Origin of the sequence: Brachybacterium sacelli (genome assembly GCF_017876545.1) — a bacterium.
In the GTDB taxonomy this organism is placed as follows: domain Bacteria; phylum Actinomycetota; class Actinomycetes; order Actinomycetales; family Dermabacteraceae; genus Brachybacterium; species Brachybacterium sacelli.
In genome coordinates this window covers 1367008-1423347 of sequence record NZ_JAGIOD010000001.1, presented here as the reverse complement: position 1 = coordinate 1423347, position 56340 = coordinate 1367008, and the positions used below count along the sequence as shown (strand labels likewise).

At 71.2% G+C, this 56340-nt stretch carries 53 protein-coding genes (2 of these 53 cut by a window edge); 34 read left to right on the top strand and 19 right to left on the bottom strand.

What is annotated here, in order from left to right; all coding sequences use genetic code 11:
• From JOF43_RS06275 to JOF43_RS06265, 3 genes are all read left to right on the top strand, one after another.
• Positions 1-1071, top strand: the 3' portion of a protein-coding gene (locus tag JOF43_RS06275) for an N-acyl-D-amino-acid deacylase family protein (RefSeq protein ID WP_209900342.1). Its footprint begins 609 nt before the window's first position; the window shows 1071 of its 1680 coding nt (coding positions 610-1680); its start codon lies off the left edge, out of view; it ends in the stop codon at positions 1069-1071.
• Entirely contained in the window at positions 1068-1448 is a 381-nt protein-coding gene (locus tag JOF43_RS06270) for a RidA family protein (protein ID WP_209900340.1), read from the top strand. Before JOF43_RS06275 ends, JOF43_RS06270 begins: the two co-directional genes overlap by 4 nt.
• Positions 1449-1811: 363 nt before the next feature.
• Positions 1812-2168, top strand: coding sequence for an iron chaperone (locus tag JOF43_RS06265; RefSeq protein WP_209900338.1), 357 nt, complete (start codon positions 1812-1814; stop codon positions 2166-2168).
• 16 nt (positions 2169-2184) lie between these two features.
• Here JOF43_RS06265 and JOF43_RS06260 read toward each other — a convergent pair whose 3' ends face one another.
• From JOF43_RS06260 to JOF43_RS06230, 7 genes are all read right to left on the bottom strand, one after another.
• Positions 2185-2754: a YdeI/OmpD-associated family protein gene (locus JOF43_RS06260; RefSeq protein WP_209900337.1), complete on the bottom strand. Its 570-nt coding sequence runs from the start codon at positions 2752-2754 to the stop codon at positions 2185-2187.
• Between the two features lie 125 nt (positions 2755-2879).
• The gene (locus JOF43_RS06255) at positions 2880-3719 is read right to left on the bottom strand and encodes an SDR family oxidoreductase (RefSeq protein ID WP_209900336.1); all 840 of its coding nucleotides are present in this window, start codon (positions 3717-3719) and stop codon (positions 2880-2882) included.
• A gap of 21 nt (positions 3720-3740) precedes the next feature.
• The gene (locus JOF43_RS06250) at positions 3741-4211 is read right to left on the bottom strand and encodes a MarR family winged helix-turn-helix transcriptional regulator (RefSeq protein WP_209900335.1); all 471 of its coding nucleotides are present in this window, start codon (positions 4209-4211) and stop codon (positions 3741-3743) included.
• Positions 4212-4342: 131 nt separating this feature from the next.
• A complete protein-coding gene (locus JOF43_RS06245) occupies positions 4343-5161 on the bottom strand; it encodes an ABC transporter ATP-binding protein (protein WP_209900334.1) in 819 nt (272 codons plus the stop codon).
• Entirely contained in the window at positions 5158-6993 is a 1836-nt protein-coding gene (locus JOF43_RS06240) for a dipeptide/oligopeptide/nickel ABC transporter permease/ATP-binding protein (RefSeq protein ID WP_209900333.1), read from the bottom strand. Before JOF43_RS06240 ends, JOF43_RS06245 begins: the two co-directional genes overlap by 4 nt.
• Positions 6990-8015: an ABC transporter permease gene (locus JOF43_RS06235; RefSeq protein ID WP_209900332.1), complete on the bottom strand. Its 1026-nt coding sequence runs from the start codon at positions 8013-8015 to the stop codon at positions 6990-6992. Before JOF43_RS06235 ends, JOF43_RS06240 begins: the two co-directional genes overlap by 4 nt.
• A 59-nt stretch (positions 8016-8074) precedes the next feature.
• Positions 8075-9799 carry an ABC transporter substrate-binding protein gene (locus tag JOF43_RS06230; RefSeq protein WP_209900331.1) on the bottom strand — a complete coding sequence of 575 codons (1725 nt, stop codon included), beginning with the start codon at positions 9797-9799 and terminating at the stop codon, positions 8075-8077.
• 102 nt (positions 9800-9901) lie between these two features.
• On the opposite strand from JOF43_RS06230, the gene JOF43_RS06225 reads away from it, so the two are divergent.
• Entirely contained in the window at positions 9902-10591 is a 690-nt protein-coding gene (locus tag JOF43_RS06225) for a hypothetical protein (RefSeq protein WP_209900330.1), read from the top strand.
• Entirely contained in the window at positions 10591-11304 is a 714-nt protein-coding gene (locus JOF43_RS06220; RefSeq protein WP_209900329.1) for a hypothetical protein, read from the top strand. Before JOF43_RS06225 ends, JOF43_RS06220 begins: the two co-directional genes overlap by 1 nt.
• Positions 11305-11492: 188 nt before the next feature.
• On the opposite strand, the gene JOF43_RS06215 is transcribed toward JOF43_RS06220, so the two are convergent.
• Positions 11493-12617 (bottom strand): FUSC family protein, encoded by a 1125-nt coding sequence (locus tag JOF43_RS06215; RefSeq protein ID WP_209900327.1) that lies wholly within the window; start codon positions 12615-12617, stop codon positions 11493-11495.
• Between the two features lie 719 nt (positions 12618-13336).
• Here JOF43_RS06215 and JOF43_RS06210 point away from each other — a divergent pair.
• The 8 genes from JOF43_RS06210 to tenA all read left to right on the top strand — a co-directional run bounded on the left by JOF43_RS06210 (position 13337) and on the right by tenA (position 22331).
• Positions 13337-14365: a LacI family DNA-binding transcriptional regulator gene (locus JOF43_RS06210; RefSeq protein WP_209900326.1), complete on the top strand. Its 1029-nt coding sequence runs from the start codon at positions 13337-13339 to the stop codon at positions 14363-14365.
• 361 nt (positions 14366-14726) lie between these two features.
• On the top strand, positions 14727-16028 hold the full coding sequence (locus tag JOF43_RS06205) for an ABC transporter substrate-binding protein (RefSeq protein ID WP_209900325.1): 1302 nt from the start codon (positions 14727-14729) through the stop codon (positions 16026-16028).
• Positions 16029-16101: 73 nt separating this feature from the next.
• Complete coding sequence (locus JOF43_RS06200; protein WP_209900323.1) at positions 16102-17079, top strand: carbohydrate ABC transporter permease; 978 nt, start codon at positions 16102-16104, stop codon at positions 17077-17079.
• The gene (locus JOF43_RS06195) at positions 17072-17911 is read left to right on the top strand and encodes a carbohydrate ABC transporter permease (RefSeq protein WP_209900322.1); all 840 of its coding nucleotides are present in this window, start codon (positions 17072-17074) and stop codon (positions 17909-17911) included. The genes JOF43_RS06200 and JOF43_RS06195 overlap by 8 nt, the downstream gene beginning before the upstream one ends.
• Before the next feature lie 187 nt (positions 17912-18098).
• Positions 18099-19235, top strand: coding sequence for a Gfo/Idh/MocA family protein (locus JOF43_RS06190; protein WP_209900320.1), 1137 nt, complete (start codon positions 18099-18101; stop codon positions 19233-19235).
• Positions 19236-19419: 184 nt separating this feature from the next.
• Positions 19420-20466, top strand: coding sequence for a homocysteine S-methyltransferase family protein (locus JOF43_RS06185; RefSeq protein ID WP_209900318.1), 1047 nt, complete (start codon positions 19420-19422; stop codon positions 20464-20466).
• Between the two features lie 50 nt (positions 20467-20516).
• Positions 20517-21641 carry a zinc-dependent alcohol dehydrogenase family protein gene (locus JOF43_RS06180; RefSeq protein ID WP_245354030.1) on the top strand — a complete coding sequence of 375 codons (1125 nt, stop codon included), beginning with the start codon at positions 20517-20519 and terminating at the stop codon, positions 21639-21641.
• Positions 21642-21668: 27 nt separating this feature from the next.
• Positions 21669-22331: a thiaminase II gene (tenA, locus tag JOF43_RS06175; RefSeq protein WP_209900316.1), complete on the top strand. Its 663-nt coding sequence runs from the start codon at positions 21669-21671 to the stop codon at positions 22329-22331.
• A gap of 106 nt (positions 22332-22437) precedes the next feature.
• Here the strand turns inward: tenA and JOF43_RS06170 are convergent, their stop codons facing one another.
• From JOF43_RS06170 to JOF43_RS06160, 3 genes are all read right to left on the bottom strand, one after another.
• On the bottom strand, positions 22438-23895 hold the full coding sequence (locus tag JOF43_RS06170; RefSeq protein ID WP_209900314.1) for a nucleoside transporter C-terminal domain-containing protein: 1458 nt from the start codon (positions 23893-23895) through the stop codon (positions 22438-22440).
• Between the two features lie 62 nt (positions 23896-23957).
• The gene (locus JOF43_RS06165) at positions 23958-24854 is read right to left on the bottom strand and encodes an alpha/beta fold hydrolase (RefSeq protein WP_209900312.1); all 897 of its coding nucleotides are present in this window, start codon (positions 24852-24854) and stop codon (positions 23958-23960) included.
• On the bottom strand, positions 24851-25570 hold the full coding sequence (locus tag JOF43_RS06160) for a TetR/AcrR family transcriptional regulator (RefSeq protein ID WP_209900310.1): 720 nt from the start codon (positions 25568-25570) through the stop codon (positions 24851-24853). The genes JOF43_RS06165 and JOF43_RS06160 overlap by 4 nt, the downstream gene beginning before the upstream one ends.
• 102 nt (positions 25571-25672) lie before the next feature.
• Here JOF43_RS06160 and JOF43_RS06155 point away from each other — a divergent pair, with 102 nt between their 5' ends.
• The 6 genes from JOF43_RS06155 (at position 25673) to JOF43_RS06130 (ending at position 33664) form a co-directional block, all read left to right on the top strand.
• Positions 25673-26059 (top strand): ArsR/SmtB family transcription factor, encoded by a 387-nt coding sequence (locus tag JOF43_RS06155; protein ID WP_209900308.1) that lies wholly within the window; start codon positions 25673-25675, stop codon positions 26057-26059.
• A gap of 83 nt (positions 26060-26142) precedes the next feature.
• Positions 26143-27039 carry an AraC family transcriptional regulator gene (locus JOF43_RS06150; protein WP_209900306.1) on the top strand — a complete coding sequence of 299 codons (897 nt, stop codon included), beginning with the start codon at positions 26143-26145 and terminating at the stop codon, positions 27037-27039.
• 137 nt (positions 27040-27176) lie between these two features.
• Positions 27177-28481: an ABC transporter substrate-binding protein gene (locus JOF43_RS06145; RefSeq protein ID WP_209900304.1), complete on the top strand. Its 1305-nt coding sequence runs from the start codon at positions 27177-27179 to the stop codon at positions 28479-28481.
• An 18-nt stretch (positions 28482-28499) separates the two neighbouring features.
• Entirely contained in the window at positions 28500-29396 is an 897-nt protein-coding gene (locus JOF43_RS06140; RefSeq protein WP_209900301.1) for a carbohydrate ABC transporter permease, read from the top strand.
• The gene (locus tag JOF43_RS06135) at positions 29393-30328 is read left to right on the top strand and encodes a carbohydrate ABC transporter permease (RefSeq protein WP_209900299.1); all 936 of its coding nucleotides are present in this window, start codon (positions 29393-29395) and stop codon (positions 30326-30328) included. The genes JOF43_RS06140 and JOF43_RS06135 overlap by 4 nt, the downstream gene beginning before the upstream one ends.
• Before the next feature lie 48 nt (positions 30329-30376).
• Complete coding sequence (locus JOF43_RS06130; RefSeq protein ID WP_209900297.1) at positions 30377-33664, top strand: DUF5107 domain-containing protein; 3288 nt, start codon at positions 30377-30379, stop codon at positions 33662-33664.
• Positions 33665-33761: 97 nt separating this feature from the next.
• On the opposite strand, the gene JOF43_RS06125 is transcribed toward JOF43_RS06130, so the two are convergent.
• Together JOF43_RS06125 and JOF43_RS06120 are read right to left on the bottom strand one after the other, a co-directional pair.
• The gene (locus JOF43_RS06125; RefSeq protein WP_209900295.1) at positions 33762-36719 is read right to left on the bottom strand and encodes a glycoside hydrolase family 2 protein; all 2958 of its coding nucleotides are present in this window, start codon (positions 36717-36719) and stop codon (positions 33762-33764) included.
• 80 nt (positions 36720-36799) lie between these two features.
• Positions 36800-37522, bottom strand: coding sequence for a TSUP family transporter (locus JOF43_RS06120; protein ID WP_209900293.1), 723 nt, complete (start codon positions 37520-37522; stop codon positions 36800-36802).
• 98 nt (positions 37523-37620) lie between these two features.
• Between JOF43_RS06120 and JOF43_RS06115 the strand changes: the two genes are divergently transcribed.
• The 5 genes from JOF43_RS06115 (at position 37621) to JOF43_RS06095 (ending at position 42175) form a co-directional block, all read left to right on the top strand.
• Entirely contained in the window at positions 37621-38745 is a 1125-nt protein-coding gene (locus JOF43_RS06115; RefSeq protein ID WP_342592097.1) for a FecCD family ABC transporter permease, read from the top strand.
• A gap of 48 nt (positions 38746-38793) precedes the next feature.
• Entirely contained in the window at positions 38794-39810 is a 1017-nt protein-coding gene (locus JOF43_RS06110; protein WP_209900289.1) for an ABC transporter substrate-binding protein, read from the top strand.
• Between the two features lie 5 nt (positions 39811-39815).
• Positions 39816-40757 carry an ABC transporter ATP-binding protein gene (locus tag JOF43_RS06105; RefSeq protein ID WP_342592096.1) on the top strand — a complete coding sequence of 314 codons (942 nt, stop codon included), beginning with the start codon at positions 39816-39818 and terminating at the stop codon, positions 40755-40757.
• A 115-nt stretch (positions 40758-40872) separates the two neighbouring features.
• On the top strand, positions 40873-41220 hold the full coding sequence (locus tag JOF43_RS06100; protein WP_209900287.1) for a PadR family transcriptional regulator: 348 nt from the start codon (positions 40873-40875) through the stop codon (positions 41218-41220).
• Position 41221: 1 nt separating this feature from the next.
• Positions 41222-42175, top strand: coding sequence for a permease prefix domain 1-containing protein (locus JOF43_RS06095; protein ID WP_209900285.1), 954 nt, complete (start codon positions 41222-41224; stop codon positions 42173-42175).
• A 91-nt stretch (positions 42176-42266) separates the two neighbouring features.
• Here JOF43_RS06095 and JOF43_RS06090 read toward each other — a convergent pair whose 3' ends face one another.
• Positions 42267-43313, bottom strand: a complete 1047-nt coding sequence (locus JOF43_RS06090; protein WP_209900283.1) for an FAD-dependent oxidoreductase — start codon at positions 43311-43313, stop codon at positions 42267-42269.
• Between the two features lie 28 nt (positions 43314-43341).
• Entirely contained in the window at positions 43342-44295 is a 954-nt protein-coding gene (locus JOF43_RS06085; RefSeq protein WP_209900281.1) for an AraC family transcriptional regulator, read from the bottom strand.
• A gap of 157 nt (positions 44296-44452) precedes the next feature.
• Between JOF43_RS06085 and JOF43_RS06080 the strand changes: the two genes are divergently transcribed.
• The gene (locus JOF43_RS06080; protein ID WP_209900280.1) at positions 44453-45253 is read left to right on the top strand and encodes an NAD(P)H-dependent oxidoreductase; all 801 of its coding nucleotides are present in this window, start codon (positions 44453-44455) and stop codon (positions 45251-45253) included.
• 21 nt (positions 45254-45274) lie between these two features.
• Here the strand turns inward: JOF43_RS06080 and JOF43_RS06075 are convergent, their stop codons facing one another.
• Positions 45275-46216: a helix-turn-helix domain-containing protein gene (locus JOF43_RS06075; protein ID WP_209900278.1), complete on the bottom strand. Its 942-nt coding sequence runs from the start codon at positions 46214-46216 to the stop codon at positions 45275-45277.
• A gap of 127 nt (positions 46217-46343) precedes the next feature.
• Here JOF43_RS06075 and JOF43_RS06070 point away from each other — a divergent pair, with 127 nt between their 5' ends.
• The 3 genes from JOF43_RS06070 (at position 46344) to JOF43_RS06060 (ending at position 49357) form a co-directional block, all read left to right on the top strand.
• Entirely contained in the window at positions 46344-47366 is a 1023-nt protein-coding gene (locus tag JOF43_RS06070; protein WP_209900276.1) for a zinc-dependent alcohol dehydrogenase family protein, read from the top strand.
• A 54-nt stretch (positions 47367-47420) separates the two neighbouring features.
• A complete protein-coding gene (locus JOF43_RS06065) occupies positions 47421-48629 on the top strand; it encodes an MFS transporter (RefSeq protein WP_209900274.1) in 1209 nt (402 codons plus the stop codon).
• Between the two features lie 476 nt (positions 48630-49105).
• Positions 49106-49357 carry a 50S ribosomal protein L31 gene (locus JOF43_RS06060; protein ID WP_209900272.1) on the top strand — a complete coding sequence of 84 codons (252 nt, stop codon included), beginning with the start codon at positions 49106-49108 and terminating at the stop codon, positions 49355-49357.
• Between the two features lie 93 nt (positions 49358-49450).
• Here the strand turns inward: JOF43_RS06060 and JOF43_RS06055 are convergent, their stop codons facing one another.
• Positions 49451-50512: an NAD(P)/FAD-dependent oxidoreductase gene (locus JOF43_RS06055; RefSeq protein ID WP_209900270.1), complete on the bottom strand. Its 1062-nt coding sequence runs from the start codon at positions 50510-50512 to the stop codon at positions 49451-49453.
• 89 nt (positions 50513-50601) lie between these two features.
• Between JOF43_RS06055 and JOF43_RS06050 the strand changes: the two genes are divergently transcribed.
• Positions 50602-51168: a helix-turn-helix domain-containing protein gene (locus JOF43_RS06050; protein ID WP_209900268.1), complete on the top strand. Its 567-nt coding sequence runs from the start codon at positions 50602-50604 to the stop codon at positions 51166-51168.
• Positions 51169-51196: 28 nt separating this feature from the next.
• Here the strand turns inward: JOF43_RS06050 and JOF43_RS06045 are convergent, their stop codons facing one another.
• Complete coding sequence (locus JOF43_RS06045; RefSeq protein WP_209900266.1) at positions 51197-52318, bottom strand: CobW family GTP-binding protein; 1122 nt, start codon at positions 52316-52318, stop codon at positions 51197-51199.
• Positions 52319-52450: 132 nt separating this feature from the next.
• On the opposite strand from JOF43_RS06045, the gene rpmG reads away from it, so the two are divergent.
• The 3 genes from rpmG to JOF43_RS06030 are packed head-to-tail and all read left to right on the top strand — an operon-like array spanning position 52451 to position 53200.
• Complete coding sequence (rpmG, locus tag JOF43_RS06040; RefSeq protein ID WP_209900264.1) at positions 52451-52618, top strand: 50S ribosomal protein L33; 168 nt, start codon at positions 52451-52453, stop codon at positions 52616-52618.
• Positions 52618-52923 (top strand): 30S ribosomal protein S14, encoded by a 306-nt coding sequence (gene rpsN, locus JOF43_RS06035; protein ID WP_209900262.1) that lies wholly within the window; start codon positions 52618-52620, stop codon positions 52921-52923. Before rpmG ends, rpsN begins: the two co-directional genes overlap by 1 nt.
• 10 nt (positions 52924-52933) lie before the next feature.
• The gene (locus JOF43_RS06030; RefSeq protein ID WP_209900260.1) at positions 52934-53200 is read left to right on the top strand and encodes a type B 50S ribosomal protein L31; all 267 of its coding nucleotides are present in this window, start codon (positions 52934-52936) and stop codon (positions 53198-53200) included.
• A gap of 116 nt (positions 53201-53316) precedes the next feature.
• On the opposite strand, the gene JOF43_RS06025 is transcribed toward JOF43_RS06030, so the two are convergent.
• A complete protein-coding gene (locus tag JOF43_RS06025) occupies positions 53317-54354 on the bottom strand; it encodes a GDSL-type esterase/lipase family protein (protein WP_209900258.1) in 1038 nt (345 codons plus the stop codon).
• Between the two features lie 218 nt (positions 54355-54572).
• On the opposite strand from JOF43_RS06025, the gene JOF43_RS06020 reads away from it, so the two are divergent.
• Both JOF43_RS06020 and JOF43_RS06015 read left to right on the top strand, forming a co-directional pair.
• Positions 54573-56108, top strand: a complete 1536-nt coding sequence (locus tag JOF43_RS06020; RefSeq protein ID WP_209900256.1) for an FAD-dependent monooxygenase — start codon at positions 54573-54575, stop codon at positions 56106-56108.
• Between the two features lie 170 nt (positions 56109-56278).
• Positions 56279-56340: the 5' portion of an NUDIX domain-containing protein gene (locus JOF43_RS06015; RefSeq protein ID WP_209900254.1), read on the top strand. It continues 325 nt past the right edge of the window; 62 of the gene's 387 nt are visible here — the first part of the coding sequence; it begins with the start codon at positions 56279-56281; its stop codon lies beyond the right edge, outside the window.

Here is a 56340-nt window from a genome sequence, read left to right as displayed (position 1 = left end):
CCGGGGATCTACGCGGCCGACGACGAGATCGCCGAGCTGTGCCGTCCGCTGGCCGCCGCCGGGCTCCCCTATGTCACGCACATGCGTGGCGGGTACGAGGACAACTCGCAGGTCGGCATCGAGGAGGCGGCCCGCATCGGCCTCGCGGCGGGCGTGCCCGTGCACATCTCGCACTTCCACACCCGGGCCGACGAGGCCGCCCGGCTCATGAGCCGGCTCGAGCAGCGTGGGGTGGAGGCGAGCTTCGACGCCTACCCGTACACGCGCGGCTGCTCGATCCTCGGGATGACGCTGCTGCCGCCGGCTCTGAACGCCATGGACCCCGCGCAGGCGGCGGACCAGCTGCGGGATCCGGAACGGCGCGCGCAGCTGCGGCAGGACTGGTTCCCCCGCGTGGACGAGTACCCGAGCCTGGGTCCCGAGTGGCCCGAGCTGATCACGATCGCCCACACCATCGCCGAGGAGTTCTCCTGGGCCCACGGCCTGACCCTGGCGCAGGTCGCCGCGCGTCGCGGGACGGACGCCGTCGACGCCGCGCTCGACCTGCTGGCCGCCTCGCGACTGGAGGTCAACGTGGTGATGGCGGTGCGGGACCAGCGACCGGTCTCCGACCTCGGGCGGCTGATCGCCCATCCCCGGCAGCTGGGCGGGTCCGACGGGATCTTCGTCGGCGCCCATCCCCATCCGCGCGCCCGAGGCACCTTCGCCTCCTATCTCGCGACCTACGTCCGCGAGCGCGGCTTCCTCACCTGGGCCGAGGCGGCCCGGCACCTGTCGACCGCGGCCGCCGAGGTTTTCCACCTCGGAGGACGCGGACGAGTGCAGTCAGGATGCATCGCCGACCTGGCGCTGGTCGAGGAGAGCTCCGTGCGCGACGTCGCGACCTATGACGACCCCACCGCCCTCGCCGTCGGCATCGACGACGTGCTGGTCGCGGGTCGCCCCGTTCTCACCGGTGGCCGACTCACCGGTGACCGTCCCGGCGGCGGGCTCCGCGCCTCGCCCGGGATGCCGCAGGGCTCCGGCTCTGCACCGACCGATACCCGCTCACCACATCAGGGAGAACGATGAGCCCCAAGGAAGCACTCCACACCACCGACGCCCCGCAGCCCGCGGGACCCTACAGCCAGGCGATCGTCAGCGGCGACCTGCTGTTCACCGCTGGTTTCGGCCCCCAGGATCCGGCCACCGGGGAGGTCTCGGACTCCGTCGCGGAGCAGACCCGCCAGGTGCTGCGCAACATCCAGGCCGTGCTCGCCGAGCGCGGGGCGAGCCTCGACGACGCCCTGAAGACGACGGTGCACCTCGCCGACCTCGCCGACTTCCAGGAGTTCAACGCCGCCTACCGCGAGTTCTTCTCCGAGCCGTTCCCGGTGCGGACCACCGTCGGCTCCCAGCTGGCGAACATCAAGGTGGAGATCGACCTGGTGGCACGGATCGGCGCCTGAGCGGCCCGACACCGCTGTGACCTGCGGGCCCCTGACCACCTGACCGTGGCGGGGGCCCGTTGTCGCGCTGCTCCCCGCGCCCCCACCCCGACGCCGCAGTTTTCGCGCTGCACCCCGCACCCCCTGCCCCGTCGACGGTCGAGTACTGGTCGCAGAGCATGCGCTCTGGCATATATGCCACTGCACATGCTCATCCGCCAGTACCCGACCGCCACCGCCCCTCGCGATCGGGTGAGCAGGATCTGGGCGACCGGAAGGGGCCTCCTGATCGCCGGCGCAGCGAGAGCCTGTCGGACCATCGGCAGTACCCTGGAGCAGGAGCGCGCGAAGAGCGTGACGAGGAATCGGAAGCGAGAGACCTCCATGGCTGCGATCACCGACCACGACGCCTACATCGCTGCGGCGCCGGAGCCCTTCCAACCCTCGTTGCAGAGATTGCGCACGATTCTGAGCCGCGTCCTGCCGGATGCGGACGAGATCGTCGCCTACAACATGCCGGGGTTCGACATCGGGGGCACCGTCGTCGCGAGCTATGCAGCGTTCAGCAAACAGTGCGGGCTGTATCTTCTCCCCGGCGCCATCTCCGACCTTGCCGAGGACATCGCGGCCGCCGGACTGAAGGCGACCAAGACGGGAATCACGTTCTCACCGCGCAAGCCGATCCCCGACGACCTGGTCGAACGGCTGGTGCGGGCCTCACGGGAGGATGCCGGGGTCTGACAGCTCCCCCGCGCGATCAGTCCTGCTCGAGCCGCGCCACCAGCGCCGCGATCCTGCGCGCCGCCACCTCAGCACTGGGTGCCGCGAGGATCGGATGCAGCGCGGAGTACCGATCGGTGCGGGTGAGCCGTGCGAAGGCCGTCCGTGCGGAGGGTGATGCCGCGAGTGCCTCCGAGAGCTCGGTGGGCACCTCTGCGGTGGCAGGTCCCGCGTAGGCACGGTCCCAGCGACCATCGGCTTTCGCCACCTCGATCTCGCGCTCACCGCGCTCCCGCATCCGGCCGTCCTCGACGAGTCGGCCGACGATCTCGACGTTGCGCTTCGACCAGATCGAACGCCGGCGGCGCGGGGTGAAGCGCTGCCGGAAGCTGTGCTCGTCGAAGGACCTGCGCTGGCCGTCGATCCAGCCGCTGCACAACGCTTCTTCGAGCGCGCCCTGGTAGGTGAGGGTGGTCGGGGACGTCGTGTCCTTCTTGGCCAGGAGCAGCCACACCCCCTCGGAGCTGTCCTCATGCTGATCCAGCCAGTCGCGCCAGCCGGCGAGATCGGCGAGGACCAGCGGCGGCGGGAGCGGCTCGGCGTTCATGCGGCACAGCTTCCCAGAAGCGCCGGGAGGACGCGACGGGGAGCTCCGAGTCTCGTCTCCCGCCCCCGGCCGCCCGATCCGCCCGGGGCATCGAGGCGACGTCGGGCACCCGGCGGGTGTCGCGCTCAGTCCTGCAGGCCCGCGGTGATCTCGGCGAAGGTCTCGCGCATCGTCGCGTCGTTCCAGGACCACACGTCCTCGCCGCGCAGCACCGCGTCGGCCCCGCCGTCGCAGTAGATGGTCTGGCCCGCGCAGTGGCTGTTCTCGATCGAGGTGAGCCAGATCAGCAGGTGCGCGATGGATTCCGGGCCCTGGTGCGAGTTCAGCGGCATCGGCACGTAGGCATCGGTCAGCGCCCGACCCTCGTCGCTGGCCAGCAGCTCCTTCGTCATGGGGGTGACGACGGTGCCGGGCGCGACGGCGTTCAGCGGGATTCCCGCCCCGGCCCAGCGCTCGGTGGGCGCCTCACGCCGCACCCAGCGGGAGATCGCCCGCTTGGACGAGGGGTAGATGACGTTCGCGGTGCGCGGGTCCTCCGCCATGCGGGTCGCGATCTCGTCGACGGCCGCCTCGTCGTCCGCGAGCAGGGCGTCCACGAGGGAGGGGACCACGGGCTGCATCGAGGCCATCGAGGACACCAGAGCGACGCGCGGTGCCTCCGAGCGGGTGAGTGCCGGGCGGATGGCCTCGAGGAACTCGGTCATGCCGAAGAAGTTCACCGAGGCGGTGATCGGCTTCGGGATCGACAGCCCGGCGCAGGCGATCACCGCGTCGACGGTGCCACCGGCGAGACCGGCGGCCTCCTCCGCAGCGGCGAGGCGACCCTCCGGGGTGGAGAGGTCGCCGGAGACGTCGACACCCTGGAGGTCGACGCCGATCACCCGCTCACCGCGGGCGGTGAGGATCTCGGCAGCGGTACGGCCGATGCCGGAGGCGGCGCCGGTGATGACGTAGGTGCGTGACATGAGGTGTCCTTTCGATGGTTCTCAGGTGGTGGTGCGGGGGCCGGACTGCAGCCCCTCCGTGAAGCGGGTCAGCAGTTCGGACAGGGCGCGCACCTCGGCCTCGTCCCAGCCGCCGGTGGCTTCGGCGAGGAGGCCGATCCCGGCGTCGACGAGCTGTTCATAGGTGCGGTGGCCATCGGCGGACAGCACGATGTGCGCCCCCCGGCCGTCCTCGGCGTCGGAGGTGCGCTCGACGAGGCCCGCGGCAGCCAGGCGCGCGATGAGCTTCGAGGTGGACGGCCGCGTGAGGTGGAGTTCGTCGGCCAGATCGCGGGGTCGGGCCGAACCGCCGGCGATGCCGAGGCCGTACAGCGCGCGCACCGCGACCGGATCGAGGGTGAGACCGCACTGCGCGGTGATCCGACGCTGGAAATCCAGTGAGCTCCACTGCGACATGAGGCCGGTGAGAGCACGCAGTGTGCTGCGATGCAGGTCGAGCGTCTCGCGGTCCATGACCCAGACCCTAGACCCAATTGGTTGCCTGAGGCAATCAGATCGTGAGCGGGCAGACGCCGCTCGCACGGCGACCTGAGGTCGAGGGGTGTCAGCGGACCGACGGTCCCCGGTCAGCCGACAGTCCCGGGTCAGCCGACGCGCACCGTGCCGCGGACCCCGCGGTGCGCCGCAGCCAGCAGGCGACGGGTGGTCGTGCGGCGAGGATGACGCAGCAGATCCCCCGTCGCGCCCTGCTCGATCACCTCTCCGCCGTCCATCACGATCACCCGGTCGCAGGAGCGGGCCGCCAGGGCGAGGTCATGGGTGATGTGCAGGATCGCGGTGCCGTGCTCGCGGGCCAGGCCGGTCATGAGCTCGGTGATCTCCGCCCGCAGCGAGGCGTCGAGCATCCCGGTGGGTTCGTCGGCGAGGATCACCGCGGGGCGGGTCACGAGCGCCCGGGAGAAGGCGACCCGCTGGCGCTCCCCGCCGGAGAGCTCGTGCGGGAACCGCCGCGCGTACCGCTCGGGGTCCAGGCCGACGGCGACGAGCATGTCGCGGGCTGTGGCCCGACGCTCCGTCGGTGTCCCGACCCGGTGGATGACCAGGGGCTCGGCGACGATGTCGAGGATCCGGCAGTGCGGCGGCAGGGAGGCGTAGGGGTCCTGCATCACCAGGTGCAGATCGCGTCGCGCGGCGCGGCGCGCGCCGGCGGGAGCGGTGAGCAGGTCCACGGAGCCGGCCGCCGTGCCGCCCGGGGGGAGTTCGAGGCGGATCCTCCCGGCGGCCGGGGTCACGAGCCCGGCGACGGCCTTGGCAACGGTCGATTTCCCAGCCCCGGAGCCGCCCACCAGAGCGACGGTCTGCCCCCTGTGCAGGGCGAGATCGACGTCGCGCACGCTGACGGTGCCGTCGTACTGCACGGTCAGGCCCTCCACCCGCAGCACGGGCGGACGCGTCTGGGTCACCGGGAGGCTCCTTCGAGGTCGGGCAGTTCCGGCAGGGAGTCCAGCAGGCGACGCGTGCACGGATGCTGGGGCGCCGCGAGCACGGCCGACGTCGCACCCTGCTCGACCACCTGCCCGTCGTGCATCACGGCGAGACGGTCCGCGACCTGCATCACGACCGGCAGATCATGGGTGACCAGGAGCATCGTCAGGCCCAACCGGTCGCGCAGGTCCCGCAGCAGCTCGAGGATCTCCTGCTGCACCAGCACGTCGAGACCGCTGGTGGGCTCGTCGGCCACCACCAGGTCCGGTCCGCAGGCCAGTGCGATGGCGAGCACCACCCGCTGCCGCTGCCCGCCGGAGAGCTGATGGGGATACGCGCGGAACCGCTCGGCAGGCAGCCCCACCAGGCCCAGCAGTTCGCGGGCCCGCTCCCGGGCCGACTCGTGCGGCAGCCTTTCGTGCACCAGGAGCGCCTCGACGATCTGCTCGCCGACGCGGTGGACGGGATTCAGCGCGGACTGCGCTTCCTGGGGGACCAGGCCGATGCGGGACCCGAGCAGGTGGCGACGCTCCCGCGGCCCCAGCTCGAGCAGGTCGATCCCGTCGAACAGGATGCGACCACCCTGGAGCCGAGCCGCCGCGGGCATCAGGCCGACCACGGCCGACGCGACCGTCGACTTGCCGGAGCCGGATCCACCCACCAGGCCGAGCACCTCGCCGCGAAGAAGCTCGAGCCCGACCTCGCGGCATCCTCCGCCCACCTCGTCCCCGTCGCCATAGCGGAGGGTGAGCCCCTCGAGGTGCAGCAGCGCCGGGGCCGAGGCGCCGGCGTGGAGCTCTGTGGACGGGCCCCTCTCGGTGGACCGCACACTCTCGATGGGCGAGGCACTCCTGGTGACAGCACCCTCGGGCGGGATCTCCGCGGTGAACTCGCCGGTCCCCGAGGGGGCAGCACGACCGCTCGCATCGAGCCTCGCCCTCCCGCGCGGTCCGGAGGTACGACGCTCACGGCGGGCAGCTCCGGAGCCCGCCGCGACGCGTTCGACCGCCCCGCTCGCGAGGGCGACCGCGAGCACGGTCAGAGCGATCATCGCGCCCGGGGGAACCACCCACCACAGCCACGCGTCGGTCAGGAAGGCGTTGCGGGAGTTCGCGACGCTGAGCATCATCCCCCAGCTCATCGAGGAGACGTCCCCCAGCCCGAGGAAGGCGAGGGTGGCCTCGAGCAGCACGGCGCTCTTGACCGCGAGCACCAGCTGCGGCACCACCAGCACCGCCACCGTCGGCACCACATGACGGATCAGCACGTAGCCATGCCGGGCACCCACCGCGCGCAGGGCGAGGATGTGGTCGCGTTCCCGCACGCTGAGCACCTGGGCGCGCAGCTCGCGGGCCATCGGCGCCCACAGCGCGAGGGAGATGACGACGATCTGCGTGGGCAGGCCCGGACCGGCCAGCACCCCGATCACGAGCGTCAGCGGCACCACCGGCAGCGAGAGCACCACATCCACCACCCGCATCAGCACGGTGTCGACCACCCCGCGCAGATATCCGGCGGTGAGACCGACGGTGGACCCCACCGCCGTGGCCACCACGGCGGCGATCCCACCGACCAGCAGCGAGGGTCGCGCCCCGAGGATCAGCACGCTGAGCAGGTCGTGGCCGGCGTCGTCGGCGCCGAGCGGGTGGTCGAGGGAGGGGTGGGCGAAAGGTCGGGCCACGCGCTCGCTCGGGTCGTAGGGGGCGAGCCAGGGCGCCAGGATCGCGACCGCGCACAGCACCACCACGACGGCCAGACCGAGGCGACTGGTCAGCGGCAGGGTCCGCCAGGTCGAGAGCAGACGGCTCATGCCGGCACCACCTCCGCGGTGCGACGGACCCGCGGGTCCAGCAGCGGGTAGACGAGGTCTGCCAGCAGGTTCGCGAGGATCACGCCGAGCATGGCGAGCAGGAATGCGCCCTGGAGCAGCGGATAGTCCCGCTCGGCGACCGCGTCGGCGATCACCGTGCCCAGGCCGGGATACGAGAACACCGTCTCGACAACGACCGCCCCGGAGACCAAGGACCCCGCCGCCATCGCCGCGTTCGTGACGATCGGGAGCAGCGCGGTGCGCAGGGCGTGTCGGGTGGCGACGACGCGCTCGGGCAGGCCCTTGGCGCGAGCCAGACGCAGGAACGGCTCGGCCAGCACGGTGCTCATCGAGGCCCGGGCGAGCAGGAAGTAGGTACCGATCGAGGTCACGATCATGGTCGCCAGCGGCATGACCAGGCGCCGGGCCGACTCGAGCAGCCAGGCCCCGCCACCGTCGGGCAACTGGGCCGAGGCGTAGGAGGGAAGCCACCCCAGCTGTGCGGCGAACACCGCGATCAGCAGCATCGCGATCCAGAAGCCCGGCATCGCGTCGAGCGCCAGGACGGTGACCAGCAGAGCCCGGTCCTGGTCGGGGTGGCCGGCGTCGCGCCGCCACGCCGCCAGCGCTCCGAGCAGCGCACCGACCAGGATCGCACCGACCAAACCGAGCACCACCAGTACCACCGACCAGGGCAGGCGCTCCAGGAGCACGTCGGCGACCGGACGATTGTGGCCGGTGGACAGACCCAGGTCCCCCCGCAGCAGTTCCGCCCAGAAGCGGCCGTACTGCACGAGCACCGGGTCATCCAGGCCGTACAGCTGCCCGAGCTCGGCAAGCTGCTCCGCAGTGGGGTCGCCCTCCCCCGTGTACATCACCAGGGCCGGGCCTCCCAGGGCCAACCGCGGCAGCGCGAAGTTCACGGTCACCGCCACCCACAGCACCAGGGCGTACTGGCCCAGGCGCGAGACCCAGGAACGCCGGTGCCGGCTGGTCGGAGTTCTCGTACGCGTCCTGCTCATGCTCGTCCTCTCGAACTCAGCGGGGCGGGCGACCTCCACGTCGGCCCCTCGTCCGGCGCTCAGTGCTGGTGCTCCTGGGAGGTCGGCTGCTCGGCGACCTCGGCGACCGGTTCGAGATCGGTGCGCTCGATGATCGCGTCGACCTCGCTGGAGTGGGCCGCCTCGACGACGTCGGAGGGCAGGAACGACCACTTGTGGACGATCCCGTAGCCGGGGCTCTCGAACCAGCCTCCGTAGGCCTGCGAGACCGCCCAGTGCTCCTCGGGGTAGAAGAGAGGCACGGTGGTCGGGGCAGCATTGTGGACCGTCTGCAGCTCCTGCATCACGGAGAGTCGTCCCTCGTGCGTGGTCTGGCGCAGCCACTTCTCGTAGCTCGCATCCCACGGCGCCCAGTCCGAATCGGTGTCGGAGTCCCAGAGGTAGCCCGAGCGGTGGGACATGATGAACTGGTCGGGGTCGGCCACGCCGTGTGCACCGATGGCCCCGATCATCAGGTCGAAGTCCTTCTCGAGGGAGCGCTCCTCGAGGGTCGCGGCGTCCAGACCCTCGGTCTCCACACCGATGCCGACCTCCGCGAGGTCCTCGGCCACGAGTTCGGCGGCCCGCACGTCCTGGGGCAGGCCGGAGTCGACGAGCATCGTCAACGAGATCGGTACGCCATCGGCTTCGCGCACCCCGTCACCGTCGGCGTCGGTGAATCCGAGCTCGTCGAGAGCGGTGTCCGCAGCCCCCGGGTCCGTCGGCGTGGAGTTGTCCGGGTTGGCGAAGGGCGCGTCCGGATGAGGGTAGCCCTGGGTGGCGGCACGGCCCTGGCCGAGCGCGACCACGTCGAGCATCTGCTCCTTGTCGACGGCGTCCGAGAGCGCCCGACGGAACTCCGGCACGTCCAGCGGATCGTGGCGGAAGTTCATCGTCACCTCGGGAAAGCTCAACGCCTGGGTGGTGAGCGTGTCGAGGGATCCGGAGGACGCGAACTGCTCGACGAGCTCGGGGCTGAGGGTGCGGGTGGTCGCGTCGATCTCCCCGGACTGCAGCGCGGTGAAGGTCCCGGACTGGTCGGTGATCACCGGCATCGTGATCCTCTCCACCGTCGGCTCCCCCGCGAAGTAGTTCTCGTTCGCCGTGAACACATATCCCTCGGTGGGGCTGTAGGAGGTCAGCTCGTAGGGGCCGGTGCCGATCGGCAGGTCCTGGACCGTCTTGGCCTCGGCCGGATCGACGCCCTCCCAGACGTGCTTCGCGACGATCGGCAGATCGGCGAGTGTGACCTGCGCCAGCGACGGGCAGGCATCGCGGCACTCGAAGCGCACGGTGTCCTCGTCGACCTTCACGACGTCGTCGACCGACGGGGTGTCGTTGACGTGATGGGTGTAGCGCCCGGTGGGGGCGTCGTGCATGTACTGGAAGGAGAAGACGACGTCCTCCGGCGTGAACTGCTCGCCGTCCTGCCAGGTCACGTCGGTCCGCAGGTCGACTTCCCAGGTGACCTCGTCGAGCTGGCGGGCTTCGGTGGCCAGCCACGGCTGCGGGTCCTCCACGTAGGGGGAGGGCGCGAAGAGCTTGTCGTAGACCAGCCCGACGAGCTGGTCGCTCGCCCCGGCGAAGAGATTGAGGGGCCCGGTGTCCACATCCAGTGCGATGGTCAGCTCGTCGGCGGTCGACGGACCGCTCAGGGAGTTCCCGGCCCCGTCGGGACCGGGGCCGCCGGTGCAGGCGGCCGCGGCACCGACCAGCAGGAGCACGGCTCCTGCAGCAGAGGCGGCACGGAATCTACGAGCGGACATGGATCCTCACTTCGGAACTGGGCTGGACACGATGACGCGGGCGTCGGGATGACCCCGACTCGCCCGCGACCGAAAGTGAGGTTAGCCTAGCCTCAGCACAATATGAAACCGCGCCCTTGTCTATTGGGCGCCGATCAGGAGGCCGCCTTGCCCTCGATGCCCTCGATCCTGCATCTCGTCCAGCGCCCCACCACCGGGGGTGAGGACACCCCGCGCCTCGCCGTGCGCGATGTCTACGACCTCGACCGGATCGACCTCGACGCCTATGCCGGCCTCGTCCTCGCCAGCGGCTGCGACCAGCGATTCCTCCGTCGCCACCGTCAGCACCTCTCGGACTGGGTGCGCTCCGGGGGGCGGCTGCTGTTCAGCGGGCACGCGCTCGAGCCCTTCGTCGACGGCCTGCCCAAGCACCGCAAACTCGAGTTCCACGCCACCAGCGATCTCTGGCTCACCGAGCAGGGATCACACCCGATCTGGGACGGTGTGGACCGCCGGGAGCTGCTGTACCGGACCGGGGTGCCCGGGCCACACACCTTCGAGGATCTCCAGCGCCTGGGGGTGGCCGGCTTCTACGCCCGTTCCTACCTCGTGGACCTGCCCCAGGACGCCGTGGTCATCACCGGGATCGGCCCTGGCCACCTCCCGGTGGACGTCAGCTATCCGCTGGGGGCGGGCGAGGTGATCCTGCACACCGGCAATGACCTGATCAGCTACACCCAGCCCGGCGCCGACCTCGCCGAGCGGGCGCTCGCCCACCTCGAACTCGCCCCGATCCTGGCGGAGGTGGCCTGATGAGCCGTATCGCTTTCCTCCACACCGGCAGCTCCTCCCACCTGGCGGACCTGCGCGATCCGGCCGTCCGGGCCATGGACGTCACCGACGTCTACGCCCCGGAGCTCCACGAGGGCGACCTCGACGGCTTCGACGGGCTCTTCGTCGCGGCACGTCTGCATCCCGCCGTGATGACACACATCGCGCCGTCGGTCGTGGACTTCCTGCGGGCCCCCGGGGCGCGGGCATACATCGATGGGGAGAACTCCGTGGGCGACTGGCTCCCCGGCACCTCGGAGACGCGGCGCGGCACGAACTTCTGGGCCTGGCGCCTCCGTGAGGACGTGGGTCGCCGCTCCGTCAACACCGATCACCCCTTCTGGAAGCATCTGGCCGACGACGCGGTGCACTGGCATTACCACGGGGTGCTCACGCATCCGAGCTCGGCGGTACCGCTGGTGCGCCTGGAGGAGCTGCCCGAGCACGCGCGCGACGCCGTCGCCGTGGACCCGTGGCAGATCCCCTACCGGGCGATCCCGGGGCACGCGAACACCCTCCTGTACTACGACGCGGGCACCTTCCCCGCCGAGCTCGTGGTGAGCACGATGGATTCCTCCTATCACCATGGGGCGGGCTTCATGCCCGGGGCCACGCAGCTGATGTACCGGATGCTGCACTGGCTGCGCGGGGCGAACACCCGATGCTCCACCCCCGACTCCGCAATGGCCGCGTGAAGCGGACGGGTCCTACTACCACGGCACCGGCGGAACGGACCCGACGGCCCTCCCCCGCGCCGTCCGCCACCCCCTGCGAGATCGAGCGCCGCCCCACCGTGAGCTCGTCCGCCGACCCCCCGCGTGATCGTCCACCGACCCCCCGCGTGATCGTCCACCGACCCCCCCGTGTGATCGTGCGCGGCCCCCTATGTGCTCGGGTTCTCCCGATCACCCTCCCGCGCCTCCCGGGTCGAGGCGACGTCGTCGACGATGGTGGCGATGAGCTGCATGCTCGTGATGAGGGAGCCGTAGAGGGGCCAGCTCTGTCGGGGCAGGCCCTCCTGGTCGGACAGGTGCAGCGCGAGGTCATCGAGGCGGTGATGGACGGGCTCGACGTCCAGGTCGGGATCGGCGATGGCGTGTCCCGCGTCACGCACGATGGCGCTCCACCGCTCCCGGAACCAGTCGTCCCAGGCCCCCTCGGCGTAGCTCGCATCGCGCAGGGTGCGGGCCAGATGGCGCAGGTGGAGGATGCCCTCGTCGACCCGCAGCAGGATCTCCTCGTAGCTCACATCCTGGGTGGGCCCGGCCCGAGCCGGTCGTCCGCGTCGACCGAGCGGCGTCGGCAACCGACTGCGCGGGTTGGCCCTTTCGCTCTCCCGCGCGAAGCGCACGGTCTCCTGCACGGTCTCGAGCTCCTCCTGCATCGAGACGGCTTCGCCGAACCACTCCTCCGCCCGGTCCGTGTCCCAGGAGACGGAGAACGCTTCGGCCATGTCGCCGAGCACCGCGCCCATGCGCCGGTTGATGCTGTCCACATAGGCGGCGGCCTGCCGATCACGCAACGGCGGGATGATCAGCAGGTTCACGACCACGCCGATGCCGACGCCGACAGCGATCTCGACCAGCCGGTCGTTGAGCAGCGGCTGCTGCTCTCCGAAACCGCTGCCGAGGACGAAGATCGCGGTGGTCGCGATCGCGACGCCTTCCATGCGGATCCCGGGAAGCCGGGATCCGAGCATGCCCAGCAGCAGCGAGAGCGCGAAGGTCCACAGATGGACCCCGAGGAAGTTACCGATCAGGAAGCTGATCAGGACGCCGAGCGCGGAGGCGATCAGCGTCTGGGCACCGCGTGAGAGTGAGCGGAAGACGGTGGCGTGCACCGTCAGCAGCGCTGTCCACGGTGCGAGGAAGGGCATCCGGGAGTCGAGCACGACCAGCGCGAACCACCAGGCCGCCGTCGCGGCTATCACCGCCTTGAGGATCTGGAGCAGGTCGGTGGTGACGTGGGGCCGACGCACTGCCTCCAGCACTCTCGAGGTGATGGCCATGCTCCCTCCTCGGGTCCGGGCGCCGGTTCGGATGGCGACGCGTGCCGTGGGGTGATCCTACGATCGCGTCCCCTGCGGCACCGCCGTCGTCCCCGCGCGCGACCGGTCGGTCGAGGCTGGACCCTCGGCCATGCGTCGGATCATGAGCCTCCGTCGATCACGGTCCCAGCGCCAGTGCTGGTGCTGGTGCTGGTGCTGGCCCCAGGATGCGTGACATCGTCGAGAACTGGCGCTCCACCGACCGCACTGGCATATATGCCACAGCTCATGCCCTACCGCCAGTACCCGACCACCAGCTCCCTCGCCATTGATCACCGACCACGCCGGCCCCAAGATGCGTGACATCGTCGAGAACTGGCGCTCCACCGACCGCACTGGCATATATGCCACAGCTCATGCTCTAGCGCCAGTACCCGATCACCAGCTCACTCGCCATTGGTCACCGCCGGCCGTGGGCAGTGCCGCACCAGCGCCGGGCGGGGCCGGTGCCGCACAGGACGGGACCGGTGTCGCCCAGGGCGCGGGGCGTGACCTGGGACCTGGGACCTGGGACCTGGGACCTGGGACCTGGGACCTGGGACCTGGGACCTGGGACCTATCATGTGCGCAACCCGCACCCTCGTCCCGCTCCGACCAGAGCGCCCGTCTCGCGACGCCGGGCCAGGCGCCGGGCGGTCATGTGGCCGGACACCTGTTCTCCTCGACCCGGAAGCCCTCCCATGCCGCGGAAATCCTCGCGCCCGACCGTCGCCACGATCGCCCACGACCTCGGGATCTCCCCGGCCACCGTGAGTTACGCGCTCAACGACAAGCCCGGGGTGAGTGCGCCCCTGCGCGAACGCGTGCTCGAGCACGCCCGGGCCGTGGGCTGGACCCCGCACTCCGGTGCCCAGGCACTGCGTCGGGGACGCAGCGGGAACATCGGGCTGGTGCTGGTCAGGGACCCCGAGGAGGTCTCCCGGGAACCGTTCTACTCGGCCGTGACCGCCGGCATCGAATCGGCGACCAGCGCCCGCGGCTACGAGCTGCTGCTGCGGTTCGTCCGCGGTGGGCCCGACGAGGAGATCGACGTGTTCCGTGCCTGGGCCCACCAGCGCCGGGTGGACGGTGTGGTGCTGCTGGACCTGGCCGAAGGTGACCACCGCCCCGCGATCCTGGAGTCGCTGGCCCTGGATTTCGCCCTGATCGGTCACTACGTCGGCCCCGAGGACTTCGTGAAGGTCACGACGGCGGAGTCCGAGGACGCGCGCACCGTCGTCGACCACATCGTCGAGCGCGGCTACGACGGCTGCATCCAGCTCACCGGGCCCGCCGATTTCGCCCATGAGCGGCGGCGACTGGAGCTGCTGCGCCGGCTGTGCGCGGGCCACGGCATCCCGCACACCCACGCCTCGGGCAGCTACACCATCGATGCCGGATCCCGGTCCTTCACGCAGGCGAACCGGGACCTCAGCGCGCGCCCGGCCGTGATCGCCTCGAGCGACCTGCTCGCTCTGGGCGCCCTGCGCGCGGCCGCCGACCGCGGGATCGACATCCCCTCCGAACTGGGCATCGTGAGCTGGGACGACTCCCTCATCGCGGAGGTCACCGCTCCCGCGATCACGGCCCTGTCCCGCCGACCCTTCGAGATGGGACGCACCGCGGGCGACCTCCTCGTCCAGCGGATCGACGCCCAGGTGGCCGGCGGCACCGCCCTGCAGAACCCCCCGGCGACGCTGGTGCCGCGCCGCTCCACCGGCGCCGCCTGACCCGGCCGCTCGACCTCCGGCGACACCGGCGCCGCACCGCTCCTCCGGCGCTGCCCGACTTCGGCCGGTCGACACCCGGCGACCCCCTGGCCGCGCCGCATCCGCCCGCCCTCCGCGCCCTGCCCTACCGACCCCGGCCTCGCCCGCCGGCGGTCTCCCCGCGCCCCGCTGACCGTGACCGTGTCGTGACTCCCCCGCGTTGACACCCGCTCCGCCGCAGAGCCATACTCGCCGAATCGATTAAGCACGAATCGATTAAGCCCCTGGCTCTCCCGGCTGCCGGACGCACCCTCACCCGGAGCCGAGCGCCTTCCTGTTCCCGCGACCGATCACCGATGACGGTGCACCAAGGAGAACCCCGATGCGACGCCGCACCCTTCTGTCCGCTGCCCCTCTCGCCGTCGCCGGCACCGCCGGCCTCGCCGCCTGCGGTTCCAGCTCCGGCTCCGGTTCGAGCCCCAGCTCCCTCACCTACTGGGCCTCGAACCAGGGCACCAGCCTCGAGAACGACAAGGAGGTGCTCACCCCGGTGCTCGAGAGGTTCACCGAGGAGACCGGCATCGACGTGGCGCTCGAGGTGATCGGCTGGGGCGATCTGCAGACCCGCATCCAGACCGCGATCACCTCCGGCCAGGGCCCCGACGTCGTCAACATCGGCAACACCTGGGGCGTCAGCCTCCAGGCCACCGGCGGCCTGCTGGACCTCGGCGACGAGCAGTTCGAGGCGCTCGGCGGCCGCGACCGTTACGTCCCCGCGGCCCTGGCCACCGGCGGCGCCAAGGGCACCGACCCCACCTCGATCCCGCTGTACGGGCTGGCCTACGGCATGTACTACAACGTGGCGATGCTCGAGGACGCCGGCATCGAGCCGCCCACCACCTGGGAGGAGATGGTCGAGGCCGCCAAGGCTCTGACCGATCCGGAGGCCGACGTCTGGGGCATGTCGCTGGCAGCCGGCTCCTACACGGAGAACAACCACTTCGCCTTCATCAACGCCACCCAGAACGGGGCCGCGCTGAACACCGAGGACGGCAAGCCCTCCTTCACCGAGGACGGCGTCGTCGACGGCATCCTGCGCTACCTCGATCTGATGCAGAAGGACAAGGTCGTCGACCCCTCCAACGCGCAGTTCGACAACGGCACCAAGTCCGTCACCGCCTTCGCGGGCGGCAAGGCGGCGATGATCATCAACCAGAACAACGCCAACGCGACGATCGAGTCGCAGGGTATGACGCCGGACCAGTTCAAGGCGATCCCCTTCCCCGCCCCCGCCGATGCCGTCAGCGACTGTGCCTCGCACCTGGCGGGCATCAATCTCGCGATCATGAAGGACTCCGAGAACGTCGACGGTGCCCTGCAGTTCCTGGAGTTCATGACCTCCCCGGAGACTCAGGCCGAGCTCGGCAAGCCCTTCGCCTCGCTGCCTGTGCTGGTCGACGGCGAGCCGACCTTCACCGAGGACACCGAGCAGGCCGAGATGTTCATGGAGATCTACGGCGAGCGTGCCGAGCCGCTGCCGCTGGTCCCCTGGGAGGACCAGTACGAGACCTCCGTCGGCCAGGCCATGAACACCATGTTCGCGACCATCGCCACGGGCGGCACGGTCACCCGCGAGGACGTCATGACCGCCATGCAGACCGCGCAGGACTCGATCCGCGTCTGAGGCCAGACCGGCCGACGGGGCAGGGCCCCGTCGGCCCTCGCGCGCCCGCCACCTCTGAACGAGAAGAGCTCCCATGACCTCTCTGACCGCACCGGAGGAGACCACCACGCCTCCGAAGGGTCCGGACTCCAGACCGCCGCGCCGCTCCCGGCGTCATCTGTTCCCGTACCTGATCATCGCGCCCGCGGTGCTGCTCGAGCTGCTGATCCACATCATCCCGATGGCCACCGGCTTCTGGATGAGCTTCGTCGAGCTGACCAAGTTCTTCATCCGCCGCTGGCTGGAGGCCCCGTTCGTGGGTCTGGAGAACTACCGGATCGCGATCGACCTGAACACCCCCGTCGGCCAGGAGCTGCTGAACTCCTTCCTGGTGACCGTGGGATTCACGGCGCTCGTGGTGGGTCTGAGCTGGGGTCTCGGGATGGCGGCCGCGGTCGCCCTGCAACGGCCCTTCCGCGGCCGCGGCGTGTTCCGCACCCTGTTCCTGATCCCGTATGCGCTGCCGCTGTACGCCTCGGTGATCACCTGGAACTTCATGCTCCAGCGGGATACCGGCGTGGTCAACCACGTGCTGGTGGACCAGCTGGGCATCCTCGACGGCGCCCCGTTCTGGCTGATCGGCGACAACGCGTTCATCTCGGTGGTGGTGGTCGCGATCTGGCGGATGTGGCCCTTCGCCTTCCTCATGTTCATGGCGGGCCTGCAGTCGATCCCCGGTGAGCTCTACGAGGCCTCCGCGATGGACGGCGCCTCCCCGCTGCGGCAGTGGCGCTCGGTGACCCTGCCGATGCTCGCCCCGGTCAACCAGACCATGCTGCTGGTGATGTTCCTGTGGGTGTTCAACGACTTCAACACCCCCTACGTGCTGTTCGGCAGCGCGCAGCCCCGGGCCGGCGATCTCATCAGCTTCCACATCTACAACGCCTCGTTCTTGTCCTGGGACTTCGGCGTGGGCAGCGCGATGAGCGTTCTGCTGCTGCTGTTCCTGCTGGCGGTGTCGCTGGTGTACCTCTACTTCACCCAGTGGAAGAAGGAGAAGAGCAATGCGTGAGACCACCGGCGAGAAGATCTTCCGCGCCCTCGTGCTGATCGGCCTCACGCTGTTCGTGGCGCTGCCGCTGTACGTCATGATCACCACCTCGATGAAGCCGCTCGGCGACGTGCAGTCCGGGTTCTCCTGGTTCCCCAGCACCATCACCTTCGAGCCCTTCGTCCAGATGTGGTCGACGGTTCCGTTGGCCCGGTACTTCATGAACTCGCTGATCGTGACGCTGGCGGCGACGCTGTTCAGCGTGGCGGTGGCGACGCTGGCCGCCTACGCCGTCTCCCGTTGGCGTTTCCACGGCCGCGGCCCGTTCATGACCACGGTGCTGTCCACCCAGATGTTCCCCGGCGTGCTGTTCCTGCTGCCGCTGTACCTGATCTTCGTCAACATCGACACGATGTTCGGGGTGCCGCTGGTGGGCACGCGCATCGGCCTGATCATCACCTACCTGACGTTCTCGCTGCCCTTCGCGATCTGGATGCTGGTGGGCTACTTCGACGGCATCCCGCGTGAGCTCGACCAGGCCGGCAAGGTCGACGGCGCCGGCAACCTCACCATCCTGCTGCGCATCATCCTGCCCGCCGCCCGCCCGGGCATCGTCGCCGTCGCCATCTACGCGTTCATGACGGCCTGGGGGGAGGTGCTGTTCGCCTCCGTGCTCACCACGGAGAACACCCGCACCCTGGCCGTGGGCCTTCAGCAGTACTCCACGCAGACCAACGTGTACTGGAATCAGGTGCTGGCCGCCTCGCTCGCGGTGAGCATCCCGGTCGTCGTCGGCTTCCTGATGATGCAGAAGAACTTCGTCGCGGGCCTGACCGCCGGCGCCGTGAAGTGAGGCCGGCAGAGGCGGGGCGTGGGCGGCACGGCACCCATCGCCGACGGCGTGATCGAATTCGACGACGACGCCGGGGACATGTTCGAAGGGAGAGCCGCCTCGCTCGCGCACCTGCGCACCGTCGCCGTCCGACCCACCGCGCCACCACTGCCCGGACCACCGCACCTCCACCTGAAGGATTCCACCTGTGACCTCCCAGAACTTCGCCGGACCCGTCGGTGTCGGCCTCATCGGTGCCGGCACGATCTCTGCCGAGTACCTCAAGAACCTGACTTCGTTCCCGGATGTGGTCGTCCACATCGTCGGTGACCTGTTTCCCGAGGCCGCCGCGCAGCGCGCCGAGGAGTTCGGTGTCCCCGCGTCCGGCACTGCGCAGGACGTGCTGGATCATCCCGGGGTGGAGATCGTCATCAACCTGACGATCCCCACCGCCCACGCCGAGGTCTCCCGTTCGATCGTGGCGGCGGGTAAGCATGTGTGGACGGAGAAGCCGATCACCACCGAGCCCGCCGACGCGAAGGCTCTGTTGGAGGCGGCTGACGCGGCGGGCGTGCGCGTGGGCGGCGCCCCGGACACGGTGCTCGGCGCGGGGATCCAGACCGCGCTGCGGACCCTGCGGGACGGCTCGATCGGGGCCCCGGCCAGCGCGCTGACCCTGTTCCAGACCCCGGGCCCGGAGGACTGGCATCCCAATCCCGCGTTCCTGTTCCAGGAGGGGGCGGGGCCGTTGTATGACATCGCCCCGTATTACGCGACCACCCTGGTCCTCGCCCTCGGCCCCGTCACGCGCGTGTCCGCGGTCGGCTCCCGGGCGCGTCAGCAGCGCACCATCGGTTCGGGTCCCAAGGCTGGTGAGGTCTTCGACGTCACGGTGCCCACTCAGGTGGCGGCGCTGTTGAGCTTCGCCTCGGGGCAGAACGCGACGGTGCTGCTGAGTTTCGACTCCCCGCACAAGCGGGCCGGGTTCGTCGAGGTCTACGGCACCGAGGCGACTCTCGCGTTCCCCGACCCCAACGTGTTCGAGGGTGATTCGGCGCTGACCGCTTATCGCGGGGAGTCGGCGTCCCCGGTGCCGGCCACGGGGGCGACCACCGGGCGGGGGCTGGGTGTGTTGGAGATGGCCCGCGCGATCCGTGCCGGTGTTCCCCACCGCGCTCAGGGAGAGATCGCCGCCCACGTCCTGGACGTCATGGTCGCCATCGAGACCGCCATCTCCGAGGGGTCGATCATCGACGTCGACTCCACCTTCACCGAGGTCGAACCCATGCCCGCCGACTTCGACCCCCACGCCACCACCCTCACGGGAGTGCCCGCCGCCTCCTGAGGCGTCGGGGCCTGCCGCGCGATGTTCCGCGGCGGGCCCCGGGCCGTGCGCAGGGCCGCCGGCGCCTCGCCGCCGAGGGCGCGCCGCCCCGTTCACGGACGGTCACACCCGGGGACACGCGCCCGCTCGGCGGCTACGCTCACCACGGCCCCGCCTCACCGACGACCGAGAGCAGACGCAGACGATGACCCAGAACCTCCTGACCGACCGCCTCGATGCCGGCCCCGTGATCTGCGCCGAAGGCTTCCTGTTCGAGCTCGAGCGTCGCGGCTATCTCACCGCCGGCGAGTTCGTGCCCGAGGTCGCGCTCGAGTTCCCCGAGGCCCTGCGCTCCCTGCACGTGGATTTCCAGCGTGCCGGCTCCGACATCGTCGAGGCGTTCACCTACAACGGCCACCGCGAGAAGATGCGCGTGATCGGCAAGGAGGACCTGCTCGAGCCGCTGAACCGCTCCGCCCTCAAGATCGCCCGCGAGGTCGCCGATCAGGTGCCGGGCGATCTGGTGGCCGGGAACATCTCCAACTCGAACATCTGGGACCCCGAGGATCCCGCCCGCCAGGCGGAGGTGCGCGGCATGTTCGAGGAGATGGTCGGCTGGGCCGTCGAGGAGGGCGCCGACCTGATCATCGGGGAGACCTTCTACTACGCCGGCGAGGCGCTGACCGCGCTCGAGGTCGCGAAGAGCTCGGGGCTGCCGGTGGTGCTGACGCTGGCCCCCATGGCGTTCCAGGAGATGGCCGACGGGGTGGGGATCGTCGAGACCGCCCAGCGTCTCGAGCAGGCCGGGGCCGACGTGGTGGGGCTGAACTGCTTCCGTGGCCCGGAGACGATGCTGCCGTGGCTGCGGCAGATCCGCGAGGCGGTCTCCTGCCACGTGGGTGCGCTGCCGATCCCCTACCGGACCACGGCCGAGGAGCCCACCTTCTTCAACCTCTCGGACGAGCGGGCGAGCGTGCCCTCCCCCCACGGCCGGACGTTCCCGACGGCGCTGGACCCGCTGCTGACCAATCGCTACGAGATCGGTGCCTTCGCCCGTGAAGCGCTCGACCTGGGCGTGAACTACCTGGGCGTATGCTGCGGCGCCGCCCCCATCCACATCCGCGAGGTGGCCGAGGCCGTGGGCCGCACCACCGAGGCGAGCCGCTTCTCCGAGCACATGGAGAACCACTTCATGTACGGCAGCAACGAGCGCCTGCCCGAGCACATCGTCGGGCTCGGCGACCGCGCCTGAGCACGCCCGCGATACGGTCTGGTCAGCACGCCCCGTCGAAGGAGACAGACATGCCCGCCAGCAGCGGCTCCCCCGGGGCCACCCCAGCCCATGACGCGAACACGGCCACCGCGACCGACGCAGCGCCCGCGGCCACCATGCAGGCGGCCTTCCTGCCGGGAGGCTCACGCACCGAGCTGCGTCCCGTCCCCGTGCCCGTCCCCGGGCCCGGGCAGGTCCTGCTCGCGGTGAAGGCCTCGACGATCTGCGGCAGTGATCTGCGGGCCATCTATCGCGAGCACCTCGGCTCCGGCCCCGAGGCCTACCAGGGCGTGGTCGGCGGTCACGAGCCGTGCGGGCAGGTCGTCGCCGTCGGCGCGGACGTGCTGGACACGGCCGTCGGGGACCGCCGCGTGGTCTACCACATCTCCGGTTGCGGGCTGTGCGAGGAATGCCGTCGCGGCTATCCCATCGGCTGCCTCTCCGAGCACCGTGCGGCCTACGGCTGGCAGCGCGACGGCGGCCACGCCGAATACCTCCTGGCCGAGGAGAAGGATCTCCTGCCACTGCCCGATTCCCTCACCTACCTCGACGGTGCCTGCGTGGCCTGCGGCTTCGGCACCGCCTACGAGGCGCTGCGCCGAGCCGACGTCACCGGCGCCGACACCGTGCTGATCGTGGGCCTGGGGCCCGTCGGCCTCGCTGCCGGGATGCTCGCCCGCGCACTGGGGTCCCCGGACGTCATCGGCACCGACCCCTCGGCCCGACGCCGCGAGCAGGCGCTCGAGATGGACGCCGTGGACCATGCCGTCGCAGCGGACGACCTGGCGGAGCGGCTGGGCGAGGGCGCGCACGTCGCCCTGGACTGCTCCGGCAACGGCGCGGGCCAGTCCAGCGCGCTGCGCAGCACCCGACGCTGGGGCCGCACCGTGCTGGTCGGCGAGGGTGGCACGCTGACCACCGACGTCTCCGCCGAGCTCATCCACAAGCAGATCACCCTGCACGGCTCGTGGGTCACCAGCATCCACCACATGCGCGAGCTGCTCGAGAACCTCGAGCGCTGGGGACTCCACCCCGACCGGATCGTCACCCACCGCTTCGGACTCGAGCAGGTCGACGAGGCCTACCGCACCGCCGACTCCGCCGTCGGCGGCAAGGTCGCCGTGATGCCCGGCGGGACACCGGACGGCCTCTGACAGCCCCGTGACCGGAGGAGGTGCCCGATGACCCTGTTCGATGCGCTGAAGGCCGAGATCGCAGACGAGTGGCAGGCCTACGTCCGCCATCCCTTCGTCGAGCAGCTCGGCGACGGCACCCTGCCCCTGGCGGCGTTCCAGGACTACCTGGTCCAGGACTATCTGTTCCTGATCCAGTTCGCCCGGGCCAACGCCCTGGCGGCCTACCAATCACGCGGCCTCGCCGACATCCGCCGAGCAGCCGACGCTCTCGAGGCGATCCTCGCCGAGACCGCGCTGCACGTGCGGCTCACCGAGTCGTGGGGCATCGGTCGCGAGCAGCTCGAGGCGGCGCCGGAGAAGCTGGCCACCGTCGCCTACACCCGGTACGTCCTGGACTGCGGTCAGGCCGGCGGACTGCTCGACCTGGAGGTGGCGCTCGCCCCGTGCGCCATCGGCTACGGGGAGATCGGTGCCCGCCTCGCCCCGCGCCTGGCGGAGCACCCCGAGCATCCCTACCGCGACTGGATCCACGAGTACGCCGCGGAGGAGTTCCAGCAGACCTCCCGGGCCGCGAGCGATCATCTCGACACGCTGACGGGCGGCACTCTTCCTGACCGCCGTTTCCAGGAGCTGGTGACGGTCTTCCGCGCCGCGACCCGGCTCGAGACGGCGTTCTGGCAGCAGGCGCTGGACGACCTCGGCAGTTGACCGGTCCGGGATCTGTTCCCGCCCCTGCCGGGGCTGCGCTCGCTCGGATCGATCAGTGCTCAGCCCGATCGGCAGCCCTGGCGGGGGCGCATGCCCCGAAACGTGCTCAGCCCAGCATGATGCCGGCGATCGCGGCGCTCATCAGGTTCGCGAGGGTGCCGCCGAGGATTGCCTTCAGCCCGAGCTGCGCGATCTCGGAACGACGCTCCGGGGCCAGACCGCCGAGGCCTCCCAGCAGGATGCCCAGCGAGCTGAGGTTCGCGAAACCGGTCAGGGCGAAGCTGGTGATGGCTGCGGTCTTGGGGCTGAAGGTGTCGATCTGCGGGCCGAAGCCGGAGAAGGCCACGAACTCGTTGACCACGATCTTCTGCCCGACGAAGCTGCCGGAGGCGACGGCCTCGTCCCACGGCACGCCGATCATCGCCATGATCGGGGCGAACAGCCAGCCCAGGATCTGCTCGAAGGTGAGGTCGCCGGCGCCGAACCAGCCGCCGACGAGACCGATCAGCAGGTTGATCAGCGCGATCAGAGAGATGAAGGCCAGCAGCATGGCCCCGACGTTCAGGGCGAGCTTCATGCCGTCGGCCGCACCGCCCGCGGCGGCGTCGATGACGTTGCTGTAGGACAGCTCCTCGAGGTCGTCGTCCTCCTCGGAGGCTTCTCCGGCCGCATCGGTGGGGTCCGCGTCGGCGGAGCCCGCCTCCGCGGAGCCGTCGTCGGCCGTGGCCACGGCGCCCGTCGCCGGGGCGTCGGCCGCTCCCACGTCGGCCGTTCCCACGGCGGTCGTTCCAGCGCCGACCGCTCCAGCACCCGCCACCCCCGCGGCAGCCGCGTCGGCCCCGCGCTGCTTCTTGGCGTGGCTGCTGGCCTCGACCAGTGCGGCCTCCCGCGCGACGGCCTCGGGATCGTCCTCCGGCATCAGGATCTTGGCCATGAGCAGCGCACCCGGCGCCGCCATGAAGCTGGCCGCGATCAGGTACTCCAGCGGTGCGCCCAACAGCGAGTAGCCCACCAGCACGGAGCCGGCGACGGTCGAGAGGCCGCCGACCATCACCGCGAACAGCCCCGAGCGCGAGAGTCGCTTGATGTAGGGGCGGATGACCAGCGGCGCCTCGGTCTGACCCACGAAGATGTTCGCCGCCGTGTTCACGGACTCGGCGTAGCTGGTGCCGAGGATCTTGCCGAGCCCGCCGCCGAGCCACTCGACGATCTTGGGCAGGATCTTCCAGTGGTAGAGCACAGCGGTGAGGGACGCGAAGAACACGATCACCGGCAGTACCTGGAGGGCGAAGATGCTGCCCTCGCCCTCGGCCGGCAGCAGCGGCCCGAACAGGAAGGCGATGCCTTCGCTGGAGGTGTCGATGATGGCCTGGAAGCCGGCGGAGACCTTTCCCAGCGCCCACTGGCCTGGCCCCCAGTACAGGACGATCACGCCCAGCCCGAGCTGGAGCGCGAAGGCACCGATGACGGTGCGCAGCCGGATCGCCCGGCGATTGCTGGACAGGGCGACGGCGATCAAGAGCAGCCCCGCCATCCCTCCGATCCCCCAGAGCAGATCGACCATCGCACTCACCTCACAGAGTTCATCGGGACACGGGCGCGGTCGTTCGCGACAGTGTAGAGGCGTCAGTTCTCGCCTCGGCCTCCTCCGCTCTCGGTGAGGAAGTCCCGCGCGAGCATACCCAGCTGCTCGGGCTGATCGTAGGGCAGCAGGTGACCGGCGTGGGCGATGGTGACGAAACGGGAGTCCGGGGTGGCCTCGTGGGCCGCCGCCATCTCGTGGTGACCGATCAGCGGATCGTCCGCGCCGTGCATCCAGAGGGTGGGGACCTTCAGCGCCCGCAGCTCCTCGAGACGGCCGAAGCGGGTGCGCAGCGGGCCGTACCAGTCCAGCTGCCAGTCATCCATCGCACGCTCGCCGAAGCGGTGCTTCTCGCGGGCCTCCTGACCGGCGAGGCGGACGATCCGGTCCAGTCCCGGTGTCTCGGTCCCGCGGTCCAAGGACGAGGCGAGTCCCGAGCGGAGGTACCCCGGGAAGTGGGCCAGGATCCAGCTGCATGCGCGCAGCATCCCCGGGGTGCGGATGATCGCCCAGGTCAGGAAGTGGTGGGGGCGCTTCTCGCCGAGACCTCCGGGGTTGACGGGGATCAGCGCGCTCACCCGCTCGGGGTGGCGCAGGGCGAAGCGGAAGCCCACGCCCCCACCCATCGACAGTCCCATGATCGCGACGGTGTCCAGCTCGAGCACATCGAGCAGCGCCAGGAGGAACCGGCCGTAGAAGGCGTCGCCGAGCCATCCCTTCCAGGGCCGGCTGGCTCCGTGGCGGGGCATGTCGATGACGTACACGCGATGGTCGGCGCTCAGGGAGGGGACGACGTCGTGCCAGATGCCCTCGGCGGTGTCGAGCATGGCGCCGTGCAGCAGGAGCACGGGCGTACCGGACTCCCCCGCGCGATGCACGCGGACCGGGCCGCCGAGCACGGTGAGGTCCTCGTAGCTGGTGAAGGTGGTGGCGGTGCTCATTCCTGTTCCTCCGAGTCCTCAGGTTCCTGCGGCCGGTCGGGGTCGTCCAGGTGGTCGAGCTGGGTCTCGAGGTTCTCCAGCAGGGCGAGCTGGGCGTCGCGTGCTGCCTCGGGGTCGACGGGCCGGCCGGGGTCGAGCCCGCGGCCGACGAGCTCGGCGAACAGGGCCACGGTGTCCCGCAGCGTCTGTTCGGGGATCGGGCCCAGGGTGGTCGGGGCGCTCAGCAGCCCCAGGGTGAACACGCCGAGGAGGTGCCCGAGGGTGGCGCGGTCGATCTCCGGCGCGATCAGGCCGGCGTCCTGGAGCCGGGCGATGTAGTCCCCGAGCCAGCCCATCCTCTGTTGGTAGCGGTCATCGCCGACGGCGCGCACGTGGTCACCGAGCACGGACTCGTCCCCGAGCTGGAACGCGCGCATCAGCGGTTCGTCCAGCAGCTCCTCGAGGCCGAAGCGATAGACGGCGGTCAGGTCGATCAGTCCCGTCGTCGTGGTGACGCGGCGGTGCACGGCGGCGGTGAGCCGGCGCATCGCCCGCCGCAGCTCGGCGTCGAGGATCGCCGTCTTGTCCGCGAACTCGAGGTAGACGGCGCCCTTGCCGATGCCGGCGGCTGCCGCGATGTGCGCGACGGTGGTCGCGGGCCAGCCCTCCTCCAGAGCGAGGTCGCGGGCGGCGTCGAGGATCCGCTCTCGGCGGTCGGGGATGCGGGGGCGTGGCATGACTCCTCCTGCCGTAGTGACTATTTAATCGTCTTCGGTCACTACAGCGTACGTGATGGCGCGAGACGGGTCCAGAGGCGAGCGTCCGGGTAGATTCGCCCCATGAACGGCGACCACCCGGTGCACGTGCCGGCCGACGGCGGCCCCCTGGGCGACGAGCAGCTCGTCGAGAACCTCTCGGAGCTGCTGGCCGCGACGGGCGGCTTCGAGCAGCTCGCGGAGCGGATGGCGCTGCTGTCGGACCAGGGCCGACTGAGGATCCTGTTCTGCCTCCACGCCCACCCCGGCGTGCGCAGCACGGACATCGCCCGGGCGATCGGGGCGAGCGACTCGACCACCTCCCACGCCCTGGCCCTGCTGCGGAGCGCCGGGTGGGTGGATGCCGTGCGCGCGGGGCGCGAGGTGCGCTATGAGCTGGCCGACGTATTCGTCCACGACCTGCTGCACGAACTGGGCTCGGACCATCTGCCCGGGGTCCGTCACGACTGAGGACCGTTGACCGGTGGGGCGGGGTCGAGGCCCGCCGTACCCTGTCCGGAGCACGCACCGCGGCGTCGTGAAGGGAGCTGACGATGGGGCCTCCGACCATCCCGGACGAGGCAGGCACTCTGCGTGAGGGCTTCCCCGGAGAGCGCAAGCTCGTCCTCCCCCGCCCCTACGTCCGAGCGGCCCTCACCCGGCCCCCGGTGCGCCAGCTCCTGGTGACCGACTGCGGATACTTCCCCCGTGCCCTCGGGCACGCCCGCTCCCGGCCCGAACCGATCGACCAGGCGATCGTGCTGATCTGCGTGAGGGGCACGGGGTGGATCCGGACCGATGCCGGCGGCTTCGACGTCCGCTCCGGGCAGATCGCGGTGATCCCGCCGCACACGCCCCATGCCTACGGCGGGGACCGCGAGGACCCGTGGACGATCTGGTGGCTGCACATCGCCGGGTCCTCGGTCCCCGATCTCATCGCCGCGGTCGGGGCCACTGGACGCGCGCCCGTCCGGGTTCCCGGCGACCCCAGCAGCGCCGCCCTGCTGGCTTCGGAGATCGTCTCGACCATGGAGCAGGACACGACCATGTCGCGCCTGCTGGAGGCCTCGGGGATCGCCTGGCATCTCCTGACGGGACTCTCCTCCAGCCGCACGCCGCTGGTCGACACCGAGGAGCTCGTCGAGCGCGTGGCGCAGCACCTGCGGGAGAACATCGGCACGCACATCAGCGTCGCCGAGCTCGCCGCCTCGGTGGGCCTGAGCGCTTCCCACTTCGCCGCGGTCTTCCGTCGTCGCCTGGGCGTCCCGGTGCACCAGTACCAGGTTCAGCTGCGCATGGCCCGCGCTCGGGAGGTCCTCGACACCACGTCGCGCAGCATCGGGGAGATTGCCTCGGACGTCGGGTACGAGGATCCCTTCTACTTCGCCCGGCAGTTCCGGCGACTCCACGGCATGAGCCCGTCGCAGTACCGCAGCCAACAGAAGGGCTGAGGTCCGCACGGCGCCGCAGCGCGCTGCGCGCCCACCCGTGTCAGCGGATCGTCCAGGGATGCCGTGCGTTGTCCCGTTCTGCCCGCAGGTCCCGCTCCCTAGGTTGAGGGCCCATCGCATCTCGACGAGGAGGCTGCATGCGACGACGAACCCATCTCAAGGCCCTGGCGTCGGTCCTGGCGGTTCCCGCCCTCGCGGGATGCGGCGCCGGAGCCGACGCCACCGACGCGACCCGGATCATCTTCTGGTCCTGGGTGCCGGGCATCGACCAGGCCGTCGACCTCTGGAACCGCACCCATCCGCACATCCAGGTCGACCTCCAGGACACACCCGGCGGCAGCGACGGGACCTACGCCAAGATGTACGCCGCCATCCAGGGCGGGCGAGGCGGCCCGGACCTCGCACAGATCGAGTACCAGGAACTGCCGAGCTTCGTGCTCGAGAACGGGATGGCGGACCTCGGCCCGCTCGGCATGGACGAACGCTCCTCTGACTTCGTCGACTGGCAGCTCGCGCAGTGCACCTTCGGCGGCCACGTCTACGCGGTACCGCAGGCCTCGGGGCCGATGGGACTGTTCTACCGGAAGGACATCTTCGCCGAGCTCGAGCTGGATGCTCCCCGCACGTGGGACGAGTTCGCCGAGGCCGCGAGCACGGTGAGGGAGTCCTCCCCGTCCCGCTACATCTGCACCTTCCCGCCGGCCAACGCGGCCTGGTTCGCCTCCTTCGCGTGGCAGAACGGTGCCACCTGGTTCTCCGTGCGCGACAGCGTCTGGACGGTGGACATCGCCTCGGAGGAGACGCTCGTCGTCGCGGAGTACTGGGACGATCTGCGCGAGCGGGACCTCGTCGCCACCGTGCCGGACTTCTCCAGCGCCTGGTACGCCGCCGTGCAGTCCGGCGACATCGCCGCCTGGCCCGCCGCGCAATGGGGGCAGGCGATGCTCGCCGGGAACGCCCCCGACACCGCCGGCCACTGGGCCGTGGCCCCGCTCCCGCAATGGCAGGAGACCACGGATCCGGTCTCCTCCAACTGGGGAGGGTCCACCACCGCCGTCTTCGCGAACTCCTCCCACCAGGCCGAGGCCGCCGAGTTCGCGATGTGGCTCAACACCGACCCCGACAGCATCGCGCTGCTCATCGAGGGGGGTTACGGATGGCCCGCCGCCGTCGGCGCCGTCGAGGGCACGGCGCTCGATCAGCCCGATCCCTTCCTGGACGGGCAGAACTCCGGGCAGGACGTCTTCATCGCCGCCGACGAGTCCATCGACACGACGTGGATGTGGGCCCCGACCACAGCCAGCACCTACGCACAGCTGGCCGATTCCTTCGCCGCGGCCGTGAACGGGACGGGCACCTTCGTCGACGCGGTCCGAGTGACCCACGAGGCGACCGTCGCGGACCTGCGCGCCAAGGGCCTCCGGGTCGACGACGCCGCCTGAGAGCGAGGACGGATCATCATGACCCTCAGCACCGCTTCCCGCCGGAGGATCGCCATCCTCGGGCTCCTCGGACCCTTCACCGCGGTCTTCGCAGCGACCATCGTCGTCCCCATCGCCGTGGCCATCCGCCAGAGCCTGTACGGCGTCTCCCACGAAGGCCCTCTCGGTCAGGGACGACGCGTCGAGTCGTTCATCGGCCTGGAGAACTACGTCCACGCCCTGAGCGACCAGGGGTTCGTCTCCTCCCTCGGCCGCGTCCTCCTGTTCGGCACGGTCCAGGTGCCGGTGATGATCGTGCTGGCCACGGCCCTCGCGCTCCTGCTCGATGCGGCGTCCGCCCGGTGGGTCCCCTTCTTCCGCGCGACCTACTTCCTGCCCTACGGCGTGCCCGGCGTCATCGCCTCCTTGCTCTGGGGATTCCTGTACACCCCCGGACTCAGCCCCCTCGTGGACATCGGCGAGGCGCTGGGGCTGCACTTGGACTTCCTATCAGGGCAGACGATCCTGTGGTCGATCGCCAACATCGTGACCTGGCAGTTCGCCGGCTACAACATGCTCGTGATCATCGCGCAGCTGAAGTCGATCGACAGCGACCTCTACGAGGCCGCGGCCATCGACGGCGCCTCGGCGTGGCAGGTCGTCACCCGCATCAAGATTCCCCTGATCCGACCGGCGATCGTGCTCACGACGGTGTTCACGATCATCGGCACCATCCAGCTGTTCGGCGAACCGCTGATCCTCAAGTCGATGAGCAGCTCCATCACGTCCACCTACACCCCGAACCTCGCGGCCTACAACGAAGCCTTCGCGAACAACAACACGAACCTCGCCGCTGCGGAGGCGGTGCTGCTGGCGCTCGTCGCCTGCGTCTTCTCCTTCGCCTTCCTCAAGATCGTGAACAGGGCAGAGCGATGAACACCACTCTCGACCGGGGGCCGACTCCCCCGACCTCGATCCCCGACGCGGCGGCAGACGGCTCGCGACCCCGGACCCGCCGCAGGTCCCGCAGGACGTCGCCAGCCACCCGGATCACCCTCACCGCGGTGCTGGCCATCGCCGCCGCATACTTCCTGTTCCCCGTCTACTGGCTCCTCGTCGCCGCGACCAAGAGCACCGGCGACCTGTTCGGCACCTCCGGTCTCGTGCTCAACGATCCGCAGCTGCTGAGCAACCTCCGCGGCGTCCTGACCTTCGATGACGGGATCTTCCTGCGCTGGGTCGGCAACAGTCTGCTGTACGCCGGGGTCAGCTCGGTCGTCGCCACCCTCCTCGCCCTCGCCGGCGGGTACTGCATGGCGAAGTTCGCCTTCCGTGGCCGTGAGGCACTGTTCAACGTGTTCCTCGCGGGCGTGATGATCCCCGGCACGGCGCTGGCGCTGCCCCTGTTCCTGCTCATGTCGGACATCGGACTGATCGACACCGTGTGGGCGGTGCTGATCCCCTCGCTCGTCAGCCCGTTCGGTCTCTACCTCAGCCGCATCTATGCCACGGCCTCCGTACCCGACAGCCTCCTCGAGGCGGCCCGCATCGATGGCGCGGGAGAGTTCCGGATCTTCGCGACGCTGGGGTTGCGCCTCATGGCCCCGGCCGGCGTGACGATCCTGCTCTTCCAGTTCATCGGTGCCTGGAACAACTACTTCCTGCCCCTGGTGATGCTCTCCGACCAGAGGCTCTATCCCCTCACCCTCGGCCTCGTCACCTGGAACAGCGTCTCGGACCGTCACCCGGAGCTCTACGAGATGACAGTCGCCGGAGCGCTGCTCTCGGTGGTGCCGCTGATGGTCGCGATCATCGTCCTCCAGCGTCACCTGCGCCCCGGCCTCACCGAGGGCAGCGTCAAGGGCTGACCGGACTCCCTTCCCCCGCCCCGCACAGCAGCAAGGAGACCCGCATTCATGACGTCCCGCATCACTCTTCCCGAGGCTCCCGTCGACGCCTGGCAGGACGGTGTCGCGATCTGGTCCCAGCCCCTGGACATCGACACCTATGACCCCCTCGATCCCGATCCGTACCCGGCCTTCCTGGACCAGCGCGTCTACCAGGGGTCCTCAGGACGCGTGTATCCGATGCCTTTCCACGAACGGATCTCGCAGAACGCACGGCCCCGCTCCTGGCAGGCCGTCCACCTCGAGAACCAGTGGATCCGCCTGGTGGTCCTCCCCGAGCTGGGCGGGCGCGTGCACATCGCCTACGACAAGGTCGCCGAGTACGACATCTTCTACCGCAACAACGTCATCAAGCCCGCTCTGGTGGGGCTCGCCGGGCCCTGGATCTCCGGAGGCATCGAGTTCAACTGGCCCCAGCACCACCGTCCTGCGACCTACCTGCCCACCGATTTCACGATCACCCGCGAGGAGGACGGGTCAGCGACCGTGTGGTGCTCGGACCATGACCCCTTCGCGAGGATGAAGGGCATGCACGGTATCCGGTTGGCCCCGGACAGCTCTCGCATCGAGGTCCAGGTGCGCCTGTTCAACCGCACCGAGGTGCCGCAGACCTTCCTGTGGTGGGCGAATGTCGCCGCGGCGGTCAACGACGACTACCAATCGTTCTTCCCCTCGGACGTCACCCACGTCGCCGACCACGCCAAGCGTGCCGTCGTCACGTTCCCCCGCCCGGACGCGCCGTACTACGGCATCGACTACGCCGCCCGCGCGGCCGACGGCTCCGACGCCGATCGCCTGGACTGGTACCGCAACATCCCCGTACCCACCTCCTACATGGCACTGGGCACCTCCCAGGACTTCTTCGGCGGCTACGACCACGGACGGCAGGCAGGTTTCGTCCATGTCGCCGACCATGAGATCTCCCCCGGGAAGAAGCAATGGACCTGGGGAAACTCCAGCTTCGGCCACGCGTGGGATCGGAACCTGACCGACGACGACGGCCCGTACGTCGAGCTCATGGCGGGCGTGTTCACCGACAACCAGCCGGACTTCGCGTACCTGGCCGCGGGCGAGACAAAGACCTTCTCGCAGACCTGGTACCCGATCCGGGACGTCGGCCCCGTCCTCTTCGCCGACCGGCATCTCGCCCTCAGCGTGCAGGAGCCAGGAGGCGGCACACGCGTCAGGATCTGCCCCGCCCAGCGGTACAGCGACGCGACCATCACGGTGCTGGACGCCGACGGCGCCGAACTCGCAGCGGTCCACGGCGATCTCTGTCCGGGCAGCGCACGGGTGATCGACGTCCCGGGACAGGTCGCCGTCGCGGATCTCACGGTGGTGGTCACGACGGCCTCGGCAGAGCTGGCTCACGTGCCGCTCGCCGGTCCTGCGGAGCCCGACGCCGTGGCCCCGGCGGCCATGGCCCTCGCCCCGCCCGCACCGTCGGACGTCCCCGGCGTGGACCAGCTGGTCAGGATCGCGACCTATCTCGAGCAGTACCGCCACGCGACGCGCTCCGCCACCGCGTATCTCGAGGAGGCCCTGCGACGGGATCCCCACGAGTCCCGTGCGCTGCTCCACCTCGGGCGGCGCGCCTCTCATCGCGGCGAGACGGAGTCAGCGATCGGGCTGCTGGGGCGCAGCGCCGAGCTCGCCACGGAATGGACCTCCACCCCGGTCTCCGGGGAGGCGCACTACCACCTCGGTCTCGCGCTGGACCGGGCCGGGCGCGTCCCGGAGGCCGCCCGCGCGTTCTCCACCGCGATGTGGGACTCCCGTCACGCCGTCTCCGCGCGCTTCGCGCTGGCCCGGCTCCGGTCCCGGGCGGGCAGGTACGACGCGGCGGAGGATCTGCTGCGGCAGGCGCTCGAGAGCGACCCCCACCATCTCCAGTGCCTCGATCTGCTCGCACTGACTCTGCGCGTCCGCGGACGGGAGCAGGAGGCGACCGACGTCGCCCTGTGGGCGCTGCATCTGGATCCGCTCGATGCCTGGGCGAAGGACATCCTCGGCCGGCCCGCGACCGCGGACGCCACGGTGATGTTGGACGTCGCCCTCGAGTACGTGGAGGCAGGATTCGTCGAGCAGGCTCGAGCCGCCCTGGATGGGACCATCGACCTCGCCCCCTCCCTGACCGTCGGCCAGGTCAATGTCGGGCCGCTCGCCTGGCTCCACCTCGCCGCCCTCGATCAGCGCGCGGGCGACCTCGACTGTGCGCGCCAGGCGATCGCCGAGGCGGCGAAGCTGCCTGTCGGCTCGGCCCATCCCTCGCGCCTGGCCGACGCCCAGGCCCTCGAGCTCCTGGCCGACGTGGCCCCTGACCAGGCGCTGCCCGCCTCGCTGCTGGGGCATTGGCTGTACGACCGGGGTCGGCATCTCGACGCCATCGCACGGTGGGAGCAGGCACTGGGAGCCGCACCGGACCCGGCCCTGGCTGCGATCCTGCATCGCAATCTCGGGATCGCGGAGTTCAACATCCGGCGCGACCCGGAGGCCGCGACCGCCCACTACGCGCGGGCCCTCGAGCTCTCCCCCGCGGAGCCGAAGCTGCGGTTCGAGGCAGATCTCCTCGCCGTCCGCACCGGTGTGGCCGCTCCGGAGCGGCTGGCGGCCCTCGAGCCCATGCTGGAGGTCGTCGCCCGGCGCGATGACCTCACCGTCTCCCTCGTGAACCTCCTGCTGGACGTGGGCCGCGCCCCGGAGGCGCGGGACCTGCTCGTCGGGCGTCGCTTCCAACCCTGGGAAGGCGGAGAGGGCCAGGTCCTCTCCGCCTGGGATCGTGCCAACGTCCAGCTCGCCCAGGAGCTCCTCGCCCGTGGCGCCGTCGAGGACGCGCAGGAGATCCTGCAGAGCTCGATCGATCCGCCCCGAAGCCTCGGCGAGGGGCGGCATCCCTTGGCCAATGTCGCCACCATCCACCTCGCCCGCGGAGACGCCTTCGCGGCTGGCGGGGACGACGCCGCGGCAGCTGTCAGCTGGGAGCACGCGGCACGGTCCACCGGGGACTTCGTGAAGATGGCGGAGACGGCGTACAGCGTGGAGACCTTCGCGGCGGCCCGGGCGCTGCTCCGTCTGGGCAGGACGGCGCAGGCTGATGCGCTCGTGGCCGACATCGCCGACTGGCTCGAGGAGTACGCGGTCCAGGAGGTGCAGGTCGACTTCTTCGCGACCAGCCTCCCCGAACTGCTGGTCTTCCACGAGGACCCCGCGGCGGCCCGTGATCGGGAGGTGGCCCGTATTCGGGAGCAGCTCGCGGACTGGGACCGTCAGCGGGATCTCGAGACTGCGCGCCTGTGAGACGGGGCGGCCGGTTCGGAGGCCGGCCCGGCCCGCGGGCGGTCCGATCGCGATCGGACCGCCCGCGGAGTTCCTGCGCGGAGCTGTCCGGCCCGGTCTAACGCAGCACGGTGCGGAGCTGGGCCGGGGTGATCGCGGTCTGCGGGTCGAAGGCGGAGCTCGCCATGTACGACAGGATGCTGCGTCGCAGCTGACGGGCGGCGAGGCGCTGCGAGGCGCCGTCGCCTCCGGTGAGGTTCAGCGAGGTCACGATGATCCTGCCCTGGCCCAGGCGCGCCTCGAACAGCGCCCCAAGCCGCCGCGCCTCGAACCAGGTGTCTATCACCTGGACCGCGGGGCGCAGGTCCACGGGCAGACCGTCCAGGAGCATCGGCCGGGAGCCGTGGAGCGCAGCCCACCACTGCCAATTCGTCGCCCCCTCGGTCGGGAACAGCTCGAACAGCGGATGCTCGGGGTCGTGCAGGAGGCCGAGGGTGTGCGGGGCCTGGCCGCGCGTCCAGGCCGTGTTCCAGAAGACGGGAGTGAAGCCGAGAGCGATCTCGTTCCCGATCGCGTCGGCCGCCACCTCGAACAGCACGGTATTTCCGGTGGCGGCGAGCGCGGCCGCCTCCTCGAGGTCGTCGGTCGAACGCACCGAGGCCGGCGGCCCGGGGAACACCGGGGGCGTTCCTGCTCGTTCTGCACGCACAGCAGGTTCCGCAGGCTCTGGATAGATCCACACGTCCCAGTCGTTCTCGGCGATCCCGCCCTCGGCGTCCTCGAGGGTGAGGGCGAGGTTCAGCTGCGCGGGCTCGTCGACGATCCCTGCCGGGAGGGTCACGGGACCCAAGCGGGTCCCGTTGCCGATCCCGATCTCGACACCGCTCGCGACCGTCCCGTCGGCGAGCACGGCTTCCCCGCGGCGCAGGCTCCACCGGACGTCGGCCACGATCGGCTCGGGACCGAAATGGGCCACCTGGACGTCGACGGCCTGCTCCTCATCGGCGCGCCAGACGCGGCGGTCCAGGCGCGCGAGAGGCACCGTCGGCCCGCAGAAGCGGGAGAACTCCTCGGCGGTGCAGTACCCCTTGGACTCCCAGAACGGGTTGAGCACCCCGACGAGTGCGGTGCCCTGACCCGGGAAGTCCGTCAGGCCCAGCAGGTGGAATCCGCCGAAGCCGTCGGTGCGCAGTGCCGACTCGATCTCCTCCTTGTAGCAGAGGGTCTGCAGACGTCCCGACGCGTCCAGGAAGTCGGCTGCCTGGTCCTCCATGCCGGCCTCGCGCAGGAAGTCGGCGAAGATCCCGAAGTTCCGCGGCTGCATCACGCCCGTGTACCGGGAGACCTCCTCGAAGTCCGGGTAGACGCACCACTGCCCGATCTCATGGCTGATGACCGGTCGCCGGCGCGAGGAGACCCAGTCGGCGTAATCCGCCCGGGTGTTCGGCGGCTCGTCGTTCAGGCGCGAGTCCAGCCCTTCACCCCATCGGTGGGCGCGAGGGTCGGGGATGTTGTCGACGTCGTTCTCCTCGATCGCCGGCCAGCCCGCGGCACTCGTGTACAGCCGTCTCGGGTCCTGGCTGTGCCAGGTGCGCACCCAGGAGGCGAGGAACTCGGCATCGCGGCCGGCGGGCTCGTTGCCGTGCGCCATCATGACGAAGGACGGGTGGTTGCCGAACTCCCGAAGGATCCGCCGGGTCTCCTCGTGGAGGTAGGCGTCGACCGGTCGCCCCTCTCCGATCGCCGCCCCCTGGTTCGCCCAGATGGGGCCCTCGACCTGGAGATACAGCCCTGCCTCGTCGGCCGCGAGGAAGGCGGCCTCGGGCGGGCACCAGGAGTGCATGCGCAGCAGATTGAGCCCGTGCTCCTTGGCGATGCGCACGATCCGCCGCCAGGACCCGAGGTCGGTGGGCGGGTAACCGGTCAGCGGGAACACACAGCACTCCAGGCTGCCGCGGAGGAACGTGCGACGTCCGTTGACGCTCACCTGGGTCCCGTCGACGCCGACCTCCCGCAGCCCGAGGACGGTCCGCACGGAGCTCCGGTGCTCCTGCTCGCCGGTGCGGGCGACGAGATCGGCCTCGAGCTCGTAGAGCGCCGGGTCGAACTCGTCCCAGAGCGCGGCCTCCTCACCGAGCTCGAGGTCGATGTCGAGATGGGTGCAGCCCGCGAGAAGGCCGCGCGAGCCCAGGTCCTCCCCGTGGTCCGCCGTGAAGGGCACGACGATCGCCTCCGTCCCGGACCCGGCGACCGAGGACCCCGCGTTCCCGAGCCGACGGGCCCGCACGCTCACGCTCCCCTCGCCGACGCCGGCGGTCCCGGAGCCGATGTCGATCCTGACCTGCACGCGGCGATGGGCCACGTCGGGGAATGCCCTGAGCTGCGCGATCTCCACCTCGCTGCGGGCGTGCAGCTGCATCCGGCCGATGATCCCGTTCCAGTTCCCCTGCGTGTGGTCGCTGACCGCATGCGAGTTCGGCCCGACGTCGATCACGGTGCGGTTGTCGACGCGCACGGTGAGCAGATGCGTTCCGGGGGCGAGGCGTCCCAGATCGTGACGATGGGCCGTGGACAGGCTGTTCTCGGCCCCGATCCGCGTCCCGTCGACCCACACGGTCGATTCCCAGTGCACGCGCTCGAGCTCGAGGATCACACTGCGGCCGTCCCAGTCGTCCGGGACCTGGATCTCCCGCTGGAACCATGCGGCACCTCGGTAGTACATGCGCGGCTGCAGCCAGAACGGGACCGAGACGTCCTCGCCCTGGCGGTACGGGGCGTACCGGTCCTCGGTGAAGTAGGACTGGTCCACGATCCCCCCGGTCCACGGGGTCCCGACCGTGACCGGGTCGCCGATGCCCTGTTCCTGGAGTGAGCCGGGAAGGTCGAGGTGGCCGTGCTCCGCGTCGGCCGCCCCGTCGGCCGCCCCGCGCGCCAGAGGCGCGGCGAACCAGCGATGCTCCTCCCCGATGCCCTCGCGGTCGAGGCGGTACGCCCACTGACCGGAGAGATCTCCTCGGGGGTCGTCGCCGATCGTGTCGGCGCCGGGGTGGGGGCTGAGCTCGGAGATCAGTGCCATGCTGCGACGCTATGCGTCCTGATCGGCGCGTTGAAGGGACGATCCGATGAGCGCTCCTGGACGATCCGACGCTCCGGCACTCACACCAGCGCCTGAACGATCGTCATCACCGCCCCGAGGGCCGACAGAACGATCACCAGGCGCATCAGGGCGTGCTCCGCGAAGCGACCGGCGAGCCGCTCACCGATCGCGACTCCGGCCAGGATCGCCACCACGGTCACCACCCAGCCGGCGCCCGGCATCGACGGCAGGGCACCCTTCGCGGCCAGGGAGAGGGCGCAGAGCAGCGCGAAGTGGGCCTGCGCAGAGGCCGCGAAGCCACGATGGCTCCACCCGGTGGCCACGGCGTAGACGGCCAGCGCGGGACCGCCCACCCCCGCGGTGGCGTTCATGAATCCCGAGGCGGCGCCGAAGCCTGCGCTGAGCGGCAGCCCATCGCTGATCTCACCCGGACGGACGAGGACGCTCACCGCGATCGCGAGCAGGATCAGCACGCCCACCAGCACCGCCAGGGGCTCGGCGGGAAGCACCTGCAGCACGAGGACACCGACGACGATGCCCGGCAGCGAGAACGGGGTGAAGCGCAGCAGGCGCCGCCACTGGACCTCGCGGTGGACGAGGGCGAGGTTCAGGAGCGCGGAGACGATGCCGCACAGGTTCGTGACCAGCACCCCCTCGAGCGGGCCCACGGTGAGCACCAGGAACGGGGTCGCGACCAGGGCGAATCCCATTCCGGTCAGGCGCTGGAGGCCGGCTCCTGCCGCGATGATCACGGCGAGCAGGGCGAGGGTGAGCAGAGGCACCGCCCGAGACTACGGGGCGGCAAGGGAGCGCAATCACCGGGTCCCCCATGCAGGGTTGCTTGTACGCTCATTCAAGTAAAGCCGTCGGAAGGAGACCCGTGCCGGCACCCGCCTTCACCGCGCAGGCATCGATCACGCCCGGTCGCTCTCCCTCCACGCCACCGGGCCCGGACCGCCTCGGCGTCCGCGCCCGGGCCCGCCGCGCGGCGGCCGTGCTCGTGCTGCTCGCGCTCGTCACGGCGCTCAGCCTCATGATCTGCCTGGGCATCGGCCCGGTCCCGATCGCGCCCGGCGCGACCATGCAGGTCATCGCCCAGCACCTCGGGTTTCCCGTCGCGGGCTCGGCCGATCCCTCCCTCGACGCGATCATCTGGACCGTGCGCCTGCCGCGCGTGCTGATGGGCGCGGCCGTCGGCGCCTGCCTGGCGATCTGCGGGGCGGCGCTGCAGGCGATGGTGCGCAACATGCTCGCCGACCCGTACATCCTGGGCGTCTCCGGGGGCGCCTCGACCGGGGCGGCCGCGGCGATCCTGTTCGGGATCGGCGCGGCTCTGGGCCAGTACGCGCAGTCCGTCCTCGCCTTCCTCGGCGCGATGGGGGCGGCGTTGCTGGTGTTCGCCATCGCCCGCACCGGCGGTCGTGTGACCTCGCTGCGGCTGCTGCTGTCCGGCGTCGCCGTCGGCTACGCGCTGACGGCAGCGACCAACCTGCTGATCTTCTCCTCGGACTCCGCCGAGGGCTCGCGCTCGGTGATGTTCTGGATGCTCGGCTCGCTGGCCCTGGCCCAGTGGAATGCGTTCCTGGCGATCGCCGTGCTCGCCGCAGGTCTCGGGGTCGCTGTGATGATGCTCGGCGCGCGAGTGCTGGACGCTCTCAGCGCTGGTGACGAGATCGCCCATGGCCTGGGCATCTCCCCGGATCGCGCGCGCATCGGCCTCCTGGCGGTGGTGTCGCTGTGCACCGCGGCGGCGGTCGCGGGCGCCGGATCGATCGGCTTCGTGGGACTGGTGATCCCGCACCTCGCCCGCCGCCTGGTCGGGGCCCGCCACCGGGTGCTGATCCCGGCCAGTGCCCTGCTCGGCGCCCTGTTCCTGCTGTGGGCCGACGCCCTCGCGCGCGTCGTCATGGCCCCGCGCGAGCTGCCGATCGGCGTGATCACCGCGGCGATCGGCGCACCGTTCCTGTTGTTCCTCGTCCGCCGGCTGTACGCGCGCCGGCCCTGATCCCCGCCCCTGACCGCCCTGCCAGCCCCTCCCCGATCAAAGGTCGCCATGACTGCTCAGCTCCCCGGTCGCATCGGCCGCCGCACCGCTCTCGCCGGGCTCCTCGCCCTCGGCGCCGCCGCCTGCACCTCCGGCGCCGGAGCGGAAGGTGGCGCGGAGACCGGCCGTGCGGCAGGCTTCCCGCTCGAGCTGGCCAACTGCGAGGCGACCCTGCGCTTCGAGTCCCCGCCCGAACGGATCGTGCTGCTGGAATCCGCACCGGTCACCACGCTGGACGGGATCGGAGTGCTGGATCGGGTCGTCTCGCGCGGCGGCTCCTTCCCTCCTGGCTACTACGACGAGGACCTCTTCACCCGCATCGAAGCGATCCCGGCTCTGTCGGAGGAGATCGACGCGGCCGGCCATCTGCAGATCAACCAGGAGGTCGTGATCGCGCAGCGGCCCGACATCGTCCTCGGCCTGCCCGATGGCATCACCCGGGAAGCGATGCGCGGGGCAGGCGCGGAGGTGCTGGTCCAGGACGTCTTCTGCGGCACCGACGGCGAGCGAGCCCGTTTCGAGACCCTCTACGAGGAGATCGGCACCTACGGGAGGATCTTCGACCGCACCGGGGAGGCCGAGGACCTTGTCGCCGGACTGCAGGAGAGGGTCTCCGCCGTCGCCCGGTCCGCGGAGGGTCTGCGCACCACGACGGCGGCCGCCCTGTACCCCTCCCTCGGCGGCGGCCCGCTGTACACCTACGGCGCCGGCAGCATGGTCACGGCGCAGCTGGACGCCCTGGGCATCGAGAACGTCTTCGCCGACACCGCCGAGAGGGTGTTCGAGATCAGCGCCGAGCCGTTGCTGGCCGCCGATCCTGATGTGCTCATCGTGCTCCATCAGGGCGAGGGCGACGGCAGCGACGTGGTCGAGGAGATGATCGCCCAGGATCAGCTGTCGAGCCTGCGCGCGGTGACCGAGCAGAGCGTGCTGCCGCTGCTGTTCAACTTCTGCGAACCGGCCTCCCCGCTGGTCGTGGACGGGGTGGTGAGGATCCACGAATGGCTGCACGAGATCGAGGGATGAGGCCGGTGACCCCGGCAGATCGTGACGCGGCCGCCTGCGAGGCGGGCGGGGCCTCTGTGGACCTGAGGCGGGCGTACGCCGACGAGAGCCCGGCCCCTGCCGGCCAGGACGGGGCCGGAACCGCTGGCACGGCACTGCTGGAGGCGCGCGATCTCCACCACGCCTTCGGCGGCCGGCCGGTGCTGCGCGGAGTCGACGTCTCGATCGCCGAGGGCGAGGTCGTCGGGCTCGTCGGCCCCAATGGCGGCGGCAAGACCACGGCGCTGCGGATCCTGCACCGCGCGCTGGCTCCCGACGCGGGCGAGGTGCTTCTCGAGGGCCGCGACCTGGGCTCCTACCCGGGTCGTGAGCGCGCGAGGCGGATCGCGGTGATGGCGCAGGAGATCACCGGTGAGGTGCCGCTGTCCGTCGCCGACGTGGTGCTGCTGGGCCGCGTGCCCCACGCCGGAGCCTTCGGTTCCACCACCGAGGAGGACTTGCGCATCGCGACCGAGGCGCTGGAGCATTCCGGCGCGCTGCACCTGGCCCGACGGGAGTTCGGCCTGCTCTCCGGCGGTGAGAAGCAGCGAGTGCTCATCGCCCGTGCACTCGCCCAGCAGCCCCGCGTGCTGCTGATGGACGAGCCGACCAATCACCTCGACATCGGCTCCCAGCACCACGTGCTGCAGATCGTGCGGGAACAGGGTCCGGCGACCCTCGTCGTGCTGCACGACCTGAACCTCGCCGCCCGCTACTGCGACCGCGTGCTGGTGCTCACGGACGGGATCGTGCGAGCCGACGGGCCACCGGCCGAGGCGCTCACCGCGGACCTGGTCAGCGCCACCTACGGCGTTACGGCCCAGCGCGCCACGGCCGACGACGGCACGGCCCAGCTGCTGTTCCGCGGGCAGGGCCCGTCGCCCGAGGCACCGGCCGAGCCGACCGGGCCTCGCCCCGCCGAGTACTGAGGACGGCCCGAGCTCAGCCGTGGCTCACCGGGCCACCGCGCGCCGACACCCGCCCCCGCCAGAGACAACATTGTGCCCTTGCCTTTAGTGTGTGCAACACACTATGATGTCACGCATGAGCGAGCACGTCGACACCCATCTGCAGGAGCTGCGGCGCGGCACCGTGGTGCTGGCCTGCCTGCAACTGCTGCGCACCCCGGGGTACGGCTACGGCCTGCTCGAGCAGCTCGAGAAACGTGGCCTCGCGACCGACGCGAACACGCTCTACCCGCTGCTTCGACGCCTGGAGAAGCAGGGCTTTCTGACCAGCGAGTGGAACACCGAGGACGCCAGGCCCCGCAAGTTCTACGCCACCTCGGCCGAGGGTCTTCGCCTGGCCGAGACCCTCCGCCGGGAGTGGACCTCGCTCAGCGACGCGATCTCCTCCCTCCCCGACCCCGCGAGCTCGACCGAGGAGCACTGAGATGACCACCGACCTGACCGAGCGCTACATCAGCGCCACCATCGCCTCGCTGCCGCCCGAGACCCAGGACGACGTGCGCGCCGAGCTCGGAACCGCTGTCACCGACGCCATCGAGGCCCGCCTCGACCAGGGCGAGGACCCCGCCGAGGCCGAACGCACCGTGCTCACCGAGCTGGGCGACCCCGCAGCGCTGGCGGCCGGATACGCCGACCGGCCGCTCCACCTGCTCGGGCCCCGCTACTATCTCACGTGGTGGCGTCTGCTGAAGCTGCTACTGGCGATCGTCCCCGCCTGCGTCGCGGGTGCTGTCGCCCTGGCCCAGGTCATCGCCGGCGCCGATGTCGGTGAGATCATCGGGCAGACCATCGCCGTGACCATCAGCGCCACGCTGCACCTCATCTTCTGGGTGACGCTCGTGTTCGTCATCCTCGAGCGCACCGGGGCCGAGACCGGTCACCGGTGGGACGTCGACCAGCTGCCCGAGTCACGGCCGACCGGCACAGGTCGGGCCGACCTGATCGCCTCGGTCGTCTTCGGCGGGCTCGGGGTGGGCGCTCTCCTGTGGGACCGCTTCCGTGGCGTCGTGAGAATCGACGGAGACGCCGTCCCGGTCCTGCACCCCGACCTGTGGCCCTGGGCGCTGATGGGTCTGTTCGCCATCATCGCCGCCGAGGTCGCGCTGGCCGGGCTGCTCTACACGCGCGCCCGCTGGAGCACAGGGCCGGCCGTCCTCAACACCGCTCTCGCAATGCTGTTCCTCGGCTGGGCGCTGACCCTCTTCGCCGCCGACCGGCTGCTGAACCAGGAGTTCCTCGACCTCGTCCTCCGCGACCACGGGGTGGAACCGGGCTCGATGCGTGTCCTCGGGATCATCCTGGTGTTCTCGCTCGTGGGCATCGCGGTGTGGGACGTCATCGACGGCTGGCTCAAGGCCCGCCGCGACGCCCGACACTGACCCGGGATCGCCCTCTCCGACGAGCGCGCTGTCCACGAAAAGCAGATGCTCACCCCCCCGGTCGATGGGATGACGCCGGCGTCCGGGAGGGTCAGACGGGGACGAAGTCCTCCGCCAGGGCACGACCCTCGGCCTGCATCCGCTCGACGACCGGGCGCAGCTCGTACTCGTAGCGGGCCAGCGCCGCAGGGATGTCACCCTCGGAACGCAGCTGCTGCGCGAGGGCCTCGGCACCGGCCAGTGCCATCCCGGCGCCCTGCCCGGTCAGCAGGGACATCGCCTGACAGGCGTCCCCGAGGAGCACGGTGCGGCCCCGACTCCAGGTCGGCATCTCGATCTGGGAGACGCGATCGAAGTACAGCTCGCCCGGACCGGGACAGTGCTCCAGCAAGCGCGGGACGATCCACCCCGTCGCCTCGTAGCGGCGACGCAGTTCGGCCCGAGGATCCTGCGGGAGCGGCTCCTGCGGACGGACGCGGTGGACGAACAGGGTGGCCAGCCGATCCGTGTCCAGCGGATAGGCGCCGACCTGCAACCCCGACCCCTCGATCATGTGCAGGGCATGTCCCAGGGACCGGGTCGTGCCCGCCTCCCGCATCACGTAGGCGGCGGTATGGAATCCGAGATCCCGGCGGAACTGCTCCTCGGGACCGAAGGCCAGGGCACGGATCCGCGAATGCAGGCCGTCGGCGCCCACCAGCAGGTCCACGCGCTCGACGATCCCGTCGTCCACGGTCACGTCGAGGCCGTCGCCGTCCTCGAGCGCCGCCCCGACGGTCCTGCCGTACCGGAGGTCGACCGTCGAGGGCAGGGCATCGCCGAGGATCCTGACCAGTGCGCCGCGAAGGACCGAGACGGTCCGCTCGGCCTCGGGCCCGTCGTCGGCGAAGCGACCGAGCTCCGCTCCGTCCTGATCGTGGTAGACCAGTTCGGCAAGGTCGACGGCGTGCTCCCGCAGCTCCGCCAGCAGCCCCATGTGCTCCACGGCGTCGAGGCCGCGCCCTCGGCAGTCGAGCATGTAGCCCGCGCCGGGTCGCGCGGGAGCCCGCTCGACCAGGACGACCTCCTGGCCGTCCCGCGCGAGCCAGCGGGCCAGAGCCAGTCCCGCGACGCCTGCACCGCAGATCAGGACCCTCATCGAACATCCCTCCTCGTCGGCGTCGAGGCTACGCGGTGCCCCCGCGCGAGCGCGATCGATATCGGCTCGGCCGCACGTCGTACTCCCGGGTGAAGGCCGCGCTGAAGGCGTAGGCGTTCGCGTAGCCGACCTGCCTCGCGATGGCTCCGAGGGTGTCGTCGCCGTCCTGCAGGAGGTCCGCCGCCAGGCACAGGCGCCAGCCGGCGAGGTAGGAGATGGGCGGTTCCCCCATCACCTCGGCGAAGCGGCGGGCGAAGGTCGCGCGGGAGACGCGTGAGCGTCGGGCCAGCGACTCGACGGTCCATTCCCGCGACGGCTCCGCATGGAGTGCACTGAGAGCGGGGCCGACGACCGGATCGGCGGCGGCTCCGTACCAGGCGGGGACGGAGGTCTCCGGGAGCGCGAACCAGTCCCGCAGCGCCCCGATCAGCACGATGTCCAGGAGCCGGTCGAGCACGGCCTGCTGGCCGGGCTCACGGTGCACGAGCTCGCTCTCCAGGAGGTCCAGGGCGTGGGATCTCTGCTGGCCGCGGGCCACGACGAGCACCGGCGGCAGAGCGCTGAGCAACCGGTCGGCGATGCGGCCCGAGGTGGAGAAGGACCCGGCGAGCAGCGCGTGCTCGGCTCTCAGGGTCGATGCGCAGTCCTCGCCGCCGAGGCCGAGTCGCTCCTCGTCCAGGAAGCAGCCCGTCTCGCCGCGGACTCCGTCGAGGGTCACGACGCAGGTGGCGCCTCCGCTCCCGTCCGGATCACTGGCCAGGCGGATGCTCCCCCGCCCGGTGTGGACGGCGAGGTCCCGGGTCTCCAGGTGGATCGGCTCCGCCCCCTCGCGCAGGAGCCAACCGTCTCCGCGGAGCATCGCAGTGACCGTGATCGTGGAGCCGGCCTCGACGTTCACCGTCCAGGGAGCGGTGAGCAGGTTCTGCCCGATCAGGGCGCCCGAGGCACGGATGTTGTCGAGCACTTCGGTCAGCGTGTCCACGTGACCAGAGTAGACGATGACGCATCCGTTCCAGTGTTCTGAGCATTCTCCGTCTCATGTGCAGAGTGTGGACTGGTCCGGTCCGTCGGGGCTGCGGGTCCGGCACGCTCGCCGTGCCTCCCGCTCCGCCTCGCACCCGTCCTTCTGGAGGCCTGTCATGCCCGTCGATCATCCGCCCACCCCCGGGTCCGCCCTGTGGGTCCTCGCTCACCCCCGGCGCGAGTCCCTGAACGGCCATCTGTTCCGCGCCGGCGTCGAGGCGCTCTCCCGCGACCACGAGGTGGCGACCTCGGACCTGTACTCCCTGGGGTTCGACCCCGTGCTCGGCGAACCGGACCTCGGCGAGCCCGCGGGCCGGCCCGGGAATCTGGCCGAGCTCGCCGGAGAGGCCTACACCCGGGGGCAGGTGCTGCCCGAGGTGCAGGCCGAGCACGAGAAGCTCGCGCGCGCCGAGCTGCTCGTGCTGCAGTTCCCGCTGTGGTGGTACGGCACGCCCGCGATCCTCAAGGGATGGCTGGACCGCACCCTGACCGACAGCTTCGCCTACGACAACGAGATCGACCCGGCGCACGGTGTGCCGCGACGGTACGGCGACGGTGGTCTCACCCGGCGCAGGGCCCTGATCGTCGTCACCGTCGGCGAGGACGAGCGCACTCTCGGCCCGCGCGGCCTCAGCGGGGACCTCGACTCCCTGCTGTTCCCCCTCACCCACGGTGCGCTCTGGTACGTGGGGATCGAGGCGCTGGACCTGCACGTCGTCCACGACGCCGACTCGCTCAGCGCGGCCGGTGTGGTCCGGGAGATCCGACGCCTGCGGCAGCGGCTCGAGGGGATCGACTCGGAACCGACACGTCCCTTCCGACGCCTGCGCGACGGGGACTACCCCTCCGATCTGCGAGCACTGCACCCGGACCTGCTGCCGGGACGCACCGACCTCGAGATCCACCGGGTGGGATGAGGTCGCCGAGCGCGACGAGGGTCAGGCGTGCTCGTCGTCGGCGGACGCCGGCGCGGGCCCTGCCTCGGGCTCGGGGAGCGGGTCCTCCCCTCGTCGTGCCTCGGCCCGCCGGGAGGCCTGCCAGCTGGCCAGGAGCCGCAATCGCTCCTGGCTGGTGGAGCCGGGTTCGGCGGTGTAGACGATGACGGCGCGGCCCGGTTCCGCGGTGATCGCGAGCTCCTCGTAGGCCAGGGTCAGCTCGCCGACCACGGGGTGGTGGAAACGTTTGGTCCCGGCCCCGTGGGTGCGCACGTCGTGGGCGCCCCACAGCCGGCGGAAGGTGTCGCTGCAGGTCGACAGCTCCCCCACCAGGTCCTGGAGCGTCGCGTCGTGCGGATCCCGGCCCGCCTCCACCCGCATGCTGCCCACGCACATCTCGGCGAACCGCTCCCACTCCGGGTAGAAGTCCTGCGCCGCGGGGTCGAGGAACTGGAAGCGGGCGAGGTTCGGGACCCGTCCGCCGTCGCCAATCACCGGGGAGTAGAAGGCGTGCCCCAGCTCGTTGGTCGCCAACAGGTTCTGGTACTGGTCACGCACGAAGGCGACGCCGTCGGTCAGGGAGTCCAGTGCCCAGTGCAGGGCCGGTCGCATCGGCGCGGGGGCGGCGGCGCCGCGCCGGCGGGGGCGCCCCGAGGTCGGGATGCCGTCGGCGGCACGCGCGAGATCCAGCAGGTGACGGCGCTCGGTCTCGTCGAGCAGCAGTGCGCAGACCACCGCGTCGAGCACCGAGGCCGAGGCCCCGGCGATCGCGCCCCGCTCGAGCTTCGCGTAGTACTCGACGCTGACCCCGGCGAGCGCCGCGACCTCGCTGCGGCGCAGGCCCGACACGCGCCGCGCGCCACCGGCCGGCAGCCCGACGTCCTCCGGCGTCACCTTCGCTCGGCGCGACATGAGGAATTCACGCACCTCGGCCCGGTTGTCCATGCCGCTCACGATAGGTCGATCCCGGCCCGCAGGGGAATGCCCTGTCGGTACACCCCACGGCAGGGTCTCCCTGCCGGCGGGCCGATCAGCTGTGATGGTCCGGTCACCCGAACGAAGGAGCATCCCCATGCGCGCAGTCATCATGCACGGCCCCGGCGACGTCCGCGTCGAGGAGCGTGAGGACCCCACGATCCTCGAGCCGACGGACGCCGTCATCCGCCTCGCGGCCACCTGCATCTGCGGCTCCGACCTGTGGCCCTACCGCGGCGTCGACCAGCCCGACCACCAGCACATGGGCCACGAGTACGTGGGCGTGGTCGAGGAGATCGGCGAGGCGGTCGAGACGCTGGAGGTCGGGGACTTCGTCGTCGGCTCCTTCGTCATCTCCTGCGGTCGGTGCGAGATCTGCCGTGAGGGCCACCCCTCCCGCTGCGTCCACGCGGTCTTCGTCGACGGCGAGATCGGCACCCAGGCGGAGAAGGCCCGGATCCCCTTCGCCGACGGCACCCTGGTCGCCACCCCCGGACCGCCCGCAGCGGAGCTCGTCCCCTCGCTGCTGGCCGCCTCCGACGTGCTCGGCACCGGTTGGTTCGCGGCCGACGCCGCCCAGGCCGGCCCCGGCAGGGTCGTCGCGGTGGTCGGGGACGGCGCGGTCGGCCTGATGGGCATCCTGTCGGCGAAGCAGATGGGCGCCGAGCGCATCATCGCCATGAGCCGCCACGCCGACCGGCAGGCCCTGGCCCGCGAGTACGGCGCCACCGACATCGTCACCGAGCGCGGTGACGAGGGCGTCGCCCGCATCAAGGAGCTCACGAACGGGCTCGGCGCGCACAGCGTGATCGAGGCCGTCGGCACCCAGGAGTCGATGATGCAGGCCATCCGCTCCACCCGGCCCGGCGGGCACATCGGCTTCGTGGGCGTCTCCCACGACGTCGAGCTGCCCGGCGACGAGCTGTTCTTCTCCGCCGTCCACCTCCACGGCGGCCCCGCCCCGGTGCGCCGCTACCTGCCCGAGCTGATCCAACTGATCTGGGATCGGGAGATCGACCCGGGGAAGGTCTTCGACCTCACCCTGCCGCTGGCCGATGCCGCCGAGGGCTATGCGGCGATGGACGAGCGCCGCGCCACCAAGGTGCTGCTGACGCTCTGATCCCTGCTCGCCCGCTCAGGCCCGCTCAGCATCGCTCCGAGAGTCCCCGCCACCATGACCACGACGCTCCCGTCGTCCACCTCCGCCCCGGCCCCGGCCCGTCTGCCCGCGGTCATCTACGTCCTCACGGCCGGGACCTTCCTCATGGGCACCACGGAGTTCGTGGTCGCCGGGCTGCTGTTCTCGGTGGCCGGGGACTTCTCGGTGTCGGTCGCCGACGCCGGGCTCGCGATCACCGTCTTCGCGCTCGGGATGATCGTGGGGGCACCGACCATGGCGCTGGCCACGCTGCGCCTGCCGCACCGGATGACGCTGTCCGTCGCGCTGCTGGTGTTCGCCGTAGGGCATGCGGCCGGGGCCCTGACCGACGACTTCGGCGTGCTGCTGGCCACCCGTTTCCTGTCGGCCGTGGCCACCGGGGCCTTCTGGGCGGTGGCCACGGTGGCCGCCGTGAACTCGGCGGGGCCACGGATCCGCACCCACGCCCTGGGCATCGTGCTGGGCGGCGGCATGCTCGCCAACGTGCTCGGGGTGCCGCTGGGCGCCTTCGCCGGCCAGCTCGTCGGGTGGCGGGGCACCTTCTGGACGCTCGCCGTGCTCGCTGCCCTGCTCGCCGCGGCGGTCGCGCGCACGGTGCCGGCCGGCCGAGCTGCCGCCACGGCCCCCTCGATCCGGGCCGAGCTCGCCTCCCTGGGTTCGGGGAAGCTGTGGCTGGTGCTGGCCGCCTGTGCGGCGGCCACCGGCGGGGTGCTGTCGATCTACAGCTTCCTCTCCCCGATCCTCACCGAGGGGGCGGGGGTCCCGGAGAGCGCAGTGCCGCTGGTCCTGATGGGCTTCGGACTGGCAGCACTGGTGGGATCCGTGATCGGCGGCCGGCTGGGCGACGGCCACCCCTACGCGACTCCGCTGGTCACCGCCGCGTCGACGTTCCTGGTCGCACTCGGCCTGCTGGCCATGTCCTCCTCTCCCGTCGCGGTGGTCGTGCTGTTCGTCCTGCTCGGCCTCGTGGGACTCTCCGCGAACCCGGTGCTGGTGGGACTCGCCAACCGCTTCGGCGGGGAGGCCTCGACCCTGGCCACGGCGATGCCCACGGCGATCTTCAACCTGGGCACCGCGATCGGCACCGCTCTCGCCGGGGCGGCCCTGACCACTGACCTGGGAGCCCGCGGGCCGTTACTGGTGGGCGCCGTCGGCGCCGCCCTCGTGCTGGTCCCGCTGGGCACCCTCGCCCTCCGCGAGCGTCGAGGCGCGCAGCGCGCCTGAGACCCGTCCGCTCCACCTGCAAGGGCCCACCCGATACCGGGCCCGCGGTCCCTCTCGCAGCGGCGTGCACCCCTGTCCTCACATCGTGCCGCTGTGGGCTGGGGAATAACTCCGTGACCCGAACCGTTGGCACCTGGTAGCGTCTGAAGTCGTCACCGGTGGTGGGAACCCGCACCTGGAGGGACGGGATGCCTGCCGACGAGGCAGGGCTCCAGCCCTTCGCGCGGATCATCCGCCCTCCCGACCACCACGACGGCTCGGCCCGGCGCGCTGCCACGGAGGCAGCACGAGCAGGGCCTGAGACGCACGGCCTGCGCCCCGCGCCGCGACCACCGCCGAGAGGTGGGACTCCGCGGCCCTCCCGAACGGGGACGCACCGGCCACCGCACCGCTGGGCACCCACCAGCGCCAGAACATCAGCGCCGACCGCGAGTCGGCCACAGACACCGTCGACCCCGTGTCGACGAAGGAGATTCATGAAGAACACCAAGCACACGATGCGCTCCAAGCGCCCCGAATACCGCACCGTCGTCTTCCGCGACCAGAGCGCGGACGTCCGGTACCTCACCCGCTCCACCCGCACCTCGGAGCACACCACGACCTGGCAGGACGGGAACATCTACCCCGTCATCGACGTGGACCTCTCCTCCGCCGCGCACCTGTCGCGGGCTCGGGGAGCCGAGGACACCGCGCGGCACCGTCGACCGGTCGCCGCCGGCCGGAGCTGACGCCACCGATCCCTGACACCGGGGCCGCCCCGTGCAGCAGGCCGCCTCGTCCGATCCGTCGGACGGGGCGGCCTGCTGCTGTCCACAGCCGTCTCAGACGACGGCTGCCTCCCGCTGCGCGGCGACCGCGGACTCGGCGTCGGCCATCACGAGCATCCCGTTGATGTGCCCGCCGGCGAGCGCGCCGCCCGCGGCCGATGCCCCGACCTGGGCGCTGGGATCCGCGGCGTTGCCCGCGATCCACACCCCCGGCACCTCGGCGGCCCCGGCGAATCCGCTCACGATCTTCTGTCCCATGCCACCGCCGACGTCCTCGAGGCGGAGACCGAGGCCCTCCAGGCCCTCGGTCCGCGGCGACATGACCGTGGCGACCGCGAGGGTCGTGCGGGCCACGACCTCGCCGCCGGCGAGCCGCACCCCGGCGATCGTGCCCTCGGGCCCGTCGAGGATCTCCTCGATCGGTTCCTCGAGGATCCGGATCCCGCGTGCGGCGCACCGCTCGCGGGCCTCCTCGTCGATCTCCACGCCGGCGGCGAAGACGACGACGTCGTCGCTGAGCTGGCGGAACATCAGCGCCTGGTGCAGCGACGCAGGGCGAGTGGCGATCACGCCGATCGGCTGGTCGCGCACCTCCCAGCCGTGGCAGTAGGGGCAGTGCACGACGCCGCGGCCCCAGTGCGCGGCGAGGCCTGGCACCTCCGGCAGCTCGTCGCGGGCGCCGGAGGCGATCAGCAGGCGCCGCGCGGTCAGGCCTCGTCCGTCGGCGAGGTCGACCCGGAAGCGCAGGTCCCCGCCGGCCGCGGGCTCGGTGGCTCGGGCTGTGGAGACCTCACCGGTCACGATCACGCCGCCGTACTGCCGCAGCTCGCCGCGGCCGCGCTCGAGGTACTCACCCGGCGGGGTGCCCTCGTTGCCGAGCAGGCCGTGGATCCCCTGGGCCGGAGCGTTGCGGGGGCTGCCGGCGTCGATCACGACGACGCTGCGTCGGGAGCGGGCGAGCATAAGGGCACCGTTGAGGCCGGCGGCGCCGCCACCGATCACGACGACGTCGACGGTGCCGACGGGCAGCTCGTCCCCGCCGGCGCCGGCGGGGTGGAGCTGATCGGCAGCGGTGGCATGGCGGGCGTCACCGGTGGGGATGGGTGCAGGGGTCATCGCGGTTTCCTCTCGTGGTGGGAAGCCTTCGTCAGGAGGCATCTTCCGACCGTAGACACGCATCGCCGTTGGCGCATAGACTCTTGCTCATGACGCAAGAAATGGGTGGGGTCGACGGCCTCGTGCGGCAACGGATCCGTGCCCTGCGCCTCGCCCAGGGGCTCTCGCTGGGAGATCTTGCGACCCGTGCCCATCTCAGCCAGTCCACGCTCTCGCGGATCGAGAACGGGCAGCGCCGTCTCGCCCTGGATCAGATGGTCACGCTCGCCCGCGCCCTGGACACGAGCCTCGACGAGTTGGTGGAGACCCACACCGAGGAGGTCGTCTCCAATCCGATCTCCGACCACGGCCTGGATTCCCTGCGCTGGCAGATCCGCCACTGGCCGGGCCCGGTGATCCTGCGCCGCCGCGTGAGCGGCCCACCCCCGGCCCCGTCGCGGATGCGCGCCCACCCCGGGCACGAGTGGCTGGTGGTCCTCTCCGGCACACTCACGCTGCTGCTGGGCGAGCAGCGCCATCGGGTCCATGCGAACCAGAGCGCGGAGTTCGACACGATGCTCCCGCACGCCTTCGGCGCCGAGGGTGGCCCGGCCGACGTGCTGATGATCGTGGATCCCGAGGCTCGGCGCGGACATCGCGAGGACCCCGGGGACTGAGCCCGTCGCCCCGCCGGGAGGACGCCCGTCAGACCCGCGCGTCGCGCTCCCCGAGCCACGGCGAGAGGTGATCCTCCACTCCGAGCCAGGGCGCGAGACCGTCGGCCCATTCCCGCTCCGTGAGCAGGCTGCGCCCGAAGGCGGCTCGCACCCGCTCCGCGTCGGCCGCCTCGATGCCCGTCACCACCAGGCGCGTGGTGGGCAGGTCGCGGCCCGCCCTCCACACGGCGCCGATCGAGACCTGCCCGCCGGCACCGTCCCATTGGCAGATGCTGTCGGGGCGATCGGGGACCCAGAAGCGGCCGCGCTCTCGAAGGCGTCCGGCTCCGAGGTCCTCGATGTTCTCGAGCAGGCGGCGGGGGTGGAACGGTCGTGCGGAGCTCAGGTCGAGAGTCCAGGTGCCGTGCTGCGTCGGCCCGCCGTACGGCTCGACGCACCGGGCATCGCGCCGTCGCAGCCCGGCGAGATGATCCAGTCGCCGACCCAGCAGCGTGCCCGCGTCGAGGGAGTAGGGGCCGACGACAAGATCCTGCTCGGGGGCGCGGAGGTGCTCGACGAGCTCCGCCCCGGGACCGGCGGGGTCCCCGTCGAGGACGAGCAGGTCGGCGTACTCGATCTGGGCGGCGAGCGCCTCCCCGACGCTGCGCGAGTCACCCGCGGCCCATTGCAGGCCGCGTTCGGCCAGGGTGTCCTCGCCGAGCAGGTCCCCCCGGACCGCCTCGAGCCCGACGGCGCTCGCCGCCGCGGCGAGGTGCCAGGAGTCCTGGTGCGGGCGGAGCGTGCCGACGACGATCGAGGGGTCGGCGCTGAGCGGCGGAGCGAGCACGATCGCCGAGATGGCGGGCAGGTGCGCGAGGCGGGTGAGCACCGGGACGGCGTCCTCCCGCATGGCGCAGGAGACGCACGGGTGGTCGAGGTCGACCAGCTCGTCCTCGACCACCCCGTCTGCCGCGACGATCACTCGCCGCAGGGACGAGGAGCGGGCCTCGACCTCGTAGCGCAGGGCGACGGCGCCGGCGGTGTCGAGCAGCAGGCTCGCGACCAGCGCGTCCCGCAGCACGGCGTCGACGGCCGTGACGACGGCGACAGGGGTGGAATGCCGTCCACCCTCATGTCGTTGAAAACGATCGGAACCCGGGGCGTCGCTCATGACGGCACCACTCCTCTTGTTTGACGATAACGATTCTCAACAAGTAGTGTCGCTGACCATCCCGCGGTGCTGTCAAGCCGGCGGAGCCCTCCCGAGCTCCCACCGCGACGAACCCTCTCGGAAGGAGCCCCCATGGCCAGGAAGAACGAGGCGCGCAGCACCGTGACGCTGCGCTCGAGCGCCGGCACCGGCGTCACCTACATGACCACGAAGAACCGTCGGAACACCCCGGACCGCCTGGTCATGCGCAAGTACGATCCGAAGGTCCGCGCCGTCGTCGAGTTCCGCGAGGCCCGCTGATGGCCAAGACCTCGAAGATCGCGGCGGACCGCCGGCGACGTGAGATCGTCGCCCGGCACGCCGCGGAGCGCGCGGCCCTGAAGCGCACGATCAAGGATCCCTCGACCCCGACGGCCCAGCGGATCCAAGCACAGCGAGCGCTGCAGCGCCTGCCGCGCGATGCGAGCCCGACCCGCCTGCGCAACCGCGACGCGATCGACGGCCGGCCGCGCGGATACCTGCGGGCCGCCGGCCTCTCACGGGTCCGCTTCCGGGACGCCGCGCACCGCGGCGAACTGCCCGGCATCACGAAATCCAGCTGGTGAGGAGAGAACCATGAAGCAGTCCATCCATCCCGAGTACCGACCCGTCGTCTTCCGCGACGCGAGCGCCGGGTTCTCGTTCCTGACCCGCTCCACCCGTACCGCGGAGTCCACCGTGGCCTGGGAGGACGGGAAGCAGTACCCCGTGATCGACGTCGAGGTCTCCTCGGCCTCGCACCCGTTCTACACGGGCCGGGCCACGGTGCTGGACACCGCCGGCCGCGTCGAGAAGTTCCGTCGGCGCTACGGCACGGCGAGCTCCCCCTCGGCGGGCGCCTGACCGGGCTCCCGCCGACGGACCCCGTAGGCCTCGGGCCGACCGACCCGACGCTGACGCCGACCCTGCAGGCCGCCCCCTCCCTCGGCGGAGGGGGCGGCCTGCGTCGTCTCGGCCCGTCAGGCCTGAAGCGGCTCAGGTCCCCGAGCCGCCTCGGCCAACCGCGGGGCGAGGCGCCCGGCCATCACCCGGTAGCCCTCGGCCGTGGGATGCAGCAGATCGCCGAGCAGATCCAGCTCCGCGGTCGAGATGATCTCCGTGCCATCGATCAGGGTCAGCAGCGGATCGTGCTCCTGCAGGCTGCGCACGCAGCGGTGGATGATCGCGCGGATCTCCCGCTGATCCAGGCCGGCGGCGTTCTTCTGCTCCTCGCGGTGGGGACCGGCGGCGGTCGGGCTCATCACCACGATCGGGGCGTCGACGAGCCGGCGCAGCTGGGAGATGAAGCCGATGACAGCCGGCGGCAGACTGCGGGCGTTGAAGGTGCCGGCGCCGTACACGTTCGCGCCCAGGCACATCGTCACGAGGTCCGGACGGGCCGCCCCGAGGGTCTGGGCCAGGGGCGGGTCGAGATGGCACTGACCGGACATCCCCAGCGCCGTCAGCTCCCAGGAGTTCTCCGCGGCGACCAGCGCCGGCCAGGTCCTCGTCGGGGACTCCGCCTGGTTGCACTGGGTGATCGAGCTGCCGTACACGGCCCACCGCGGACCCCGCGGAGGGGCCGGCTCGAGCCGGGCGGCGCCGTGGAAGGTCACCTCCTGCACGCTGGTCGGTGCCGTGTGCGGCAGCCACAGCTCCACCCGTGCCTGCTCCCCCGGCAGCTCGAGGTGGACCGTGGTGCGTCCGTCGATCGGCACCGTGTGCAGGAGCGCGCCGTCGACGACGAGATCGGCGCACGCGGGGAAACCTGCCGGGTCGAGTCCGCTGGTCAGGGTGAGCTCGAGGGTGCTCGCCGCGGTGTCGACCTCGAGGCGCACGCCGTTGGGCACCCGGGAGAGCAGGTCCATGCCCTCGGACATGATCTGTGCGAGGTGCTCCTGCCGCACCCGCCACGGTTGCTGCCCCTCGGGCGTCGTGGTCCAGGTGGCGGCTCCGTGCCAGGCCTGCGGGAGGTCCGACGGCAGGGCAGAGAGCCGGGTGGCGGCTGGATGGGGCATCGGGACTCCTCTCGCGGCAGCAGTGCCGCGGGGTGAGGGCGGGGACGACGCACGATGCTACAGCTCGCGGGCCATGACCCGGTGGCCGGGGCAACGCGTCGGGCGGCGCCTCAGGCAGGGAGCAGCGGCTGGGGCAGGTCAGGAAGATCGCTGCCTTCGCCGCGGGTCTACCGTAGGCACAGGACCCGACCCGCAGCCGCGCCGACGAGAGGCCCGCCATGCTCACCACCACGAATCCGCCGCTGCTCACCACCGACGTGCTCATCGTCGGCGCCGGTCCGACGGGCCTGATGACCGGCCTCGTCCTGGCGCGGCGCGGGGTGGATGCCCTGGTGATCGATGGGAAGTCCGGTCCGACGACGGAGTCGCGGGCGCTGGTGGTCCAGGCCCGCAGCATGGAGATCTACGACCAGCTGGGGCTCGCCGAGCAGGTGCTCGCCGGCGCCACCCCCGCCGGTCGCATCCAGATCGGGGCCGAGGCCGCTCCCGGCGGCGCCGACTTCGCGACCTCGCAGAGCGGCTGGACGCCGTTCCCGGGGGCGCAGATCTTCGAGCAGTCCCAGAACGAGGAGCTGCTCTCGGCGACGCTCGAGGCGGAGGGCCACCCGGTGCGATGGGGGCTGCGCCTGACGAGCCTCGAGGCGGGGACCGGCTCCGAGGACGAGCACGTCGAGGTCCTGGCCGAGGGGCAGGAGGGTCCGGTACGGATCCGTGCACGCCGGCTGATCGGGGCCGACGGGGCGAGCTCCCCGGTGCGCCATGCGCTCGACCTCCCCTTCGAGGGCGTCACCGATGACGCGACCTTCTGCGTGGCCGATCTGCGCGGCGTGAGCGGGATCCCCGAGGACTCTCTCGCGGCCCGCTTCGGCCAGCAGCGCTTCGCGGTCACCTTCCCCATGGGGCCGGGCGGGCACGTTCGCCTGGTGTGGCTGCACGGCGGGGAGGACCCCGAGCAGGAGGAGGCCCTCGCCGCGGTGCGCGAGGACCTCGACGTCACCTATGAGCAGGTGGACTGGTTCTCTGCCTACCGCGTCCATCACCGGGTGGCCGCGAACTTCCGCCGTGGCGCGGTGTTCCTGGCCGGGGACGCCGCACATGTCCACTCCCCCGTCGGCGGCCAGGGCATGAATACCGGCCTGCAGGACGCCCATCACCTCGCGAACCTGCTCGCGGACGTCTCCGCGGGCCACCTCGGTCCCGACGCGCTGGAGCGGTACGAGCGGGAGCGACGGCCCGTGGCGCTGACGCTGATCACTGCGACGGACCGTGCCTTCGGGGTGATCGCCCGCTCCGACCGGGGTACGGCCTTCCTGCGCCGCCGCGCCCGCGACGTGCTGTCCGTCCTCGCGCCGCGCGTGCTCGCCTCCCCGCTCGGGCCGCGTCTGGGCGGGCTGCTCGGCCAGTACCGGATCCGCTACCACGCAGTGGCAGAGGGCGAGCAGGTTCCGCGGTGGGCCAGTGATCGTGCCGTGGGTGTGCGCCTGCCCCCGACCTCCGAGAACGCGCAGGTGCTGCGGTCGATGAGCTGGCAGCTGCACACCTATAGTCCCGGCACGGCCAACCGTCCCGCCGTCCCCGACTGGATCGAGGGACCGTTCGCCTTCTCCCCCGACGAGCTCGGCAGGCTGCGCGAGGACCGGCTGTACCTGGTGCGCCCGGACGGGTTCGTCGCGGCATCGTTCCCGCTGCACGCCGGGGCGAGCGCCACCTCCGACGTCCGCGACGCCCTGGCCTCCTACGACGTGGTGGGCTGAGCGCGCGCCGATCGTCCTCATCGGCCCGCATCCCGCGCTCAGGAGCCGAGCCGCCGCGGATCCGGCAGGGACTGCGCATAGGGTGCCGGGATGGAGCTGAACCACATCGCCGCCCGTATCGAGAAGCTCTCCGCGCAGTACGCGGAGGCCACCCCCTCGACCCTCTAAACATGGCCCTGAACGTCTCGATCAAGGCGGTCCTGCGGGACGACGAGGGCCGCGTGCTCCTGGG

Coding starts and splice junctions, on each gene's coding strand:
- JOF43_RS06080 (WP_209900280.1), top strand. CDS start 44,453: ATGCCCGTCGATCATCCGCCCACCCCCGGGTCCGCCCTGTGGGTCCTC.
- JOF43_RS06090 (WP_209900283.1), bottom strand. CDS start 43,313: ATGAGGGTCCTGATCTGCGGTGCAGGCGTCGCGGGACTGGCTCTGGCC.
- JOF43_RS06185 (WP_209900318.1), top strand. CDS start 19,420: ATGACCCAGAACCTCCTGACCGACCGCCTCGATGCCGGCCCCGTGATC.
- JOF43_RS06225 (WP_209900330.1), top strand. CDS start 9,902: ATGAAACCGCGCCCTTGTCTATTGGGCGCCGATCAGGAGGCCGCCTTG.
- JOF43_RS06055 (WP_209900270.1), bottom strand. CDS start 50,512: ATGACCCCTGCACCCATCCCCACCGGTGACGCCCGCCATGCCACCGCT.
- JOF43_RS06100 (WP_209900287.1), top strand. CDS start 40,873: ATGAGCGAGCACGTCGACACCCATCTGCAGGAGCTGCGGCGCGGCACC.
- JOF43_RS06215 (WP_209900327.1), bottom strand. CDS start 12,617: ATGGCCATCACCTCGAGAGTGCTGGAGGCAGTGCGTCGGCCCCACGTC.
- JOF43_RS06110 (WP_209900289.1), top strand. CDS start 38,794: ATGACTGCTCAGCTCCCCGGTCGCATCGGCCGCCGCACCGCTCTCGCC.
- JOF43_RS06070 (WP_209900276.1), top strand. CDS start 46,344: ATGCGCGCAGTCATCATGCACGGCCCCGGCGACGTCCGCGTCGAGGAG.
- JOF43_RS06230 (WP_209900331.1), bottom strand. CDS start 9,799: ATGTCCGCTCGTAGATTCCGTGCCGCCTCTGCTGCAGGAGCCGTGCTC.
- JOF43_RS06235 (WP_209900332.1), bottom strand. CDS start 8,015: ATGAGCAGGACGCGTACGAGAACTCCGACCAGCCGGCACCGGCGTTCC.
- JOF43_RS06270 (WP_209900340.1), top strand. CDS start 1,068: ATGAGCCCCAAGGAAGCACTCCACACCACCGACGCCCCGCAGCCCGCG.
- JOF43_RS06240 (WP_209900333.1), bottom strand. CDS start 6,993: ATGAGCCGTCTGCTCTCGACCTGGCGGACCCTGCCGCTGACCAGTCGC.
- JOF43_RS06260 (WP_209900337.1), bottom strand. CDS start 2,754: ATGAACGCCGAGCCGCTCCCGCCGCCGCTGGTCCTCGCCGATCTCGCC.
- JOF43_RS06170 (WP_209900314.1), bottom strand. CDS start 23,895: ATGGTCGATCTGCTCTGGGGGATCGGAGGGATGGCGGGGCTGCTCTTG.
- JOF43_RS06220 (WP_209900329.1), top strand. CDS start 10,591: ATGAGCCGTATCGCTTTCCTCCACACCGGCAGCTCCTCCCACCTGGCG.
- JOF43_RS06060 (WP_209900272.1), top strand. CDS start 49,106: ATGAAGAACACCAAGCACACGATGCGCTCCAAGCGCCCCGAATACCGC.
- JOF43_RS06165 (WP_209900312.1), bottom strand. CDS start 24,854: ATGAGCACCGCCACCACCTTCACCAGCTACGAGGACCTCACCGTGCTC.
- JOF43_RS06050 (WP_209900268.1), top strand. CDS start 50,602: ATGACGCAAGAAATGGGTGGGGTCGACGGCCTCGTGCGGCAACGGATC.
- tenA (WP_209900316.1), top strand. CDS start 21,669: ATGACCCTGTTCGATGCGCTGAAGGCCGAGATCGCAGACGAGTGGCAG.
- JOF43_RS06160 (WP_209900310.1), bottom strand. CDS start 25,570: ATGCCACGCCCCCGCATCCCCGACCGCCGAGAGCGGATCCTCGACGCC.
- JOF43_RS06150 (WP_209900306.1), top strand. CDS start 26,143: ATGGGGCCTCCGACCATCCCGGACGAGGCAGGCACTCTGCGTGAGGGC.
- rpmG (WP_209900264.1), top strand. CDS start 52,451: ATGGCCAGGAAGAACGAGGCGCGCAGCACCGTGACGCTGCGCTCGAGC.
- JOF43_RS06265 (WP_209900338.1), top strand. CDS start 1,812: ATGGCTGCGATCACCGACCACGACGCCTACATCGCTGCGGCGCCGGAG.
- JOF43_RS06140 (WP_209900301.1), top strand. CDS start 28,500: ATGACCCTCAGCACCGCTTCCCGCCGGAGGATCGCCATCCTCGGGCTC.
- JOF43_RS06145 (WP_209900304.1), top strand. CDS start 27,177: ATGCGACGACGAACCCATCTCAAGGCCCTGGCGTCGGTCCTGGCGGTT.
- JOF43_RS06255 (WP_209900336.1), bottom strand. CDS start 3,719: ATGTCACGCACCTACGTCATCACCGGCGCCGCCTCCGGCATCGGCCGT.
- JOF43_RS06125 (WP_209900295.1), bottom strand. CDS start 36,719: ATGGCACTGATCTCCGAGCTCAGCCCCCACCCCGGCGCCGACACGATC.
- JOF43_RS06180 (WP_245354030.1), top strand. CDS start 20,517: ATGCCCGCCAGCAGCGGCTCCCCCGGGGCCACCCCAGCCCATGACGCG.
- JOF43_RS06095 (WP_209900285.1), top strand. CDS start 41,222: ATGACCACCGACCTGACCGAGCGCTACATCAGCGCCACCATCGCCTCG.
- JOF43_RS06250 (WP_209900335.1), bottom strand. CDS start 4,211: ATGGACCGCGAGACGCTCGACCTGCATCGCAGCACACTGCGTGCTCTC.
- JOF43_RS06025 (WP_209900258.1), bottom strand. CDS start 54,354: ATGCCCCATCCAGCCGCCACCCGGCTCTCTGCCCTGCCGTCGGACCTC.
- JOF43_RS06045 (WP_209900266.1), bottom strand. CDS start 52,318: ATGAGCGACGCCCCGGGTTCCGATCGTTTTCAACGACATGAGGGTGGA.
- JOF43_RS06200 (WP_209900323.1), top strand. CDS start 16,102: ATGACCTCTCTGACCGCACCGGAGGAGACCACCACGCCTCCGAAGGGT.
- JOF43_RS06155 (WP_209900308.1), top strand. CDS start 25,673: ATGAACGGCGACCACCCGGTGCACGTGCCGGCCGACGGCGGCCCCCTG.
- JOF43_RS06210 (WP_209900326.1), top strand. CDS start 13,337: ATGCCGCGGAAATCCTCGCGCCCGACCGTCGCCACGATCGCCCACGAC.
- JOF43_RS06030 (WP_209900260.1), top strand. CDS start 52,934: ATGAAGCAGTCCATCCATCCCGAGTACCGACCCGTCGTCTTCCGCGAC.
- JOF43_RS06135 (WP_209900299.1), top strand. CDS start 29,393: ATGAACACCACTCTCGACCGGGGGCCGACTCCCCCGACCTCGATCCCC.
- JOF43_RS06065 (WP_209900274.1), top strand. CDS start 47,421: ATGACCACGACGCTCCCGTCGTCCACCTCCGCCCCGGCCCCGGCCCGT.
- JOF43_RS06205 (WP_209900325.1), top strand. CDS start 14,727: ATGCGACGCCGCACCCTTCTGTCCGCTGCCCCTCTCGCCGTCGCCGGC.
- JOF43_RS06075 (WP_209900278.1), bottom strand. CDS start 46,216: ATGGACAACCGGGCCGAGGTGCGTGAATTCCTCATGTCGCGCCGAGCG.
- JOF43_RS06195 (WP_209900322.1), top strand. CDS start 17,072: ATGCGTGAGACCACCGGCGAGAAGATCTTCCGCGCCCTCGTGCTGATC.
- JOF43_RS06130 (WP_209900297.1), top strand. CDS start 30,377: ATGACGTCCCGCATCACTCTTCCCGAGGCTCCCGTCGACGCCTGGCAG.
- rpsN (WP_209900262.1), top strand. CDS start 52,618: ATGGCCAAGACCTCGAAGATCGCGGCGGACCGCCGGCGACGTGAGATC.
- JOF43_RS06020 (WP_209900256.1), top strand. CDS start 54,573: ATGCTCACCACCACGAATCCGCCGCTGCTCACCACCGACGTGCTCATC.